At 64.6% G+C, this 55712-nt stretch carries 57 protein-coding genes and 1 pseudogene (2 of these 58 only partly in view); 22 read left to right on the top strand and 36 right to left on the bottom strand.

Features of this window, described 5'->3' with window-relative positions:
- The 15 genes from HWX31_RS02195 to HWX31_RS02265 form a co-directional block, all read right to left on the bottom strand.
- A protein-coding gene (locus HWX31_RS02195) for a family 2A encapsulin nanocompartment cargo protein cysteine desulfurase (protein ID WP_175933865.1) crosses the window boundary here: on the bottom strand, positions 1–373 show its 5' portion. 1640 nt of this gene lie to the left of the window's left edge; 373 of the gene's 2013 nt are visible here — the first part of the coding sequence; the start codon lies at positions 371–373; its stop codon lies off the left edge, out of view.
- Positions 348–1280: a family 2A encapsulin nanocompartment shell protein gene (locus HWX31_RS02200; protein ID WP_010097556.1), complete on the bottom strand. Its 933-nt coding sequence runs from the start codon at positions 1278–1280 to the stop codon at positions 348–350. The genes HWX31_RS02195 and HWX31_RS02200 overlap by 26 nt, the downstream gene beginning before the upstream one ends.
- 137 nt (positions 1281–1417) lie before the next feature.
- Positions 1418–1648 carry a helix-turn-helix domain-containing protein gene (locus HWX31_RS02205; protein WP_059616881.1) on the bottom strand — a complete coding sequence of 77 codons (231 nt, stop codon included), beginning with the start codon at positions 1646–1648 and terminating at the stop codon, positions 1418–1420.
- Positions 1645–2595 (bottom strand): serine O-acetyltransferase EpsC, encoded by a 951-nt coding sequence (epsC, locus tag HWX31_RS02210; protein ID WP_174962605.1) that lies wholly within the window; start codon positions 2593–2595, stop codon positions 1645–1647. The genes HWX31_RS02205 and epsC overlap by 4 nt, the downstream gene beginning before the upstream one ends.
- 34 nt (positions 2596–2629) lie before the next feature.
- Positions 2630–3100, bottom strand: coding sequence for a rhodanese-like domain-containing protein (locus HWX31_RS02215; RefSeq protein WP_059616878.1), 471 nt, complete (start codon positions 3098–3100; stop codon positions 2630–2632).
- Between the two features lie 327 nt (positions 3101–3427).
- Positions 3428–4219, bottom strand: coding sequence for an alpha/beta fold hydrolase (locus HWX31_RS02220; RefSeq protein WP_174962607.1), 792 nt, complete (start codon positions 4217–4219; stop codon positions 3428–3430).
- Between the two features lie 93 nt (positions 4220–4312).
- Positions 4313–4651: a DUF4148 domain-containing protein gene (locus HWX31_RS02225; RefSeq protein ID WP_174962609.1), complete on the bottom strand. Its 339-nt coding sequence runs from the start codon at positions 4649–4651 to the stop codon at positions 4313–4315.
- A gap of 321 nt (positions 4652–4972) precedes the next feature.
- Positions 4973–7963 (bottom strand): UvrD-helicase domain-containing protein, encoded by a 2991-nt coding sequence (locus tag HWX31_RS02230; RefSeq protein ID WP_174962611.1) that lies wholly within the window; start codon positions 7961–7963, stop codon positions 4973–4975.
- A 517-nt stretch (positions 7964–8480) separates the two neighbouring features.
- A complete protein-coding gene (locus HWX31_RS02235; RefSeq protein ID WP_174962613.1) occupies positions 8481–9146 on the bottom strand; it encodes a hypothetical protein in 666 nt (221 codons plus the stop codon).
- A complete protein-coding gene (locus tag HWX31_RS02240) occupies positions 9143–10444 on the bottom strand; it encodes an AAA family ATPase (protein ID WP_174962615.1) in 1302 nt (433 codons plus the stop codon). Before HWX31_RS02240 ends, HWX31_RS02235 begins: the two co-directional genes overlap by 4 nt.
- A complete protein-coding gene (locus HWX31_RS02245; RefSeq protein ID WP_174962617.1) occupies positions 10437–10595 on the bottom strand; it encodes a hypothetical protein in 159 nt (52 codons plus the stop codon). Before HWX31_RS02245 ends, HWX31_RS02240 begins: the two co-directional genes overlap by 8 nt.
- Before the next feature lie 132 nt (positions 10596–10727).
- The gene (locus HWX31_RS02250) at positions 10728–11264 is read right to left on the bottom strand and encodes a cytochrome P460 family protein (RefSeq protein ID WP_174962620.1); all 537 of its coding nucleotides are present in this window, start codon (positions 11262–11264) and stop codon (positions 10728–10730) included.
- Positions 11264–12304, bottom strand: coding sequence for an alpha/beta fold hydrolase (locus HWX31_RS02255; protein ID WP_174962622.1), 1041 nt, complete (start codon positions 12302–12304; stop codon positions 11264–11266). The genes HWX31_RS02250 and HWX31_RS02255 overlap by 1 nt, the downstream gene beginning before the upstream one ends.
- 226 nt (positions 12305–12530) lie before the next feature.
- Positions 12531–13808 carry an epoxide hydrolase family protein gene (locus tag HWX31_RS02260; protein WP_174962624.1) on the bottom strand — a complete coding sequence of 426 codons (1278 nt, stop codon included), beginning with the start codon at positions 13806–13808 and terminating at the stop codon, positions 12531–12533.
- A 181-nt stretch (positions 13809–13989) separates the two neighbouring features.
- Positions 13990–14694, bottom strand: coding sequence for an SDR family oxidoreductase (locus tag HWX31_RS02265; RefSeq protein ID WP_174962626.1), 705 nt, complete (start codon positions 14692–14694; stop codon positions 13990–13992).
- Positions 14695–14828: 134 nt separating this feature from the next.
- Between HWX31_RS02265 and gcvA the strand changes: the two genes are divergently transcribed.
- Positions 14829–15725, top strand: a complete 897-nt coding sequence (gene gcvA, locus HWX31_RS02270; RefSeq protein WP_174962628.1) for a transcriptional regulator GcvA — start codon at positions 14829–14831, stop codon at positions 15723–15725.
- A gap of 67 nt (positions 15726–15792) precedes the next feature.
- Here the strand turns inward: gcvA and HWX31_RS02275 are convergent, their stop codons facing one another.
- The 8 genes from HWX31_RS02275 to HWX31_RS02310 form a co-directional block, all read right to left on the bottom strand.
- Positions 15793–16392, bottom strand: a complete 600-nt coding sequence (locus tag HWX31_RS02275; protein WP_174962630.1) for a pyridoxamine 5'-phosphate oxidase family protein — start codon at positions 16390–16392, stop codon at positions 15793–15795.
- Positions 16393–16448: 56 nt separating this feature from the next.
- Entirely contained in the window at positions 16449–16637 is a 189-nt protein-coding gene (locus tag HWX31_RS02280) for a hypothetical protein (protein WP_174962632.1), read from the bottom strand.
- Between the two features lie 18 nt (positions 16638–16655).
- A complete protein-coding gene (locus tag HWX31_RS02285) occupies positions 16656–17855 on the bottom strand; it encodes an aminotransferase-like domain-containing protein (protein WP_174962634.1) in 1200 nt (399 codons plus the stop codon).
- A 386-nt stretch (positions 17856–18241) separates the two neighbouring features.
- Positions 18242–18538, bottom strand: coding sequence for a hypothetical protein (locus HWX31_RS02290; RefSeq protein WP_244143619.1), 297 nt, complete (start codon positions 18536–18538; stop codon positions 18242–18244).
- A gap of 458 nt (positions 18539–18996) precedes the next feature.
- Positions 18997–19224 (bottom strand): tautomerase family protein, encoded by a 228-nt coding sequence (locus HWX31_RS02295; RefSeq protein ID WP_174962636.1) that lies wholly within the window; start codon positions 19222–19224, stop codon positions 18997–18999.
- A 50-nt stretch (positions 19225–19274) separates the two neighbouring features.
- The gene (locus HWX31_RS02300) at positions 19275–20012 is read right to left on the bottom strand and encodes an SDR family oxidoreductase (protein WP_174962638.1); all 738 of its coding nucleotides are present in this window, start codon (positions 20010–20012) and stop codon (positions 19275–19277) included.
- Positions 20013–20041: 29 nt separating this feature from the next.
- Positions 20042–20743 (bottom strand): carboxymuconolactone decarboxylase family protein, encoded by a 702-nt coding sequence (locus HWX31_RS02305; RefSeq protein ID WP_244143620.1) that lies wholly within the window; start codon positions 20741–20743, stop codon positions 20042–20044.
- Positions 20744–20820: 77 nt separating this feature from the next.
- Positions 20821–21231, bottom strand: coding sequence for a (R)-mandelonitrile lyase (locus tag HWX31_RS02310; RefSeq protein WP_174962642.1), 411 nt, complete (start codon positions 21229–21231; stop codon positions 20821–20823).
- A 129-nt stretch (positions 21232–21360) separates the two neighbouring features.
- On the opposite strand from HWX31_RS02310, the gene HWX31_RS02315 reads away from it, so the two are divergent.
- Entirely contained in the window at positions 21361–22263 is a 903-nt protein-coding gene (locus HWX31_RS02315) for a LysR family transcriptional regulator (protein ID WP_174962644.1), read from the top strand.
- Between the two features lie 185 nt (positions 22264–22448).
- On the opposite strand, the gene HWX31_RS02320 is transcribed toward HWX31_RS02315, so the two are convergent.
- Positions 22449–22781 carry a cupin domain-containing protein gene (locus tag HWX31_RS02320; RefSeq protein ID WP_059614439.1) on the bottom strand — a complete coding sequence of 111 codons (333 nt, stop codon included), beginning with the start codon at positions 22779–22781 and terminating at the stop codon, positions 22449–22451.
- A gap of 138 nt (positions 22782–22919) precedes the next feature.
- On the opposite strand from HWX31_RS02320, the gene HWX31_RS02325 reads away from it, so the two are divergent.
- The 3 genes from HWX31_RS02325 to HWX31_RS02335 all read left to right on the top strand — a co-directional run bounded on the left by HWX31_RS02325 (position 22920) and on the right by HWX31_RS02335 (position 24715).
- Complete coding sequence (locus tag HWX31_RS02325) at positions 22920–23108, top strand: hypothetical protein (protein ID WP_059614458.1); 189 nt, start codon at positions 22920–22922, stop codon at positions 23106–23108.
- A 130-nt stretch (positions 23109–23238) separates the two neighbouring features.
- Complete coding sequence (locus HWX31_RS02330; RefSeq protein WP_174962646.1) at positions 23239–23667, top strand: VOC family protein; 429 nt, start codon at positions 23239–23241, stop codon at positions 23665–23667.
- A gap of 334 nt (positions 23668–24001) precedes the next feature.
- A complete protein-coding gene (locus tag HWX31_RS02335; protein WP_174962648.1) occupies positions 24002–24715 on the top strand; it encodes a hypothetical protein in 714 nt (237 codons plus the stop codon).
- Between the two features lie 110 nt (positions 24716–24825).
- On the opposite strand, the gene HWX31_RS02340 is transcribed toward HWX31_RS02335, so the two are convergent.
- Positions 24826–25998, bottom strand: a complete 1173-nt coding sequence (locus HWX31_RS02340) for an NAD(P)/FAD-dependent oxidoreductase (protein WP_174962650.1) — start codon at positions 25996–25998, stop codon at positions 24826–24828.
- A 118-nt stretch (positions 25999–26116) separates the two neighbouring features.
- Positions 26117–27268, bottom strand: coding sequence for a branched-chain amino acid ABC transporter substrate-binding protein (locus HWX31_RS02345; protein ID WP_174962652.1), 1152 nt, complete (start codon positions 27266–27268; stop codon positions 26117–26119).
- Positions 27269–27520: 252 nt separating this feature from the next.
- Here HWX31_RS02345 and HWX31_RS02350 point away from each other — a divergent pair, with 252 nt between their 5' ends.
- The 3 genes from HWX31_RS02350 (at position 27521) to HWX31_RS02360 (ending at position 31267) form a co-directional block, all read left to right on the top strand.
- Positions 27521–28648, top strand: coding sequence for a J domain-containing protein (locus HWX31_RS02350; protein WP_174962774.1), 1128 nt, complete (start codon positions 27521–27523; stop codon positions 28646–28648).
- Positions 28649–28705: 57 nt separating this feature from the next.
- Positions 28706–29698 (top strand): alpha/beta hydrolase, encoded by a 993-nt coding sequence (locus HWX31_RS02355; protein WP_174962654.1) that lies wholly within the window; start codon positions 28706–28708, stop codon positions 29696–29698.
- Positions 29699–29761: 63 nt separating this feature from the next.
- Positions 29762–31267, top strand: coding sequence for a DKNYY domain-containing protein (locus tag HWX31_RS02360; protein WP_174962656.1), 1506 nt, complete (start codon positions 29762–29764; stop codon positions 31265–31267).
- Between the two features lie 63 nt (positions 31268–31330).
- Here the strand turns inward: HWX31_RS02360 and HWX31_RS02365 are convergent, their stop codons facing one another.
- Positions 31331–34249 (bottom strand): FAD-binding and (Fe-S)-binding domain-containing protein, encoded by a 2919-nt coding sequence (locus tag HWX31_RS02365; protein WP_174962658.1) that lies wholly within the window; start codon positions 34247–34249, stop codon positions 31331–31333.
- Positions 34250–34251: 2 nt separating this feature from the next.
- Entirely contained in the window at positions 34252–35280 is a 1029-nt protein-coding gene (locus HWX31_RS02370) for a DUF1338 domain-containing protein (RefSeq protein ID WP_174962660.1), read from the bottom strand.
- 225 nt (positions 35281–35505) lie between these two features.
- Between HWX31_RS02370 and HWX31_RS02375 the strand changes: the two genes are divergently transcribed.
- The gene (locus HWX31_RS02375) at positions 35506–36459 is read left to right on the top strand and encodes a LysR family transcriptional regulator (RefSeq protein ID WP_174962662.1); all 954 of its coding nucleotides are present in this window, start codon (positions 35506–35508) and stop codon (positions 36457–36459) included.
- 91 nt (positions 36460–36550) lie between these two features.
- Here the strand turns inward: HWX31_RS02375 and HWX31_RS02380 are convergent, their stop codons facing one another.
- Positions 36551–36916 carry a hypothetical protein gene (locus tag HWX31_RS02380; protein WP_059614414.1) on the bottom strand — a complete coding sequence of 122 codons (366 nt, stop codon included), beginning with the start codon at positions 36914–36916 and terminating at the stop codon, positions 36551–36553.
- A 149-nt stretch (positions 36917–37065) separates the two neighbouring features.
- On the bottom strand, positions 37066–38313 hold the full coding sequence (locus HWX31_RS02385; RefSeq protein WP_244143621.1) for an ankyrin repeat domain-containing protein: 1248 nt from the start codon (positions 38311–38313) through the stop codon (positions 37066–37068).
- A 270-nt stretch (positions 38314–38583) separates the two neighbouring features.
- Between HWX31_RS02385 and HWX31_RS02390 the strand changes: the two genes are divergently transcribed.
- The 7 genes from HWX31_RS02390 to HWX31_RS02420 all read left to right on the top strand — a co-directional run bounded on the left by HWX31_RS02390 (position 38584) and on the right by HWX31_RS02420 (position 44934).
- A complete protein-coding gene (locus tag HWX31_RS02390; protein ID WP_244143622.1) occupies positions 38584–38766 on the top strand; it encodes a hypothetical protein in 183 nt (60 codons plus the stop codon).
- A 158-nt stretch (positions 38767–38924) separates the two neighbouring features.
- On the top strand, positions 38925–39728 hold the full coding sequence (locus HWX31_RS02395) for a Fic family protein (RefSeq protein WP_059726488.1): 804 nt from the start codon (positions 38925–38927) through the stop codon (positions 39726–39728).
- Between the two features lie 175 nt (positions 39729–39903).
- On the top strand, positions 39904–40218 hold the full coding sequence (locus HWX31_RS02400; protein ID WP_059726490.1) for a hypothetical protein: 315 nt from the start codon (positions 39904–39906) through the stop codon (positions 40216–40218).
- 162 nt (positions 40219–40380) lie between these two features.
- Complete coding sequence (locus HWX31_RS02405) at positions 40381–41634, top strand: hypothetical protein (RefSeq protein ID WP_174962666.1); 1254 nt, start codon at positions 40381–40383, stop codon at positions 41632–41634.
- 385 nt (positions 41635–42019) lie between these two features.
- A complete protein-coding gene (locus HWX31_RS02410) occupies positions 42020–42295 on the top strand; it encodes a hypothetical protein (RefSeq protein ID WP_157379358.1) in 276 nt (91 codons plus the stop codon).
- Between the two features lie 61 nt (positions 42296–42356).
- Positions 42357–43007 (top strand): GNAT family protein, encoded by a 651-nt coding sequence (locus HWX31_RS02415; protein ID WP_059726495.1) that lies wholly within the window; start codon positions 42357–42359, stop codon positions 43005–43007.
- Between the two features lie 298 nt (positions 43008–43305).
- Positions 43306–44934, top strand: a complete 1629-nt coding sequence (locus tag HWX31_RS02420) for an NADP-dependent glyceraldehyde-3-phosphate dehydrogenase (protein ID WP_174962668.1) — start codon at positions 43306–43308, stop codon at positions 44932–44934.
- A 202-nt stretch (positions 44935–45136) separates the two neighbouring features.
- Here the strand turns inward: HWX31_RS02420 and HWX31_RS35305 are convergent.
- Positions 45137–45223 (bottom strand): annotated as a pseudogene (locus HWX31_RS35305) (hypothetical protein); the annotation flags it as partial.
- 130 nt (positions 45224–45353) lie between these two features.
- The gene (locus HWX31_RS02430) at positions 45354–45722 is read right to left on the bottom strand and encodes a nuclear transport factor 2 family protein (protein ID WP_174962670.1); all 369 of its coding nucleotides are present in this window, start codon (positions 45720–45722) and stop codon (positions 45354–45356) included.
- A gap of 338 nt (positions 45723–46060) precedes the next feature.
- On the opposite strand from HWX31_RS02430, the gene cysS reads away from it, so the two are divergent.
- Entirely contained in the window at positions 46061–47464 is a 1404-nt protein-coding gene (gene cysS, locus HWX31_RS02435) for a cysteine--tRNA ligase (RefSeq protein ID WP_174962672.1), read from the top strand.
- A 55-nt stretch (positions 47465–47519) separates the two neighbouring features.
- Here the strand turns inward: cysS and HWX31_RS02440 are convergent, their stop codons facing one another.
- Complete coding sequence (locus tag HWX31_RS02440) at positions 47520–48254, bottom strand: SDR family oxidoreductase (protein WP_174962674.1); 735 nt, start codon at positions 48252–48254, stop codon at positions 47520–47522.
- A 103-nt stretch (positions 48255–48357) separates the two neighbouring features.
- Here HWX31_RS02440 and HWX31_RS02445 point away from each other — a divergent pair, with 103 nt between their 5' ends.
- On the top strand, positions 48358–49269 hold the full coding sequence (locus tag HWX31_RS02445) for a LysR family transcriptional regulator (protein ID WP_059614390.1): 912 nt from the start codon (positions 48358–48360) through the stop codon (positions 49267–49269).
- A gap of 127 nt (positions 49270–49396) precedes the next feature.
- Entirely contained in the window at positions 49397–50371 is a 975-nt protein-coding gene (locus tag HWX31_RS02450; protein WP_059771725.1) for a serine hydrolase domain-containing protein, read from the top strand.
- Between the two features lie 22 nt (positions 50372–50393).
- On the opposite strand, the gene HWX31_RS02455 is transcribed toward HWX31_RS02450, so the two are convergent.
- On the bottom strand, positions 50394–51227 hold the full coding sequence (locus HWX31_RS02455) for an NAD-dependent epimerase/dehydratase family protein (protein ID WP_059651753.1): 834 nt from the start codon (positions 51225–51227) through the stop codon (positions 50394–50396).
- A 182-nt stretch (positions 51228–51409) separates the two neighbouring features.
- Between HWX31_RS02455 and HWX31_RS02460 the strand changes: the two genes are divergently transcribed.
- Positions 51410–52402, top strand: a complete 993-nt coding sequence (locus HWX31_RS02460; RefSeq protein ID WP_244143624.1) for a LacI family DNA-binding transcriptional regulator — start codon at positions 51410–51412, stop codon at positions 52400–52402.
- Positions 52403–52442: 40 nt separating this feature from the next.
- On the opposite strand, the gene HWX31_RS02465 is transcribed toward HWX31_RS02460, so the two are convergent.
- Entirely contained in the window at positions 52443–53732 is a 1290-nt protein-coding gene (locus HWX31_RS02465) for an MFS transporter (protein WP_174962678.1), read from the bottom strand.
- A gap of 316 nt (positions 53733–54048) precedes the next feature.
- On the opposite strand from HWX31_RS02465, the gene HWX31_RS02470 reads away from it, so the two are divergent.
- Positions 54049–54576: a methylated-DNA--[protein]-cysteine S-methyltransferase gene (locus tag HWX31_RS02470; RefSeq protein ID WP_174962681.1), complete on the top strand. Its 528-nt coding sequence runs from the start codon at positions 54049–54051 to the stop codon at positions 54574–54576.
- Between the two features lie 40 nt (positions 54577–54616).
- Here the strand turns inward: HWX31_RS02470 and HWX31_RS02475 are convergent, their stop codons facing one another.
- Positions 54617–55444, bottom strand: a complete 828-nt coding sequence (locus HWX31_RS02475; RefSeq protein WP_174962683.1) for an AraC family transcriptional regulator — start codon at positions 55442–55444, stop codon at positions 54617–54619.
- Between the two features lie 78 nt (positions 55445–55522).
- On the opposite strand from HWX31_RS02475, the gene panB reads away from it, so the two are divergent.
- Positions 55523–55712, top strand: the start of a protein-coding gene (panB, locus tag HWX31_RS02480; protein WP_174962685.1) for a 3-methyl-2-oxobutanoate hydroxymethyltransferase. The gene runs 674 nt beyond the window's last position; only the first 190 of its 864 coding nucleotides appear in the window; its start codon is at positions 55523–55525; the stop codon falls past the right edge of the window.

Below are 55712 nucleotides of genomic sequence, written 5' to 3' on the forward strand. Positions count from 1 at the left end.
GGTTGCCGAGCGACAGCACGTGCGTCGGTGCGGACGGCGCGAGGTTCGCGCCCGCCACCTTGCCCTGCGGCAGCGCAAACCCCGGCACGCCGGTGCCCGTGCCGCCCGGCCCCGCGAGCGGCGAGCCGGCCGGCGCGGGATTGCTCACCGACGCGAGGATCGGCGCGGCCGCCGGCAGCGCCGACGGCACGCCGCCCACCGCGCCGCTGCCCGCCGACAGTTCGGGCGCGGCCGCCTGCCCCGGCGGCGTCGCGAAGAACTCGGACGCGAGCCGCGCGAGCGTCGCCGGATCGGGCAGGCCGGCCGGCAGCGGCGCATGCGGCAGGTCGCTGATCTGCAGTCCTGAATTAACGGTAGGTGTCGGGATAGTCATGGTACTTGCCGATTTCGACGTCTTCGAGGACAGCCAGCGCATCCGGCGAATGGACCGCGAGCGAGCAATACAGAGAGATCAGGTACGACGCGATCGCCTGGTTGTTGATCCCCATGAAGCGCACCGACAGGCCGGGCCCCTGCTCGCCCGCGACGCCCGGCTGGTAGAGGCCGACGACGCCCTGCCGCTTGTCGCCGACGCGCAGCAGCAGGATCTTGGTCTTGCCGTCCGCGACCGGCACCTTGTCCGACGGGATCAGCGGAATGCCGCGCCACGTGAGGAACTGCGAGCCGAACAGGCTGACCGTCGGCGGCGGCACGCCGCGCCGCGTGCATTCGCGGCCGAACGCGGCGATCGCGAGCGGATGCGTGAGGAAGAACGCCGGCTCCTTCCATACCTTGGTCAGCAGCTCGTCGAGATCGTCCGGCGTCGGCGCGCCCGTCAGCGGAAACACGCGCTGCTCGTCGGCGACGTTCGCGAGCAGGCCGTAGTCGGGGTTGTTGATCAGCTGGCTTTCCTGCAGCTCCTTGATCGTCTCGATCGTCAGGCGCAACTGTTCCTTGATCTGGTCGTGCGGGCTGCTGTAGAGATCGGAGATCCGCGTATGCACGTCGAGCACCGTGCTCACCGCATTCAGGAAATACTCGCGCGGCTCGTCCTCGTAAGGCACGAACGTGCGCGGCAGGATGCGCTCGTCCTCGAGCTGCGTGCACGCGGCGCGCACCGCCTCCGGGTTCTTCACCTGATTCAGGCGATAGATGCCGGCCTCGACCGGCACCCACTGCAGCAGGTGGGTCAGCCAGCGCGGCGTGATCGTGGACAGCTGGGGAACGGTTTTGGTGGCGTTCGCGAGTTGGCGGGCGGCGTGATCGCTCAGCGCAGCCGAGCCGCTTGCTACGGTCGACATGTGTGGCTCCGGATTCTAAAGATGAAAAACGGGATTGCTTATGACGCGGGGTGATTATCGGAAGCGCACGCATGCCGGCTCAACATGCTATAGCCGTCACGCGGCGCAATCGATGGGGGGAACGCGGCTTAGGTGGCTCAGGCGGCGAACGCGTCGGCCGCGCCGGACAGGAGCGTCGGGATCGACACGTCGAACGCCCGCGCGATCTTGTCGACGGTGACGAGCGACGCGATCGCCTCGCCGCGCTCGATCTCGCCGACATACGAGCGGTTCAGCCCCGCATGCTCGGCGAGCTGCTCCTGCGACCATGTGCGCGCCTCGCGCAGCTTGCGCACCGTGGCGCCGAAGTGCCGGATCAGGTCGCTCATGACGCTGCCCTTGCGAGCGGCACCGGCTCGGCAGGCGCGCGCGACGCGTGCGTCGCTTCGCTGCGCAGCACGGCCTGGGTGACGTTCGCGCCCGGCGGCACGTCCTGCGTGAGCCACACGTTGCCGCCGATCACCGCGCCGCGCCCGATCGTCACGCGGCCGAGAATCGTCGCGCCCGCGTAGATCACGACGTCGTCCTCGACGATCGGATGGCGTGCGAGCCCCTTCTCCAGATGGCCGGCGGCATCGCGCGGGAAGCGCTTCGCGCCGAGCGTGACGGCCTGGTACACGCGCACGCGCTCGCCGATGATCGCCGTCTCGCCGATCACGACGCCCGTGCCGTGGTCGATGAAGAAGCCGCCGCCGATGCGCGCGCCCGGATGGATGTCGATGCCGGTCTCCGCATGCGCCTGCTCGGCGATGATGCGCGCGAGCAGCGGCAGGCCGAGCCGGTACAGCTCGTGCGCGAGCCGGTGATGGATCATCGCGAGCACGCCCGGGTAGCACAGCAGCACCTCGTCGACGCTGCCGGCCGCCGGATCGCCGTGAAACGCCGCGAGCACGTCGCTGTCGAGCAGGCGGCGGATCTCCGGCAGCCGCGCGGCGAACGCCTGCACGGCTGCCGACGCCGGATCGTCGACCAGCGCATCCACGCTGCGCTGGCGCGCCGCGTAGCGCAGCTCCAGCTTCACCTGGGCGAGCAGCGCGTTCAGCGCCGCATCGAGCGCATGCGCCACGTAGAAGTTCTCGCTTTCCTGGCGCAGGTCGGGCGGGCCGAGCCGCATCGGGAACAGCACGCCTTTCAGCGCGCCGACGATCTGCGCAAGCGCCTCGCGCGCCGGCAGGTCGCGCCCGCCGGGCTCGAGCGAGCGCCGCTGCTTCTCGCGCCATGCGCGACGCACGTCCTGCAGCGATCGGACGATGTCATCGATATCGAATGCGGCCATTGTTGCTTCTCCCTGTTCCCCGTTTGGCCGTCATTCAGTCCTGCGCCCACGGCAGGCCGCGAAAGCGCCAACCGTTCTGGCCGCCGCGGCGCTGCTTCGCGTCCAGGTCGCCCTCGAATCCTTCGAGGACGTTGAACACCTGCGTGAAGCCCGCCTTCGCCGCGGCTTCCGCGGCCTGCGCCGAGCGGTTGCCGCTGCGGCACAGCAGCAGGACCGGCGCGTCCTTGCCGGACTTCGCTTCCAGCTCGCGCACGAAGCGCGGGTTGCGCGTCAGGCTCGTGCCGGTCGCCCACGGCACATGCAGCGAGTCCGGCACGTGGCCGACGAATTTGCGTTCCTCCGCGGTGCGCACGTCGACCAGCAACGCGTCGCCGGCCTTGAACAAGGCCCACGCGATTTCCGGGGCCACGCCGCCCGCGTAGGGCGTGCCGGCCGCTGCGGCCGCCGCGCGGGCGTCTTCGAGCGCCTGTTGCGCGGCGGTTCGTTCTTCCAATGCAATCGTCATGACGCTTCCTTGTCGATTCGTTCGATCCGATAAACCGGGAAAGGCGGCCGGTGCAGCTTGCCTGCTGTCTATAGCCGTCAGCGCCACTATGCGAGCGCGGCACGCGAAGCAGAACCAATAAAAAATCATTTCCAAATCAGCGCCGCGCGAAATGCAAACGCGAACGCCCGCTATCGGCGGGCGGCTGGATCGGGTTCGGCAAGGGGGAGCGATGGGTCACGCCGGCGCTGCAATGCCGGGGGGCGATGCGGGTTCAGAGGGGGGAACGTCGATACGCAACAATGTTGATGGGCCGCCGCGCCCTGTGCGCGGCGGCGCCGCGTTCGCTCAATGCGCGTCCTGCTTCACGCGCTCCGCGGCCGCGATGATCGCGTCGGCCACGGCCTTCGGCTGGCTGAGCATCGCGACATGGCTGCCGTTCACGCGCGTCACCGTCGCGCCGATGCGCTTCGCCATCGTTTCCTGCAGCTTCGGGTCGATCATCCGGTCCTGCGTCGCGACGACGTAGGACGACGGCTTCGCGTGCCACGCGGCCTGCGCGACCTTCTCCGCGATGCAGCCGCCGAACCACGGCCCCTGCGTCGCCGCGACGATGCGCTGCTGCACGGGCGGCAGATCGGGCGCGAAATCCTGCGCGATGGCCTTGTCCGACAGCCGTGCAAAGCCGGCCGCGTCCTTGCTCAGCTCGCCCGTCCACGACGGCGGCGGCAGCCCCTGCGTGACGTCGGCGATCGACTGGCCGCTGTCGGGCGCGAACGCCGCGACGTAGACGAGCGACTTCACCTTGTCGTCGTTGCCGGCTTCGCTGATCACGACGCCGGCCCACGAATGGCCGACCAGCACGACCGGCCCCTGCTGCTGGTCGATCACGCGCCTGGCCGCGGCCGCGTCGTCGGCGAGCGAGCTCAGCGGGTTCTGCACGGACACGACGTGCAGGCCGCGCGCCTCGAGCAGCGGAATCACCCGGTTCCAGCTCGAGCCGTCGGCGAACGCGCCGTGCACGAGGACGACGTTGGTGCCTTTCAAATCTTCCTTCGGCGCGGCATGCGCCGCCGCTGCGCCGAACAGTCCGCCGACCACCGCGGCGGAAATGAGAACCCGTTTCATCAAACGAACCATGGTCATGCTCCTTTCTGTCGTGTTGTTCACATGAAGTCCTGCGATTGCCGCCGCGCGGTCGAGATGCTTCGAAGGCGGCGGCACGGCGTCGGATCAGGAATGCGCGTAGAGGTCATCGGACGGAATTGCGTCGTGGGGCACGGCGCGCGCCTGCGTCATGTCGCGATCCCGGACCGGCGACGGCGTGTCGGCCACGGCTTCGCCGTCCGACTTCGACGGGCCGTTCTGGTCGGAACGCGCGACCTGCAGCGCAGCGGCGGCAATGTCGTCCGGATAGTGCGCATCGCTGCGGGCCGGGTTGTAGCCGGCCTGCTCCAGCCGAACCAGTTCGGCGCGCACGTCGGCGCGCGTGAGGCCGTGTCCGGCATCGGCGAAGGACAGCGCGGGAACGATGGCAAGTGCGGCAGCAGCGAGGATTCGGGCGGTTTTCATGAGCGTTCTCCTGAAGGGAAGTGGGCAGGTCGATCATTCGGCATCCGATGCAACGTCGCACGTCGAATGTTTTCTGCATGTCGACAGTAGAACCCGCCAACGTATCCGGCATGTTTCCGTAACCGCGCCCGAGTGCATGCCAGTTTTTCCAGGAGGGGGGTGGATACAGTGGGATACAAATTCGCATGGGACGCCGAAGTCGCCAAAAGCCTTCGTCGCGGATTACCAGGGGACGTGGCGGAGATCACGGGGAAGAAGTATTCCTCGTCGTGCCCCGCTCAATCCGGACGCTTGATGACGTTGATGATCTTGTTGACGCCGTCAACGAGGCTGGTATTGGCTAGCTGGAGGCAATCCTGGAAAGTCAATACTTTTCCCGGAAAAACCGCAGAACGGTGTACGCGAACAAACCACATCAGCCATTTTATGTTCGCGCAGCCGAAGCCACCCGGACTTACAGTGTGGGCACAGGTGCCGAACAACGCCAGCGAGTCGCTCAAAGCGGACGACGCCCGGCACGGGATACTGCTCGAGCTCGAGTACAAACATGCTCGGACGTGCGCCGATACACAGCAACGTCACCTCACGTTTGGCACGCGTCAGGCCGACGTAGAACAGGCGACGTTCCTCGTCATTCTGGTTTTTCAGCGGCGGTAGTACGAGTTCAAGCAGCGGGTCCTGTACTCGATCACGCGGATAGCCCCCCGATCCGGCGTCAAGCCCCGCAACGACCACGTAGTCGGCGCCCAGTCCCTTGGAACCGTGGAGTGAATGATGCACGAGGGTCAAGCCGCGCGGCGCAAATCGCTCTGCGAGATCATCGAAAATCGCTTGCGTCAAACCTTCCGGCAGATGTTTTTCCTGGCGGTTCCGTGTCAAGATAAACACTGTTGCAGCCTCTCCTGCCTTGCCACATAGCGTTTCCGCCTCAGCGATACGTTCCAGTTCTCGTTGCAACGCCTCCACACGTGCGGAGGCCGAATCCTCGTGTTCAACGACGCGCACTACCTCGTCGACAGTCGAGTTGCGAGCCTTGACCGGTTTGTCGATAAGCGTGCCGGATGTGCCTCGCATGACAAACCAGCGCGCGACGTCCGCAATGCCCTGGGCGCACCGAAACGTCGTTTTCAACATCGAAGGGGCTGTCCAGCGCGGCCGGATCGGCGACGCCACGCCCTCGTCCGCCGTCGCCGCCACGCCGGCATAGGTGCACCGGAAAATCTCGACGTCCGAACCTGCAAAGCGGTTAATCGACTGCCAATCGTCTCCGACACAGAACAACACTGAATTTTCGGTATCCTGATCGAGCAATTCTTGTACAAATCGAGCCCGCAGCCGCGAAATGTCTTGAAACTCGTCTACGAGAATCAGCTTGTACGAGGTCAAAGCTTCAGTGGCAGTCTGCAGAGTGGCGACCGCGCCGGCGATCATGCCGGCGTAGTCGAGCAAAGGCCGTCCGCCCATACGGGTCCTCTCGGCGTCCATTCGAGCATTCAGTGCGTCGAGCAATCGGCGCATCCAGCCCAGGAATGATGACGCACGAGCATGATTGATCGGGTCGAGCCGCATTGCTCGCCCCTCGAGATCCGCAAAATTCAGACCAGAATCCCGGAATTTCGACACAAATTCCGAGATCAGCGTCGTAATGGAATCCTCTTCCACCAACTCGCGCAAGGCGCGCTCGCGGCGCCCCTCGTCCACTCCGGAGATTTTGACGCCGCGTGCGGCCAAATCACGCTCGAGGCTTGCAAAAAGACTACCGTCGGTAAATTGAGCGCTGAACGTCTCGATGAAACGCGAAACAATGCCTGTACGCTCGTCGCGAAAATTGCGCTCAAAGACCTGTCGCTTGTGCCTGGCTCTCGCCTCATACGCGACGCCCAGGAACGCCGGGGCGCGCCCGTTGGCATCCAGACCAAAGTGCTCGTGATATATCCGTTTGACCGGATCGTCCGGATTGACGTACGTAAAATCCGGACGGTAGACGCGAACTTGTTCGCTATCCGATAACCCCAGATTAATTTTGTCCGTGATCCATCTCGGGGTTGCCCGCTCGTATTCAAAGTCCACGCCCCGCAAATACAACCAATTGAAGATGCGTGCCTCTTCGCTGGAGCGGACGTAGATGCCGGGTGCGAAAGTCGGCACCGTAGGATCGAAGGATTTGGCGTCGCGACGGGCGGTCCGCGCTATGCGCCTGCACATCGCCTCGTATCGGATTTCCCGCTCGGCGAGCGTGGCGACATCAAATGGCTCGACTTCAGGGACGGGAAAGCGATAGGCACCTGCCCAATTCAAGAATGCGTCGGCAAACGTTCTGTCAGCCCCGTCGTAGACCAATTCAAGCAATACCGACCGCAGCCACCGCTTTCCTGCCGGTTTCGTGAAATCGATTACACGCGGGCGCCCTCGCTCGCCGCGCTTGCGTTGCTGCCGTAGCCAAAGTTTCAATCCAAGCGAATGGAAGGTACGTGCCTCGACGCGAATCCGGCGACCAAGCTCGCGGCCGACATTCTCCTCGATTCGGTTGCGTAGCTCCCTGGCAGCCTCCTTGTTGTACGCAAGCACTAGAATCTCGTGGTCCGCAAACAAGCCTGCCTTGAGCGCATATCCCACTTTGCTGACCATGACCGAAGTCTTGCCCGAGCCGGCGGCCGCTACCGTGACGTTAGCATCGTCGAAGTGCAGCGAAGCCTCGATCTGCTCGCCAGTCAGCGAAGTGGATTCGACGCCCGCAAAATATGTAGCCTGTGCCTTTGCTTCACACTGAACGAATTGCACGTTGTGCCGCATGCGCACTGCGTGCGGGTCCGCGAAAAAAACCTCGACGGCTTTGAATCGGAGCGTCAATAACTCGTCGAGTGGCTTGGAAGCGCGCAGCGGATGAAGGCACCACGCTTCGAATCGATCACGAACGGCTTGCGAATTCAAATCAGCATGCCGGGCGACAAGTCGCTCGACCTGACTGTGCCGAACATAACGGGAAGCAATAAAAATTGCGTCGCGCTCCTGCTCGAACTTCGTCAACGGCGCCTCGATCCGTAAACGCACGTCGGCCATCGCTGCCTCGATCGACTCCGTAACGACCCGACGCAGTTCGAGTACAGCAGACCTCGATGCGACGTAGCGCCTTAAACCGACCTTACTGCCGAAGCGCTGTATCGTCAACTCCAGCGTGACAAGCCCCAACCAGCGCAGCCAGAAAGGGCCACCAACGACCTCGACAGCGCGTATCGCCAACGCCGGTAACCTGTCGGATGCGAACTGGTCGCCGCTAATGTAGTAAGGAGGACGGAGCTGCACGTCCAGCACTGCTGCGCGACGCGCACAAAGCATCGCGTGCCACCATCTCTCCTTGAAACGCCGAGAGCAAGTAAGATTATCTTGTTTCAAATTTGATTCCGGTTGCACAGTATCGCGCTGAAATCGGCGCCTCTCGACCGCACCCGAGTCCGGGCAGATGCAACTTTATCTCAATATTGAAACGAGACTACCATTCGACAAGCCGCATCGAATGGAAAAATTCCTGCGACCGACTCGAAGCATTATCACTACTTCAAGCTCTCCGCGTCCGGCAACGCGCCCCGATTCGAACGATTTAATTTATAAACGCATGTCGCACAATAGTTGTCATTGTTTTATCGCACGCCAAAATCCCGATCCAAAACGATTCACTGAAAATCCGGTCTCGCTTCCGAAAAAGCGCCGATGTTCAGCGGTACGGCTCATCAGGTGAAGGGCAAGATCATGAACGCCGTCAACGGGCGCTGAAAAAATTTCGCGACTATGTCGCCGATAGACCGGGCGACATAGTCGCGAAACTGGCGTACTACACATCTCCAGCTCGAAGCTGACCTTGCCGCCGAAGTTCAGAAGCAATAAAGGGCGCTCGATGCTCAAGGTAGGTGAGATCAATGCCGCCATTGGCAGGGCCGAGCTGGTAACGATAGAGGTACTCCTCTCGTTCCTTGCAGCAATCGCGAAGATTCAGGACTGGCAGCGTGGCGTCGATCTTCGACCACTGCGTACGCGGAGCACTTGCCCCTCGCTGCACGCGATAAGTAACCAGATTCAGTTCGAACCACCCCCGCCTCACGCGGAATGGGTCAACCAGCGTGAGCAAATCGTTCTTTTTGGCGTTCACAATCGCCGCACAGAGCCGGTAGTTCGACCACTCGTAAACCAGGTTCCAAGCAAAGGATTTTGGCAGAACGTGGTCAACCGTCGGACTTCCGGTTGCATGATGTATGTACATCGAGAGATATGCGCATCGGCGATCGTATACATCGAGCATGTCATCGAGCGCTCGCCTCCAGAACGGTGGGAACTTGTCGGAGGGTATCTTCGACTCACTATCCGCGATTTTTTTTCGACGCCGTCCAGAACGCTTGACGCGGGGGGGACGCCCCACGAGTTCATCAATAGCCGAAAGGCCAGCTTGGCGAACCTCTGCGTCAAAATCTGCCGGCTCTGCCGCGAGCGAAACTGGAATCAAGACTTTATCCTCGTGCGCTTGGATTTCACGCCAGAGGAGGCGCGTCCGCTACCCTGTTCGTGCAACTGACGTCTCCGGGTCATGAAGTAATCCCAGCGAACCCAAAACGGATCGATGTCAGGAATGCCAGCCCTGTGCAGCGCTTTATCGGCCGCTGCGATTTCGCCGTCTGCCGGATCTGATTGCTCCAAGAGCGCCAACGCAGCCGTGATCGCTCGCTCTCCCTCTAATGAGCGGGGTTCGCTTAACTCGAATGCTTCGCTCGTCAGCCAATTCCCTACCTCACCGTGCCGCACAAATGTGCGTTTCTGCAATTCAACACTTTTCGTACCAGCATTGAGATCGAGATCGAACCAAGCGTCCACATCTGCATCGAAAAAAGGTTCGGCAGACGCCAGGACGAGCGGTGAGTGAGTCACTGCAATGAGCTGGACTCTTGATTTATGCTGCCCTGTGAGGGCATCCATCACACGCAACAAAGCCGGAACGATGCGCCGCTGCCATTGCGGGTGAAGGTGTGCTTCGATTTCGTCGACCAGGAAGACAACTTCGCGAGCCGGGGGCTCTCCACGCACACGTGCTGCCTCGAGGTGCTCCTCCCAAGTCCAGATCAGGAGATAGGCGAGCGCAATGATTCGACGAATACCGGCCGATGCATGCACGACCGGCACATCGTCTCCATACGGCATTCTCAGCGTCGGATATCGCTTTGGATCGCTAACCGTCAGCTTGACGAGGTCACCAGCCTCAAGCTTCTCCTGCGCCGAAGGCGAGAGCGTCTCCAGAACATTCTTGAGCAGTTTGAAGGGGCGCCCCTTCTCCCTTTGCCAAGAACCCCAGTCTCGAATGAGACCTTCACAGTAATCGTTCCCTTCCCAGACCTCACTTGCGGAGAACAAGTAGGCATTCGGACGATCGGGTGAATCGTCTTTCCAGTAGTTCCGCGCGGGGTCCCAAACCGAGAATCCACCGTCAACTTGGGCATAGAGGATGAGTCCGGGAATAGCCGGCCTGCTGTTCTTGACAGACCAACGCTCCGCACCTACATCGAACTTGCTGGTATATGTATACGGCTCCGGCGTCTTCTCTGTGTATGCGAATGAGATGGAAGACTTTGTTCCTGGCTTCGGTATAGCCAACCCACGAGCCCAAGTGCGCGTCAACGCCCACCATGCGACATCGAGAAGGAAACTCTTGCCGAGCCCATTGTCGCCGGTAATCAGATTCAATCTCGGCGCAAGCTCCATGTTCATCACCGGCGCTGGGCCGACATTGTGTAGCCGGAGAGATTCAAGCATCAGCTTTTCCTTTCTTCATCCGCTTATCCCCAATAATGGTCACATGGGCATCGAGCAGGCTGTTGAGGGCTGAAGGTGTTTTCAAGATCGATAGTGCCTCACGCATTTCAAGTTGCCACCACTTCGGCTGCCGAGCATCCGTCGTATCCATACGTGGTCGCGAGCTTGGCAAGTATACGGTGAATGCGCCTACATTAAAACGTGCACCGCAGAGGACGGAGGTTACCATGGCGATCAACAGCGCCACATCGCAAGGCGTATCCGTAACACTGCAGTGTCAACATCACGGCGCGAGCCGTGTAAACACGTAATCGTGGTTCTTCACACGCGCCTGATGACACGCGAAGCAGGTCTGGTGCTGACCGATGTCCGCCGGCACGCCGTTGATGAAGCGCCCGAACCCCCAGCCGCCGGTCGCCGCGTAGCGGCGCGAGTCCTTCACCATCACCTGCACGGTCGTCGCCTGCCCCGGCACCGTCGCCGGCGGGAATTCGTCCGACTGCTTGCGTTTGTACGCCAGCTTGACGAGGATCGTGCCGTCCGGAAACGGCTGCGTCGCCTGCTCGAGCGCGCGGATCGCGACCGGGTTGCCGAGCACCACGCGCAATTCGTCGAGCGGCGCGGCTTCCTCGGCCGGCGCGACCAATTCCCATTTCCGGTAGCCGGGCGGAATCGTCACGCCGTAGATCGGCGACGCGGCCGGCTTCGTCGGCTCAGCGAACGCGGCCGGGCCATCCGCTCCCAGCGCGGCCAGCAGCAGCACGCCCGCAAAGCATGCACGAACCAGGCCGCGATGCATGACACCCGTTCCCGCCCGCATCACAGATGCTCCACTTGCAGGATCGCATCGGCGAACGCCTGCGGCGCCTCCTGCGGCAGGTTGTGGCCGATGCCGCCGCTGATCGTGCGATGCTGGTATTTGCCGGTGAACTTCTTCGCGTACGCGGCCGGTCCCGGATGCGGCGCGCCGTTCGCGTCGCCTTCCATCGTGATCGTCGGCACCGTGATCGCAGGCCCGGCTGCGAGACGCCGCTCGATGTCGTCGTATTGCGCGTCGCCCTTCGCGAGCCCGAGACGCCAGCGGTAGTTGTGGATCACGACGGCCACGTGATCGGGATTCCGGAACGACGCCGCCGAGCGCGCGTAGGTCGCGTCGTCGAACTGCCATTTCGGCGATGCGAGCTGCCAGATCAGCTTGTTGAACGCGTCGCGGTTCTGCGCGTAGCCAAGCGCGCCGCGCTCGGTCGAGAAATAGAACTGATACCACCACTGGAATTCGGCCTGCGGCGGCAGCGGCTTGCGGTTCGCCTCCTGGCTGCCGATCAGGTAGCCGCTCACCGACACCAGCGCCTTCACGCGCTGCGGCCACAGCGCCGCGATGATGTCGGCCGTGCGCGCGCCCCAGTCATAGCCGCCGAACACGGCCTGGTCGATCTTCAGCGCGTCCATCAGCGCGACGATGTCGACGGCCGTCACCGCCTGCTGGCCGTTGCGCGGCGTGTCGGCCGAGCGGAACGTCGTCGAGCCGTAGCCGCGCAGGTACGGGACGATCACGCGATAGCCGGCCGCCGCGAGCAGCGGCGCGACCTCGGCGTAGCTGTGGATGTCGTAGGGCCAGCCGTGCAGCAGGAACACGACGGGGCCGTGCTTCGGTCCCACGTCCGCATACCCGACGTCGAGCACGCCCGCGTCGATCTGGCGGATCGTGCCGAACGACGCGCCGCCGCCGGCCGCGCGCGGCTTCGGCGACGCATCGGGCGCCGATTGCGCGTGCGCGAGATTGCCGAGCCCCAGGTCGGCAAGGCTCGCGAGCGTCGTCCCCAGGATCAGGCGGCGGCGGGTGTTCACGGTTTCGGGCATGACTCGTTCTCCATGGTCGATAGCTGAGGAAAGGGCCCACGGCACTGGGCGGGCGCGCTGGAATCGCTTCACCGGATTTATATCCGAACCGCGCGGACGCTTTGTATCTCAACGTATCTGCGTTCGAATCCGACATACAGCGATTCAAAATCCTGCGAAAAACGGCACCTGCGGACGAACGCGAGCCGCGTTTTCCGCAGGCTCGCGTTCGTCCTTCAGGCCACGCCTACGCGCGGCGCAGCGGCCGGAACCCCGCACGCACTTCCTGCGCAAACAGCTCGGGCTCCTCCCATGCCGCGAAATGCCCGCCCTTGCCGACCTCATTGAAATAAATCAGGTTGTGATAGCAACGCTCGGCCCAGCTGCGCGGCGCCTGATAGATCTCGCCGGGGAACACGGTAATCGCCGCCGGCAGCGCGATATCCACCGCGTTGAAGTTGTTCGAGTGATCCTCCCAGTAGATCTGCGCCGCGGACGTCGCCGTATTGGTCAGCCAGTAGAGCGAGATGTCGTCGAGAATCTCGTCGCGCGGAATCGAGCGCTCGGGAATGCCGCCGCTGTACGTCCACTGCGAAATCTTGTCGTACATCCATGCGGCCTGCCCGGCGGGCGAATCGGCCAGCGCGTAGCCGACCGTCTGCGGGCGCGTCACCATCATTGCCGAATAGCCGCAGTTGTCGCGGTAGAACGTCGCGAGCTTCTCGTAGGCGGCTTTTTCCTTCGCCGACAGCCCGGCCGGCGCGGGCGCGTCGGTCGCGAGCAGCGTCGCGATGTCGGGCGGCACCGTAGCCGGCATGTTCACGTGAATCCCGGCCAGCCCCTTCACGCGCTGCATCGCCATCCGGTGCGAAATCACCGACCCGCAATCGCCGCCCTGCGACACGAAGCGCGTATAGCCGAGGCGCGCCATCAATTCGCCCCACGCGCGCGCGATGTGGTCCGAGCCCCAGCCCGTCTTCGTCGGCCGGCCCGAGAAGCCGAAGCCCGGCAGCGACGGCACGACGACGTGAAACGCATCGTCTGCGCTCGCGCCGTGCGCGGTCGGATCGGTCAGCGGGCCGATCGCCTTCAGCAGCTCGAAGATCGAGCCGGGCCAGCCGTGCGTCATGATCATCGGCATCGCGTTCTCGTGCCGCGACCGGACGTGGATGAAGTGAATGTCGAGGCCGTCGATTTCCGTGATGAACATCGGAAAGCCGTTCAGGCGCGCTTCGCCCTTGCGCCAGTCGTACTCGGTGCCCCAGTACCGGAGAAGCTGCTGCATGCGCGCGAGCCGCACGCCCTGCGATTCGTCGGCAACCGTCTCGCGGCCCGGCCAGCGCGTCGCGGCAATGCGGCGGCGCAGGTCGGCGAGCGCTTCGTCGGGAATGTGCGCCGTGAACGGGCGAATGCCGCCGCCGCCCGTCGCGGCGTGAAGTGCAGTGGGAAGCATCGCGGATACGCCCGCGGCCACGGAACTGGCCAGCAGGTGGCGGCGCATCGGCGAAAACGGTGTTGAAGACATGTTCTACATCCTCCTTTCCGAAATTGGACATGCCGCGCAATCGAAACGGCGGCGTAGGCAATTGGAAAGGTCTGATGTATCCCGAATTTGTCTGATTTGTACGGTTTTGTAGCAGCCGCAGGGGCGATGCCGAGCCGTGCAGCGGCGGGCGGCCCGGAACGGACGCGCCCGCCGCCGGCGCTCAGAGCGCCTTCACGATCGCGCCGTCGACGCGGATGTTCTGCCCGGTGATGTACCCCGCGCCGTCGGACAGCAGGAACGCGACCGTCTTCGCGATTTCCCCGGTCTTGCCGAAGCGGCCCGCGGGAATGCGCGCGACGATCTCCGGCGTTTCCGGCCAGCTGTCGATGAAACCCGGCAGCACCGCGTTCATCCGGATGTTCTCGGCCGCGTAGCGCTCCGCGTAGAGGCGCGTCCACGCGCTCAACGCCGCGCGCAGCGTCGACGACACCGGCATCGGCTGCTCGGGCGCATCCGCCGCGAAACTCGAGATGTTCACCACCGCGCCACCGCCCTGCGCCTGGAAGATCGGCGTCACGCGCCGCATCACGCGCACGACGTTCAGCAGGATCAGGTCCAGCCCCGCATGCCAGTTGTCGTCGGTGATCGACAGCAGGTCGCCCTTCGGCGGATGCCCGGTGTTGTTCACGACCGCGTCGATGCGGCCGTACCGCGCGATCGTCTCGCGCACGAGCCGCTCGATGTCGGCGTCCTCGGTCACCGAGCCCTGGATGCCGAAACCGCCCAGCTCCTCGCCCAGTGCGACCGCGCTGCCGGACGGCGACATCAGCGCGACGCGGTAGCCCGTCGCCGCCAGTTCACGCGCGATCGCCGCGCCCATGCCCTTGCCCGCCGCCGTGATCAATGCCACTTTTTCTACAGTCACGATGTGCCCCTCGATCGATTCAAGCCGCCGCGCAGCCGCCAGCCGGTGCGCCTTGGTGGTAATGTAGGCGCATCGACCGCCGCTGTCGAACCAGTATTTCTGCCTGTAGCCGATAGATTTTCTACAACCTGAAGATGCCGCCCCGCCGCCTGTCCCGCCTGCCGCCGCTGAATGCGCTGCGCGCGTTCGAAGTGTCCGCGCGCCACCTGAACTTCCGCGCCGCGGCGGACGAGATCGGCGTCACGCAGGGCGCGGTCGCGCAGCAGGTGCGGCATCTGGAGGACGTGCTCGGCCTGCGGCTGTTCGAGCGGCTGCCGCGCGGCCTCGCGCTGACGCACGACGGCGCCGCGTATTTCTCCGACGTGCAGCGCGCGCTGAACGCGATCGCCGACGCGACCGACAAGCTCGTCAAGCGCCGCGCGACGCTGACGATCAGCACGACGCCGTCGTTCGCGTCGAAGTGGCTGATCCCGCGGCTCGCCCGCTTCACCGACGCGCACCCGGACCTCGACGTGCGCGTGATCGCCGACGCGCAGCTCGCGACGTTCCGCCACGACGGCGTCGATCTCGCGATCCGCTATGGCAAGCCGCCGTTCGGCAAGAGCCTTGCCGCGCACGCGTTGTTTGCGCTCGACATCTACGCGGTGTGCAGCCCGTCGCTGCTGGCCGCGCCTGCGCCGCTGCGCGCGCTTGCGGGCCACGTGCTGCTGCACGACGGGCACGATCTGTGGCCGGAATTTCTCGCCGCGCTGCCGGAGCCCGTCGACGTCGATCCGCACAAGGGGCTGCGCTTCAACCAGACGTCGCTCGCGATCGACGCGGCGGTCGCCGGCCAGGGCATCGCGCTCGCGACCGATCCGCTCGTCGAGCGCGACATCGCCGCCGGCCGGCTGGTCAAGCCGTTCGAATTCGCGTTTCCGCTGTCGGTCGGGTTCTATCTCGTGTATCCGGGCGAGCGGCGTGACGACGACGATCTCGCGGTGATGCGCGACTGGCTGATCGCGCAGGCGGCGAAGGACGGGCGGCCTTGAGTCTTGAGTCTTGAGTCTTGAGCCGGGCTGGCGACGGCCGCAGTCGCAGCGCGCGTGCCCGCTTGCGTCAGGGCGCGACCCAGCGGCCGTCGTAGCCGCCCGCATGCAGGTCGAATATCGCGCGGCGATGCCCTTCTGAAAGCGCGAGATCGAGAAAATCGATACGCGTCGCCGTCACGTGGATCAGGCAGAAATTCGCGTAGCCGTCGTCTGCCGTCAGCGGGCCTGCGTCGGTTTGCGGGTGCGCATCGGCCGGCGTCGCGACCGGCGTACCGGGCGGCAGCGGCGCGCGATACAGCAGCAGCGTATGCGGACGGCTCGATTGCCAGACCGCGCGCCGCTCCGCTTCATCCGTGCAGATCGATGCGACGCCTTCCACGCGAATCTGCACGAGCGCGTCGAGATCGACGCCGACCAGTGCGATGCGCGGATCGCGACGCAGCTCCGCGACCTTCTCCGAGCGCGCATCGGTGTGGAACGACAGCACGTGGCCCGCGCGGCGCACCTGACGCAGCACGAGCGTGCGTACTTTCGGCGCGCCGTCGAGGCCGAGCGTCGCGGCCTGCAGCATCGTGAACGGCGAGCGCTTCGCGCCGACGCCCGACTCGAGGCAGGCCCAGAGGCGGTCGTAGGTGGATTGAATCGATTCGGTGACGGAGTCGGACATGGTCGGGGCGCGGTGTCGGTCGCGCAAGCTTAACCGTTCCGGCTGCGACCGGACGCTCAGTTGTAGCCGAGCACGACCGGCGCCATGTCGGACGCCTCCGCGTGATCTGCGCCGAATCGCCCGAGCACTTCGGCGACGTATTCGGGGCCGGCGCTGATCTGCGACGACAGGTGCGCGATCGGCCGGATGTCGGCCATGCCCGGTGCTTCATCCATCCATGCGGTTGCGTTGATGGTCGTGTTCATTGATAGGTCTCCTCATCCTCAAGCGGCCAGCGCCGCGCCATACGCGCGCGCGAGCCGCGCGACGCCTTCCCGGATCGCGTCGACGTCCGGCGCGGCGTACGACAGGCGCAGCGACGCGTCGTCGACGTTGTCCGCGAAGAACGCGTTGCCGGGCACGAAAACGATCTTGTTCGCGATCGCGTGCGGCAGCAGCTGCGCCGACGACACCGCGCCGATCCGCGCCCACACGAACATCCCGCCTTCCGGACGATGGAATTCGATCGCATCGCCGAGGCCGTCGCGCAGCGCGTCGCACATCGCCGCGCATTTGCGCTTGTACGCATCGGTGATGCGCGGCAGATGACGTTCGAGCGCGCCGTCGGCGAGATACTCGGCGGCGATCGCCTGCGTCCACGGCGCGCTGCACAGATCGACCGTCTGTTTCGCGATCACGCAGCGCCGCGCGATCTCGGCGGGCGCGATCGTCCAGCCGACCCGCAGGCCCGGCGCGACGATCTTCGACAGGCTCGCGAAATGCACGATCCAGTCGCGCGCGCCGTCCACTTCGCCGGCGAGCGCCAGCATCGACGGCAGCGCTTCGCCCGCGAAGCGCAGGTCGGCGTACGGGTCGTCCTCGACGATCAGGAAGCGGTGCCGCACCGCGAGGCGCAGCAGCTTCAGGCGGCGCTCGCGCGCGAGCGTCGCGCCGGTCGGGTTCGCGAAGGTCGGCACCGTGTACAGCAGCTTCGGCTGCGCGATCGTGCCCGCTGCCAGCAGCGTGTCGAGGCGGTCGACGTCGAGACCGTCGCCGTCGACCGGGATCGTGACGATGCGTGCCTGCTGCAGGCGCAGCGCCTGCAGCGTCGCCGGGTAGGCCGGCTGCTCGGTCAGCACGACGTCGCCCGGCGCGACCATCACGCGCAGCAGCAGGTCGAGGCCCTGCTGCGAGCCGGTCGTGACGACCAGTTCGGCGGGAGTGCACGCAACGCCACGGCGCGACATCAGCGCGATCAGCTCGTGCTTCAGCTCGGCGAGGCCGTCGGTCGGTCCGTATTGCAGGCAGCGGGTCGGCTGCGCGTAGGCGCGCGCGGCGGCTGTGTTCAGGCCGTCGACGTCGAACAGGTCGCTGGCCGGGTAGCCGCCCGCGAAGGAAATCATCCCGGGCTCGCCGAGATACTTGAACAGCTCGCGGATCGGCGAGCCGGCGGGGTGCTGGAACGGGGTGGTGAACGCGTACATGTCGTCGTGGGCTCGGGGCGGATGGCGGCCGGCGGTGCGCTTTTGACGCGCCGGCGGCGAATTCAAGCCACGATTGTCGGCAGCCGTTAAGGCTGCGGCAAACGATATCTATGCACTATGTCTTGCGGTTTGGTCATCAATTGGGGGCCGGCGGCGGGAGTCGTCGGGAAGCCCATGCACTGCCGTTGAGCGAATCCATTCGATAGTTTCGACATGCGCATTGCTGCTTAAAGGCCCTTGCGGCCATGACAGTTGTTAAAGGTGATGGTCGGCACGCCGCGCGGCATCCGAAGCAAAGGCTAGGGCGATAGCGCCCCGGCGGTCAGTCGCGTTCGTGCAAAATCGGCAATCCAGCAGCAAGGACCGCGCGAAGCGGTCCTTGTTGTTTATGCCGTTTCCGCTCGTTCGACATGCTGATGGTAGGGCTGCTCTCGCTGCGCAAGCTCGCTGTAGTCAGGCGTGATGTTGATTTGCCGAGTCTTGTGATTGATGTTGAGGAAGACCCGGTCACCCGGTTCGAATCCGAACAGCTTGAAGTGCGCATCGATGACGCTCATCCACGGCATGTACGGCCAGCCCCTCTTGGGCCGGTCAGGTGTGCTGCGGAGGATCATCGCAAGCACGGTGTTCGGCTTGCGCGGTTTACGCTTCTTAGGGCGTGACTTACTATTGGCTTCAGCCATGGTCAACTCCTGAGGTGAGTTGGTTGTGGTCAGCGGGTCGTATGGGTTGCCGCCCATACGGCCCGCGCTTCTTTGCTGCCGTGAATTCCCTTCTCTTCCCTTCGCTGCATCTTGTTGGGCAAGACGGTTTTTCCGACCATCGGCGCAAAGGGTTCTCAGTCCAACATCCGATGGTCGGGAAGCAAGGCTTCGAGACCAGTTTAGCTGCGCTGGCGTCTTGAAAATGGGTTGTTGATCAGGATTGGCCGAAGGGTATATGGACGGACATGATCTCCGCGAAGCGCGGCGAGACGTTTGAACTGCAGGACATCCCGCCCGAGGATTCGGCCACCTACGACATGCTGAGCGACGGCGACAGCATGAATCCGGCCAGCACATCGGTCATCACAGGCGCCAGCGTTGCGGCAACGGATCGCCCTGAAGCATCCGCCAAAGGTGAATACGCATGCGACTCGCCTTTACATTTTGTAGCCGGGTTTCTTGTAAAGCGTTCGAGAACGCGCCTCGATGTCCGGGCGATAGACTTCTTCCTTCCATCTGTCCGACGGGATTTCCTCAAATCCCACCGAGACGGATTCTTCACCGTAGCCGAGAATCTCCATCACGTCGCGCGTGATGGCCTCTGCCAGACGTCGCTTCTGCTCCTCGGTTTTCCCGGGCCACGCTTTGACGATGACATGGGGCATGACATCTTCCTCCAGAATTCGAAAGTGACAGGGCACGCACAAGGCCACGCTCAATAAGCCTGACTGGTGGGCCGGAACAATACTTCGTTGATGTCCACGTCATCAGGCTGACTCATCGCGTATTCCACCGCACGTGCGAACGCCGATGCGGGAATGGCCTGCTGATAAACCTGGCTCATGCCCTTGGCAACGTCCGGGTCGGTAATGGTCTGCGTCAACTCGGTCGCCACCGCGCCCGGCGAGATGATCGTCGTGCGGATGTTGTGCGGCTTGACCTCCTGCCGCAAGCCTTCGGAAATCACCTGCACCGCGTGCTTGGTCGCCGCATACACGGTGCCGCCCGGGCCGACCTTGTGCCCTGCCACGGACGACACGTTGATGATGTGTCCGCCTTTCTGCGCGATCATGTGCGGCAGCGCGGCGGCGATGCCGTACAGCACGCCCTTGATGTTGACGTCGATCATCCGGTCCCACTCGTCCACGTGCAGGCGCTCCAGCATCGAACTGGGCATCAGTCCCGCGTTGTTCAGCATGACGTCGATGCGGCCGTGCAGATCGACCGCGTGGTCGACCAGCCGCCGAACCGCGTCGCGCTGGGTAACGTCCGTTTCGAGAATGGCTTTCCGGTCGGCGCTGATTTCGTCGGCGAGCCGCTCCAGCCGGTCCACGCGGCGCGCGCCAAGCACCAGCTTCGCGCCAAGCTTCGCCAGATGCCGCGCGGTCTCTTCGCCGAGACCGCTGCTCGCGCCAGTAATGACGACGACCTTGCCTGCGATGTTGTCGGTCATGATGTCCCTCTCTTCAGGTTGTGCGCGCGTCACGCCGCGCGCCTGGAAAATACGTCCTTGAACACGGGCATCGCCGAGAACACGTTCGGCCATCCCGCGTAGAACGCCAGTTGCGTCAACGTTTCGGACGCTTCGTCCTTCGTGAGTCCGTTGTCCATCGCGCGATTCAGGTGATACGGGATCTGCGCGACCTGGCCGTTGGCGACGAGCGCACTCACCGTCACCAGGCTGCGGTCGCGCGGTGCAAGCCCGGGGCGAAGCCACACGTCGCGGAACAGCACGTCGGTCGTGTACTCGACCACGCCGGGCGCGACCGACTCGAAGTTGTCCGCGACCATCTGCGCGCGCTGGTTCTCGGCCGCTTCGTCCAGCGGCAGCGGCGTGACATCGGCAGGCGTGAGCTGATCGGGTCTGATTCCGCGCGCGTCGAATACGTGCATTGCGATGTCCGACGCGGCGGTTGCGTTGGCCCACCCCGAGTAGAACGCCAGATGCGCGATCATTTCCGAGATTTCTGCGGGCTTCACGCCGTTATCCAGCGCGAGCCGGAAATGAAACGGCATCTCGACGGTCTGGCCGCGGGCGATCAGCACCGAAAGCGTCACGATGCTGCGATCGCGCGGCGAGAGTTGCGGCCGTTTCCACAGGCCGCCGAACACGGTGCGAGCCGTGTATCGCTCAAAGGCCGGGGAAACCGCTTTCAGGTCGGCGACGGTCGGTGATTCCTGCATGGTGTCGGTCCTTTGCATGTTTGCGCACGCGGAGGCGAGGAGCGCCAGTCCCGCCGCTGCGCCTGCCGCGAGCGTCCTCATTGCGGTTCGCCGCTGCCGAGGTATTGCTCGTCCGTCACCTTCTCCAGCCAGTTGACGTTCTTGCCGTCGAGCGCTTCCTGAATGGCGATATGCGTCATGGCGGTGGTCGACGTCGCGCCGTGCCAGTGCTTGTGGCCGGGCGGACACCAGATCACGTCGCCCGCTCGGATCTCGACGCGTGGCTCGCCTTCGCATTGCGTCCAGCCGCAGCCTGCAGTAACGAGCAGCGTCTGGCCGAGCGGATGCGTGTGCCACGCGGAGCGTGCGCCCGGCTCGAACGTCACGCTGGCGCACGACACGCGCGCGGGCGGCGGCGGTGCATTCAGCGGGTCGATCCGTACCGTGCCCGTGAACCACTCATCGGGGCCTTTGATCGAGGGCTGCGAGCCCGCGCGCTTCAATTCCATGATGTTGTCCTCTCCAGAAAAGGTGCCGCATGCGTCGTTCCAGCGGCCAGTGATCCAACTCTAATGTGTCGCGATTCATGCGACTAGGTGGCAAAATCGGCATAGGCCTATGCTCTGGTGCATCAATCAATGGAAGACTTCAACGATCTGGTTGCGTTCATGACGGTCGCGCGCGAGCGCAATTTCACGCGGGCGGCCGCGCAGCTTGGCGTGTCTCAGTCGGCGTTGAGCCGTACCGTGCGCGCGCTCGAGGGACGGATGGGCATTCCGTTGCTGACGCGCACGACCCGCAGCGTGTCGCCGACCGAGGCCGGCGAGCGGTTGCTTACGTCGGTCGGCCCGCGCTTTCAGGAGATCGAGGCAGAGCTTGAATCGCTGCGTGCAATGACCGATCAGCCGGCCGGCAACGTCCGGATCACGACCACCGACTACGCTGCGAACACGTACGTCTGGCCGCGGGTGCAAGCCTTGCTCCGTCAATACCCGGCGCTCAAGATCGAACTGGTGAACGACTATGGGCTGACCGACCTCGTCGCCGATCGCTACGACATTGGCGTACGGCTCGGCGACCAGGTGGCCAAGGACATGATCGCGATGCGCATCGCCCCGGATATGACGATGGCGATCGTGGGTTCTCCAGACTATCTGTCGTCTCGACCCGTGACGAAAACGCCGCAAGACCTGACGCGGCACAATTGCATCAATCTTCGATTGCCGACGCGAAACGCGTTGCTGTCGTGGGAACTGAGCAAGGGGCGACGCGAGCTGCAAGTCCGCGTCGAAGGGCAGTTGACGTTCAACAACGTCTACCAGATGGTCGACGCCGCACTGGCCGGCTTCGGCCTCGCCTATGTACCGAAGGATCTGGTTGAGCCTCACGTCGAAGCCGGCCGGCTCGACTGGGTTCTGGAGGACTGGTTTCCGACCTTTGACGGACATCACGTCTATTACCCGAGCCGGCGCAAGTCGTCGCGGGCAGTAGAACTTGTCGTGGACGCGCTCCGGGCCGGGTATCAAGGCAACGCACGGTAGGCATGGGGCGCGCGCGCATCATCGAACGCTGGGCTCGACTTCGTCACGCGAGTCGGTCTCTCCGACATCGGACAGTGTTGTCATTTGTAGCCCCCGGGACACCAAGACCGACGAAACTGAGAATTATGTAGCCCGAGGGCTACCATAATTACCGGCGAACGCGAGGCAGACTGTCGGCGCCCGACTCACCGTTCGTGATAAATCGCAAGCCAGACAGTCTGCTCTTCCGCATGCGTCCACGCGACGCGATGCCGGCAATGCGGCTCGATCAGCACATAGTCGCCGGGACGCATCTCGTGCAGCGTCGCATCCTCTTCGAACTCGAGCACGGCCGCGCCCGACAGCAGCGCAACCCATTCGGCGCGCGAATCGTCATACCAGAATCCCTCGGGACTCGCGTGTCCCATCGACACGATCCGCTCCACGTTCAGGCGTTGCCCCGTGACGAGCACATCGATCCGCTCATCGCCGCCGCCCTTCCCTTCGGGGCTGAACAGGTTACCGGTTTGAAGTTGCATTGCTTGACCTCATGTCAGCCTTCGTGGGAAAGCGGTTGGCTCAAAGGTGCAGAAACAATGTCCACTATAGTCCTCGAACCGCCCACCCCCTTCCCGCCTGCTAGACTGGAAATTCCCCTGCAACCCTTGGAGGGAGACATGACGACCATCTATGTCGTGAAAACCGGTGAGCACTTCCTCTGCTGTGCCGAAGACGGAGATATCGGCATAGCACCGGCGATTGAAGACGCCATGTCCTTTCTCTCGTATGAGGAAGCGAAAAAAGCGGCGAACCAGCACGCCGACACCGGATACGAAATCGTGGCGATCAACCTCGTCGCGCGCTGACGCGGAATCCGTTGCCGGGCGCTCGGCGAGGGAAGACACTGGCCGTTCAGCTGGCGCCATGCGATAGGGTGCTCCGGTTGGCTGCGTCCAAAATCTCGTGGCGCCGCTTGTTCGCGGCAACGGAGAAGCCATGGAAACGATCCCCAAAACCACGGCCTTGTTCATCGCAGGCTTCGGCCCGATCGTGATCGACGCCCAGGCCAGCCGCGAGCTCTACAGTCGGGCCTTCGGCATCCCCTTCAAGGAAGAGAAAGGCGGCTACCTCCATACGGAAAGTCTGAAAGGCGCGAACACGTTCGCCTTGTGGCCGCTCTCTCAGGCCGCTCAGTCGTGCTTCGGCGCGGATTCGTGGCCTCGTGACGTACCCATCCCCCAAGCCTGGATCGAGTTTGATGTCGAGAACGTCGAAGCGGCGACGGCGGAACTTGAATCACGCGGGTATCGGATGCTGGTCAGGAACCGCATTGAGCCGTGGGGCCAGACCGTCAGTCGGTTCATCGGGCCGGAAGGATTGCTGGTAGGCATCACGATTACGCCATCGATGCGGGAAGAGAACTGACGGCGACAACGGACCGGCCGGCGGCACCCCCGTAAATCCGCGAAGATGGTATGAACGCGCCTCGTCCCACGCCATCGGGCAGGTCGTCCGGATCCTTGTCCCGGCTCGGCGACGTTCCGCAAATATAGGCCCTGCCCTCTGGCCGGCAAGCGAGTAGGTTGCCTTGCGCATCTTCCACGAACGCCCCGGAACTGAATGGCTCAAGGTCGAGAAACCCGCGCCCTAAACCCGAACCGTTTGCTGCCGTTAATGAACATTACAAAATACATTCATTGCAGCGGCGGGGCCGGCTTCGCGTTGTCCGTCCGGTGCCGCCGCCAAAAACGAGGGTTCCATGACGATCAAGGCCACCGACTATTCCAGCAGCACCTACGCCTACCCCGTTCCCGAGCGCGAGAGTTCCAGAAAAGCAGACGACTCGACGAGCCCGGAGTCTTCCCTTCGTGACTTGCTCAAGCGGAACGAGCAGGTTCGCGTGGCCTTGAGCGACCTTGGACGGTCATCGGCGCAAAGCGCGAAAGAGTATGCGCGCAGGCGCCTGGAAGAGATTGAGGACATGCTGCGAAAGCTGGCAATGCTCGGGCTGTCGCCCAAGCAGCTCGCGGCGATGTTAAAAGAAGTGAAGGGCCTCGTTGAGCAATATCAGGCTGCAGGAAAAACGCTGGGTGCCGACGTGTCCGTTGATTCGCCGACCTCGTCGGGAGCCGCAGGAAACGCGAACAACATGGCGGCGGCGGTTGACGGCGCGTCAGAGGCCGCCGCAAGCGTCAATGCCGCGTCGCTGGATGCTTCGACGGCGGTGACGGAAGCCACGACCGGGAATCCGACGACCGCTGGTGACGCCATCTCGCCATCAGGCGCGCTTTCGCAAGCGGGCGCGGGCGGCCAGGCCAGCCCCGCGAGCGCTTATCGCGCGATGGCCGATAACCTTTCCCGCACCAACGATGCCACTACCGCCGACGTCAATTTCATGGCGCACGCAAAAAGCCTGCTGGAGCGGCTCAAATCCATGCTGAAGCATGCGAATGAGCAAGGCCACTCGCGCTGATCCGGGAAGAATCTGAAAAAAGGCCCGACAACGTCGGGCCAATCGGTGACACAAGGAGAGATCCGTCCACCACACTGGACGGCCACGCCGCTCGCACTACCGCACTTGCACTACACGACGTTCTTTTCGACGATCGGCCGGTTCTCGAGCACCCGTTCCCAGCCGAGCGGCGACAGGTCGAGCGTCGCATAGCGTCCGCCGAGGATCAGCTCGCTGACGCCGCGCCCCGTCGCGGGCCCTTGCTGCAACCCGTGCCCGCTATACCCATTCGCGAACACGCAGTTATCGAGATCCGGGTGATAGCCGATGATCGCGTTGTGATCGAACACGTTGTACTCGTAATAGCCGGACCAGCAGTGCTCGACGCGCAGCGCCTCGAATTCCGGCACGCGATGCGCGAGCGTCGGCCAGATCACTTCGTCGAACAGGTCGTGATCGACTTCGTCGAGCGGCAGGTCGTCCGGGTCCTTGTCCGGGCTCGGCGACGTGCCGCAGATATAGGTCTTGCCCTCCGGCCGGAAATACACGCCGGTCGGATCGATCAGCAGCGGGCACGCCGCCAGCTTCGCCGGCGACGACACGTTGAAGATGCTGCGCCGCCGCGCGTAGACCGGAATGTCGATGCCCATCATCGCGGACAGCGGGCGCGACCACGCGCCGGCCGCGTTGACCAGCGTGTCGCACGCATGGCGCTCGCCGTCGCGCGTGACGACGTGCGTGACCTTGCGGCCGTCGCGCACGACGCCCGTCACGTCCGCCGGCACATAGCGCGCGCCGAGCGCCTGCGCCTTCTTGCGCAGCGCCTGCACGAGCCCGTAGCCGTCGAACCAGCCTTCGCCGCTGACGCCATACGCGCCCGACGCGAGATCGTCGACGTTCAGCCACGGAAACGTCGCCTTCAGCGCGTCGCGATCCATCAGGCGGATGTCCGCGCCGAGACGCGTCTGCAGCGCGTGGTTCTCGCGCAGCGTCGCGTCGCCGGCCGGCGTCGCGAGAAACAGGTAGCCGCCCTCGTGCAGATCGATCGACGGCCGGTGGCCGTCGACTTCGAGCCGCTCGCCGAGGGTGCGCAGGAATTCGATGCCGTACAGCGACATCTCGATCGACAGCGGCGTCGAGAACTGCTGGCGGATCGACGCGGCCGACAGCGCCGACGACGATTTCGCATAGGTCGGATCGCGCTCGATCACGGTCACGGCTACCGTCGGATCGGATGCGCGCAGGAAGTAGGCGATCGAGCTGCCGATGACGCCGCCGCCGACGATTACGACTTTAGAACTCACGACTGACTCCAGATTGCGGATGATTGGCGCGGCGCGCCGTGCGCGCCGGACTGCTTGCGGTATTTCAGCATGGACGGAACCGGCGGGAAAGCGTCGCGCGCGCCGCCGGCCCGTCCGCTCAATTCGCCGACTTCGTCGTCACCGGCTGCCACGCGGCGTTCTTCACTTCATACAGCGTCGAGCTCGGGTTCTTCAGGTCGCCGGTGTCCGTGAACGCGATCGTGCCGGTGATGCCGTCGTAGCTGGTGCGCTTCAGCGCGCCGTTGAAATCCGCGGGCTTCGTCGAATTCGCCTTCTCCATCGCCTTGATCGCGATCCACGTCGCGTCATACGCGAACGGCGCATACGCGAGCATGTCGACGCCGTACTTCTGCCGGAATTTCGTCTCGAAGGTCTTGCCTTTCTCGAGGCGCGACAGCGGCTGGCCGTACTCCCACACCGATGCGCCTTCCGCCGCGCCGCCGGCGAGCCGGATGAAGTTCGCGTTCATCACGCCGCCGCCGGCGAGGAACTGCGCCTTGATGCCGAGCTGGCGCATCCGCTTGACGAGCATCGCCGCCTGCGCGTCGAGGCCGCCGAAGAACACGAGATCGGCGTTGACGCTCTTGATCTTCGTGAGCTGCGCGCTGAAGTCGACGGCCTTGTCGTTGGTGAACTCGCGCGTGACGATCGTGCCGCCGCTCGCCTTCACCGCCTTCTCGAACTCGTCGGCTTCGCCCTGGCCGAACGCGGTGCGGTCGTCGATGATCGCGATGCGCTTCGCCTTCGTGACGCTCGCCGCATACGCGCCCGCGTTGCCGGCGTTCTGCGTGTCGGTCGCGATCACGCGATACACGGTGCCGAGGCCCGCGCGCGTGATCTCCGGATTGGTCGCGGACGGCGTGATCATCGGAATGCCCGCCTTCGCGTAGATCTTCGACGCGGGCAGCGTCGTGCCCGAATTGAAGTGGCCGATCACGACCGCGACCTGCGCATCGGTCAGCTGCTGCGCGGCCTGCACGCCGGCGCGCGGATCGCTCTGGTCGTCCTGCGACGCGACGACGAACTTCACCGGCTTGCCGCCGATCGTCGGGCGCGCCGCGTTCGCCTCGTCGACCGCCATGCGCACGCCGTTCTCGATGTCCTTGCCGTACGCGGCGCCGCCGCCCGTCAGCGGACCGGCGACGCCGACCTTGACGACCGTCTCCTGCGCAAGGGCCGCGCCGGCCGGGAGCACGAGTGTCGCCACGGCCAGCGCCGCGCCGGAAAGAGAGCGAATTCGGAATTTCATCGGGGCATTCCTTCGGTCTGGGGGGGAGCGGATGCGCAGCGCGGCTCCGTCTCCGGGAGCCTTTCACCGCGAAAGAGGTGAGCCGATTGTGGGTAGCCAATACCCGCGCAGCAAACGAAATATCGGAACTACGTTGTGCGCAATAGTCATCAAGTCGCGGCAACGCGCGATCCGGCAGGCGGCAAGCGTCAGCCGTTCAGGCGCTAGAATGGCCCTTTGTTTCATGCACCGCAGCCACCAAGAGGAACCGCCATGCCCCGCACAAACAGCCGGTCCGTCAGCATCGCGCCGGACTCCGGCAAGACCGTCCTGTCCAAGGGGCAGAAGGCATTCAACGCACTGATCAAGCAAATCGAGAAGCGCCGCAAGCGCCTGTCGGCATGGGAGCACGTCATTCCCGCGTTCCAGAAGCGATATGTCGACGAGCTGTTGCCGCTCGAACGCGCGTGGACGGATCTGCGCACCACGATGGCTTTCCGGCTCGACGAGGCAAGCGCCCGGAAAGGCTTGACCAAGGCCGAGCAACGCACGATCTCGACGCTGATCGCCAACATCGCCGGCGACCTGCTCGACGCAAACGCCGACGCGCAGTTGAAGGCCATCTACAACCGGCATGGCGGAACCGACTACGACGCCGAAGTCGCCGCCGAATTCGCGACGATGAAGGCCGAGCTGGAGGCGATGCTCGGCGTCGAGCTCGACGACGACCTCGACATGAGCGCGCATGACGAAGTCCTGCAACACGTCCGGGCGAAGCTGGAACAACAGCGGGCTCGGGATGAGGCCAACAGGCGGGCGCGGGAAGCGCGGCGGGCCGAACGGCAAAAATCGGCGAAGCAGCTTGCCAAGGAGTCGCAGCAACAAGCTGAACAGGTCGAGCTGAGCCAGTCGATCCGTGACGTCTATCGCAAGCTCGCCAGCGCGCTGCATCCCGATCGGGAGCCCGATCCGCTGGAACGCGAGCGCAAGACTGCGCTGATGCAGCGCGTGAACCAGGCTTACGACAAGCACGATCTGCTGAAACTGCTGGAACTGCAGCTCGAACTCGAGCACATCGACCAGCACGCGATCAACCAGATCAGCGAAGATCGCCTGAAGCACTACAACAAGATACTCAAGGAGCAAGTCGCCGAACTCGACCAGGAAATCCGGCACGTGGAATCCCACCTCAGGCTCACCTACGGACTTTCTCCGTACGTCGAAGTCTCTCCCGACACGGTGTTGGTCAATCTCGCGCGTGAAATCGTCGGGCGCGAGCAGGACATTCGCAGTCTGAAGGAAGAGATGCCGCTGTTCGACGACGTCGGGAGCCTGAAACGCTGGCTGAAGGAGCTGAAACGTCAGCAGTCGGCCTTCGCTGCCGACGCGTTTCCGTATTGACGCGTGGACGTCGACGCCCGGCCCGGCGTCGACGCCCTCCATCGATTTTCCGCCGCCATGTTTTCCGACAGTTACGAGACGCAAACCTGCTGGTTGCGCTACCAGCCGCATTTCCCGCTGCACGCGCGGATCGATGCAGCCACGGCGCCACGCGAGGCCTGGCACGAATGGCGCGGCGCGGCCATCCATGTCGATCGCTTCGACGCGCCCGACGCCGCGCTCACGGTGATGCTCGTGCACGGCGCCGGCGGCTACGGCCGATTGTTCGCGCCGCTCGGCCGGCTGCTGCATCGCGCCGGCCACAACGTGATCGCGCCGGACCTGCCGGGTTACGGCCTCACCCGCTCGCCCCACACGCTTGTCCGATATCCGGTCTGGGTCGACTTGATCTGCGATCTCGCCCGCGCCGAACACGCACGCACCGGGCGGCGCGTCGCATTCTTCGGCGGCAGCCTTGGCGGCTACCTTGCGTATCTGTGCGCCGCGCGGCTCGGCCCCGATATCGCAGCGGGCGTCATCGCGACCACCTTGGCCGACCCGCGCACACCGCTCGTGCGACGCCAGTTCGCCCGCAACAGGCTGGTACGGCATGGCATGATGCCGCTGCTGCCGCTTGCCGCGCGGCTGGCGGGCGGTCTACGGTTGCCGGTCAAATGGTTTACGCGGATGGGCGCAATGGCGAACGACGACGCGCTGAACCGGATCGTTGCCGCCGATCCATGCGGCGGCAACGTTCGCGTGCCCATCGCGTTCATGGCGTCGATCTTTGCGGTGCGGCCGGACATCGAACCCGAGCAGTTCGACGTGTGCCCGGTGTCGCTCGTGCACCCGGCTGCCGACCGCTGGACGCCGATCGAGTCGAGTCTGCCGTTCTTCACGCGGCTGCGAGCGCCGAAGCAGCTCGTGATGCTCGACGGCTGCGGGCATTTCCCGGTCGAGATGCCGGGCATCGGTCAGCTGGAAGCGGCAGCGCTCGCGTTTCTCGACGAAATCGCGAAGTCCCGCCCCGCGATTCGACGACGCAAATCGGAATCATGTCGTGAGCAATAGCCATCACGTTGCCAACCTTCCAGGCATACTACGGCCTCCTCCGTTCCTCGAGCGAACCGCACGATGTCGAGCCAGCCGCCGCAAGAGACCAACCATCCCGACTACGCGATCGACGGCGACACCGTAATCCGCCGCTCGCACGGTCAGCCGCTGTGGACCAGGGACGGCAAGCCGCTGCCGATCGAACGGCCGCATGCGTTCCGCTGCATCGCGGGCCGCTGGTTCACGGACGGCGTCCACGTGATCGTGCAGGGGCAGCTCGGCCGCGCGATTGTCCGCGAGTATTACTACCGGATCGAGGACGCCGATCTCGACACGTTCGAGGTGCTGAACCAGCGCTATGCGCGCGACGCGCGCCAGGCGTACTACATCACCGGCAAGACCATTCGCACGCGCAGCCCGCATGCGTTCCGGCCGCTCGTCTACGAAACCTGGAACAGGCCCGGAACGGGCGGCGTGGCATTCGAGATGCGCGAGCACGAATACGTCGCGGTCGACGACGAATCCATCTACGTCACCGGCCGGCGCGTTGCCGGATCGCATGGTCCGAGCGCGGTGGGCTTCCCGGGCAACTACTTCGCCGATGCGAATCGCGTCTATTACTACGGCCGCCCGAAGGACATCGATCGCGCGAGCTTCGTGTGCGGCCCCGACGAAGCGGGCTTGATGCGCGTCACCGATCGTCTCGGCCCGATCGACAACGGTGAGCGCCAGACGGTGCAGGACGCGCGGCTCGTCGACGACTGGCGCGGGTTCTTCACGGCACGCCCCGAGCTGCAGGATTACTGGTGGCATCGGCAGCGGCAGCCGTCGCAGGAAACGACGGTCCGGTTCCACGATGCCCGGCTGACCGGATTCGATCCCGCGACCTTCGCCGCGCGCGAAACCCTGTTCGATTTCGGGCTCAGTGAATGGCTATGCGGCGACGCGCACGGCATCCACTGGATGACTCGCTACGGCGCCGACTCCGCGATCGAGCTGACCCGGTTCTCGGACCAGCCGATCGACGCGCTGCGCGTGCTCGGCAAGTACTACTTCACGGACGGCGCCGCCGTCTTCTACGCGTTCACGCCATCGCAGCCGCAGCCGTTGCGCGGCGCCGACCCGGCCGCGTTCCGCGTGCTGTCGGGCGGCTGGGCCCGCGACGCGACGCGCGCCTTTCACCTCGGCGTCGTCAAGAAAGGCATCGATCCCGATCGGTTGCACATCGAAGGCAGCTACGCGTGGGACGGCGAGCATCTGTTCTGCGACGGCAAGCCGCTGAACGTCGACGTGCCGCACACCGCGCTGCAGGTGCTTCACCCGCAATTCCTGCGCGCCGGCGACAAGCTGTTCTTCGGCCGCCGGCCGATGTCGGCGAAGCGCGTGCATGTGCCGACGCTCGAATTTCTCGACGACGATTTCGCGCGCGACCGCAACCATGCGTATATCGTCGGGTACGTGAGCCTCGTCGAGATCGACGGCGCCGATCCGGCGTCCTTCCGCGTCACCGCACCCGGCGAGGCGCAGGACGCGACGCGCCGCTACGATGCGAAGACGCTGCGCGACGCGACCGCGCCGCGCGATTGACACGCATCGCGACGAACCGGCGCGCGGGCCGCGCGGCGTCTTCGCGCCGCCCGCCGCCTGCGGTCACACCCCGAGCGCCCGTTTCGCGAGCTGCGCGATATGCAGCGGCGTGCGGCCCGCGCCTTGCTCGATCTGCTCGCGGCAGCTGAAGCCGTTGGTGACGACGATCGCATCCGCGCTCGCCTGCCGCACGAGCGGCAGCAGCTTGCCTTCGCCGATCTTCATCGACAGGTCGTAATGGTCCTCGTTGAAGCCGAACGACCCCGACATCCCGCAGCAACCCGCGTCGAGCAGTTTCCAGCGCACGCCGAGCTTGTCGAGCAGCGCGGTTTCGCCCTGCATCCCGAACAGCGATTTCTGATGGCAGTGCCCGTGGACGATCACGTCCGCATCGAGCCGGGGCCACGCGAATTCCGCCTGCGCGACGAAATCGGAGAACAGGAACGTCTGCGCGGCGAGGCGCTTCGCGAGCGGTTCGTCGGGAAGCTGCTTCAGCAGTTCGTCCTTGAACACCGACAGGCAGCCGGGCTCGAGCCCGACGACCGGCACGCCCGCGCCGATCTCGCCGGCGAGCTCGTCGACCGCCGTGCGCAGCAGCGCGCGCGCCTCGTCGAGCAGGCCGTAGTCGTACAGCGGCCGGCCGCAGCACAGGCGCTTTTTCGGCAACGTCACGTCGTAGCCGAGCGCGGTCAGCACGTCGACCGCAGCCGCCGCGATGTCGGGCGAGAAATGCTCGTTGAACGTATCAACCCACAGAATCACCTTGTTGCGGGCCGGCGCCGCGCCCGTGCGCTGCCCGATCCCGCGCCGCTTCGCGATCGCCCGGAACGGACGCGGCGCGAACGCCGGCAGCGCCCGCTGCGGCGCGATGCCCGCGAGCCACTTGCCGATACGCGCCAAGGGCGGGGTCGAGGTCATAAAATTCGTAAGCCGAGGAAAACGGCTCGCCAGCGGCGCCCATTGTCCGATCCTCCCCATGAACATCGCCTGCCGCGGCCGACGATGCGTTTCGTAGTAGTGCGACATGAATTCCGCCTTGTACGACGCCATGTCGGTATGCGTCGGACAATCGGACTTGCAGCCTTTGCACCCGAGGCACGCATCGAGCGCTTCCTTGACCTCGGCGCTGTTCCAGCCGTCCTTGATCACGTCGCCCTGCAGCATCTCCCAGAACAGGTGCGCGCGGCCGCGCGTCGAGAACTTCTCCTCGCGCGTCGCGCGATAGCTCGGGCACATCGTGCCGCCGTCGAGCGAGCGGCACTTGCCCATGCCGATGCAGCGCTCGATCGCGCGCTGCATCCCGTCGCCCTCGGGGCTCGTGAAGGTCAGCTTCGTCTGCAGCGTCACCGGCTTGTACGCGGGGCCGAGCCGCAGGTTCTCGTCGGCGCGGTACGCATTGATCACCTTGCCGGGGTTCAGCCGGTTCGCCGGGTCCCAGATCGCCTTGAACTCGGCCATCGCCTGCATCAGCTCCGGGCCGTACATGATCGGCAGGAACTCGGCCTTCGCCTGGCCATCGCCGTGCTCGCCGGACAGCGAGCCGCCGAAGTCGACCACGAGCTGCGCCGCCTCGCGCAGGAAGCCGCGCCACACCTGCACGCCTTCCGCGCTGCGCAGGTCGAACGTGATCCGCGCATGCACGCAGCCGTCGCCGAAGTGGCCGTACAGGCAGGTTTCGTAGCCGTAGCGGTCGACGAGCGCCTGGAACGCGCGCAGGTAATCGCCGAGCCGCAGCGGATCGACGGCCGCGTCCTCCCAGCCGGCGACCGGGTCGGGTTTCGACGGATCGACCGACAGCGCGACGGCCGACGCGCCCGTTTCGCGGATCGACCAGATCTTCTGCTGCTTCGCCTTCTCCGTGACGACGAAGCCGCTCACGTCCGGCCCCGCGCCGCCGCCGTTGAAATACGCGTCGGCTTCACGCGCCTGCGCGAGCGCCGCATCGACGGTATCCGCGCCGAACTCCAGCACGACCCACGCGTCGCCCGGCGGCAGCAGCGCGATTTCGTCGGCCTTCAGCCCGCGCGCCTGCAGCCCGCGGATGATCGCGCGGTCGAGCCCTTCGATCGCGATCGGCGCGAAGCGGTTGTAATGCGGCACCGCGTCCGCCGCGGTGAAGATGTCGGTGAAGCCGAGCACGAGCAGCACGCGGCACGACGGGCTGTGCACGAGCCGCACCTTGGCCTGCAACGTGATCGCGCACGTTCCTTCGGTGCCGACCAGCGCGCGCGCGACGTTGAAGCCGTTCTCCGGCAGGAGCTGGTCGAGGTTGAAGCCGGACACGCGCCGCTTGATCTGCGGAAACTCGTTGCGGATGCGGTCCGCGTAGCGGTCGCGCAGGTCGCGCAAGCGGCGGTAGATCTCGCCGCGCCGGCCGCCTTCCGCGACGATCGCGTCGAGCTCGTGCTCGGGCGTCGGGCCGACCCAGAAGCGCGCGCCGTCATAAGTGAGGATCTCGAGCGCCTCGACGTTCTCGACCGTCTTGCCGGCCATCACCGAATGCGCGCCGCACGAGTTGTTCGCGATCATCCCGCCGAGCGTGCAGCGGCTATGGGTCGCCGGGTCCGGCGCGAACGTCAGGCCGTGCGCCTCGGCCGCGTCGCGCAGCGTGTCGCACACGACGCCCGGCTCGACGATCGCCGTCTGCGCGTCCGGATCGACCGACACGACGCGGTTGAAGTACTTGCTCGCGTCGGCGATTACCGCGACGTTCACGCCCTGCCCGTTCTGCGACGTGCCGCCGCCGCGCGTCAGGAACGGCACGTCGAAGCGCCGGCACACACCGAGCGCCGCGGCGAGATCGTCCGCGTCGGCCGGCACGACGACGCCGAGCGGCACCTGCCGGTAGTTCGACGCGTCGGACGCATAGAGCGCCTTCGTGCCGGCATCGAAACGCACCTCGCCGCGCATCGCGGTGCGCAGGTCGGCCGCGAGCGTATCGAGCAGTTCCTGCCCGACTTCGATCGGAGTCGCGCGCTTCACGATTATTTCGCGGCGTTCGCGGTCATCTTGAAGATGCCCTGCGCGTTGCCGGCATCGAAGCGCAGGTCGGTCACCCAGCGGCGCTGCGCCTGGTCGAACGTGCGCTTGCGCGTGATGAATTCGTAGAACGAGCCGGGCACGCTGCGCTTGACCAGCGCGCCGTCGCGCGTCCTGAACTCGCGCTCGACGACGTCCGCGCGATACGCGGTCTGGAACACGCGGCCCGAGCGCGAACGCTCGACTTCCGGCTTCATCGGCCGGCCCTTCGCCTTCTCGTCGTCGGACAGCCGGAACACGTCGGCGACACGGTCGGTCGCATGGTTGAATGCGTTGCCTTCGGTCGCGATCCACGCCATTTCCGCCGATTCGAGCAGCAGCGTGTCGTAGTCGAGATCGCGCGGCACGTCATGCTGGCGCGCGAACGCGCCGACGATCTCCGGCAGCAGCGCGTGCGCGGCGTCGAGCGACAGCCAGCCTTCGCGCTCGATCTCCCACAGCAGCGCGACGGCGGCCGGGCTCAGCGGATCGCGCGACGAGCTCACGACGTTCGTCACCGCCTGCTGGAATTCCTTCGAGAAGCGCTCCGGATGCAGCTCGCTGACGAAGAACTGCGCGATCTCGTCGGGCGCATCCTCGTGCGCGTACGCGCGGCCCGTCATGCCGAGCTTGTCGAGCGGATAGCGGCCGTTCAGGCGGAAGCCGAGCGGACGCAGGATGCGCGTGAACGCGGCCTCGCCCGGCGGCAGCGCGCCGGTGTGCGGCCAGCGCACCGTGCGCAGCGCGCCGTGATCGAAATACACCGCGCCACCGTTGCCGATCGCGTCGGCCGTGTATGCGCGGCCGTTCGGCGAGCGTTCGAGCAGCCCCTCGAACAGCGCCATGTTCATCGCCTGCGCGATTTCCGCGCGCGTCACGACGCCGTCTTCCCATTCCTCGAGGATGGCCGGCATGTTCAGGGTCGCGAACAGGGCGTCGGTTTTCGCCTGTCCCAGCAGCTTCGTCAGCAAGCTCTCGATATTCGGATTGCGCATCTTGTTTCTCTTCGGGGGGACCGGCCGGCAACGGTGCCGGCGACTCGTCGGCCAGCCGCCCGATGGACGCCCGACCTTGCGTGGGATGCATTATTCAAATGGTTGCAGGCGGGCGTAAAGCGAGATTAAATTGACACGTAATGAGTTTTTGGAACAATCGGCGACATTTCCCCCGGCGTCCCGCCCGGTGCGATGCCGGCCCGTTCGTCAGACGAAACGACCCTCATGCGCAAATTCAAGATTCCGAACATGGGCGCGCTGGTGGCCTTCGAGGCCGCCGCGCGCCACGAGAGCTTCACGCACGCGGCGAAGGAGCTGTTCCTGACCGAAAGCGCGGTGTCGCGGCAGATCGCGACGCTCGAAGCGAGCCTCGGCGTGCGGCTGTTCGCGCGCGTGAAGCAGCGCGTGGTGCTGACCCGCGCGGGCAAGCTGTACGGCACCCAGGTGCGCCGCGCGCTCGAGACGCTCGACCGCGACACGCTGTCGATCATCGCGCACGGCAGCGGCGGCGGCTATCTGGAGCTTGCGGTGCTGCCGACGTTCGCGTCGCACTGGCTGATCCCGCGCATCAAGAACTTCTACGACCGCACGCCCGACGTGCGCGTGAACATGGGCAGCCGCACCGACCTGTTCTCGTTCGAGGACACCCACTTCGAGGCGGCGATCCATTACGGCAAGCCGACCTGGCCCGGCACGTCGGCCGATTACCTGTTCGGCGAGGAAGTCGTGCCGATCTGCTCGCCGGCGCTGCTCGACGGGCCGGTGACGCATGCGCAGGACCTGCTCGCGTATCCGCTGCTGCACTCGACGACGCGCCCCGGCGCGTGGGCGCAATGGTTCGAGACGCTCGGCGTCGAGGACACCCGCACGATGCACGGCGTGCGCTACGAGCTGCATACGATGCTGATCAGCGCCGCGCAGGCCGGGCTCGGCATCGCGCTCGTGCCGAAGTTCTTCGTCGAGGGGCAGTTGCAGCAGCTCGGCCTGGTCATGCCGATCGACGCGGCGACGGCCGAGGATTCCGCGTACTACCTCGTCTACCCGACGGAGTTCAGCCACAGCAAGCCGCTGGAGCTGTTCAGGGCGTGGCTGCTGGAGCAGGCGAGCGCGTATGCGGCACCGGGGCGCAATGGGGACGATGAGGGGAACGAATACGTGGACGACGAAGACGTCGAGTGAAGCATGGGGAAGGAGGGAGGCGCGGCCGGCCTGTCGCGGCCGCGTCAGCCGCGCGCGCGGAACGACGGGCCGAAACCCGCCGCTCCGTGTGTTATTTCAGCCGGCAGTTGCTCGCCGTCGCGATGCCCGACGCGACGTCCGCGCGGCAGTGCAGCGTGACCTGTTTGCCGACCAGGCGTTGCGCCTTCTGCTCGTTCGCCGTGTCGGCGAAGGTCGCGCGCACGGCCTGCTCGGCGTCCTCGCCCTCTCCGATCTCGGCAAACGTCGCGCCCGTGAAGCCCTGCTGGAAGCCGAGCAACGTGCCGGTCAGCGCAATCGGCTTGTCGAAGTACTTGTCGCCGCCCGCACCCGTGTAGGCCGCAATCATCTGCTCGGCCGACACCTTGATTTCGCCTTTGGCGGCGAATGCGCCCGATGCGATCGTCAGGGCAAGCGCGGCAAGTGCCATTCGTTTCATGGTCTGGTTTCTCCGTAGTTGAACACCACTGCAAAAAATCGGCGCGACAGCGCCGACGAAGGACGGCGGCCTTGCGCGCGCAGGCGGCATCGGTCCGCGACGCCGCAACCGGGCAACCCGTCGACAGCGCATCGCGCAAGGCCGCGCGATTACTGGCGCGGCGCCCGCTCGATCAGCGCAGCGGCCACCGCGTCGAACAGATCCGGCGCGGACTTCGCCTTGCGCGCGACAACCTCGCGCACGCTGCCTGCATAGTCGCTGCCGTCGACGTCGCCGCTCATTGCCGGCGCGTCGGGATTCGCGCCCGCTTCGAGCAGCGCCTTGACGCAATCGGGGTTGTGCGCCATTGCCGCGTAGAGCAACGGCGTCGGGACGCTCTTGACCGGGCCCGTGGGCCTCGGGGGTTCGACCGGCGTGCCGGGCTTGTGCAGGATCGCGATACGCTCGGCCGCCGTCGGGTCGGGCTGGCCAATGAGTTCATAGCCCCGCTCGCAGACGAAGGTCAGCGGCGACGCCCCGGAATTTGAATGCGCATAGGGGTCCGCGCCGCCGTCGACCAGCGTCTTCAGCATCGTGAGATCCGAAGCGACTCGACCGAACAGGATCGTGCGGCCGCTCCGGTCGGCGGCGCGCGGGTTGGCGCCGGCCTTCAGCAGCATCCGGACCAGCTCGAGCGAAGGCGTGTGGGCGCTCGCAGCCGTCTCGAGCGGCGTTTCGCCGTTCGGCGCGATCACGTTGACGTTCGCGCCGGCGTTGATCAGCAGCCGCACCGTTTCGATCTGCTCCGGCTTGGCCTCGCCAAGCGACAAATTGCTGATCGTGTACGTCAGCAGCGTCGGGCCGTCCGGCGACATCGGCATGTTGATCGCGACCCCAGACGCGAGGAACAACCCCACCACGTCAGGCACCCTGCTGACGACGGCGAGGCCCATCGGCGTCAGTTCCTCATCCGGCATCGCGTACGGCTGCGTGGCCGTCTTGTTGTACGGGCGGGCACCCCGCTTCAGCAGCGCCTTGACGCGCGCCATGTTCTGCGGCGTCTTCTTCACCGCGTAATCGCCCATCGCGGCCATCAGGTCCCATTCCTTGCCTTCCAGCGCGTGACTCGCGCCGGAAAACGCCAATCCGGCGCACAGACACGCCAGCCCCCGTGCCAGCACAGTGGCAACTCTTTTATTTCTTTCGATCATCCAGGTTCTCAGGTTCTTTTTTGTTCGCAGCGCACGCGCTGGGCCGCCATTATCAGTGCAATTCGGGAAGCGGGAAGCGTTTTGTTCGGGACGCGTTGCATCGAATGCCCGGCGCACCAGGGCGAAAACGATGCAGGCATTGAATGACACAGGCGAGAAGGCGCGTGTCCGGCGCGCGCCGGACCGGGCAACCCCGATCCGGCGCACCGGCCAGCCGACCTCGTATCGGCATCGCGGCAGATCCGGTTTTTTTCACGACGCGTGTGCTCTCAGGTTCGCTGTATTTGTTCGACGTTGCCGCGCGTGGCCATTATCCGCCTGATCCGGCGAAAGTGAAACGTTTGCGCGATCACTGAACCGGTTCGAGCCGGCCATTCGGTAACATGCTTTCTTTTTCATTACAACGCCGGTAGGCGTCGCTTTAAATCTTGTGTACTGCGTGTCACCGACGAGACGAGCCGATATCCTGAGCGCGGCGTGCTCGTGCTGCTGCTCGGATTTACATGCGGCATGCGCGTGTCGGAGATCGCCCAGATCGAGGAAGATCTCGCAGCACTCCCCCAGCAGGAACTGTTGCGCGTGGCGATGAATCGGCCGGGAATGACGCGGGCGGAGTTCGCAGCGCGGCTGAGTATCGCCGTTCGCGCGCTGGACAAATGACTTCTGCCGGATGACTTTCCATGACGCACGCACAATGCCCGATATGGGCCGATCGTATGTGCTTGATATCCTGCAATGACAGCAAAAGCGAAAGCCCTCTTGACCATCCCCATTAGGGATATATCCTGTTCCTCAATTGAGCTCTCTCTGAGACGCAAATGCCGAATCAAACCGCCGCGCTGCTGAACACGATCGACGCCGACAAGGCGACGCTCGACGCTGCGCGCCCGCTGCCGCAGCACACGGTTGCCTCGCTGCGCGAAAAGCTGCTGCTGGAATGGACGTATCACTCGAACGCGATCGACGGCAACACGCTGACGCTGCGCGAGACGAAGGTGGTGCTGGAAGGCATCACGGTCGGCGGAAAGTCCCTCCGTGAACACTTCGAGGCGACGAACCATCGCGACGCGATTGTCTATGTCGAGGACATCGTGTCGAAGGCGGAAGCACTGTCGGAATGGCAGATCCGCAACATCCACAGTCTCGTGCTGAAAGGCATCGACGTTGAAGAGGCAGGCCGGTATCGCCGTGAGAACGTCGTGATCGCGGGCGCGAGCACGACGCCGCCTGACTTCATGCATCTGCCCGTCGATATGGCCGTGCTGATCGACTGGTACGAGAAGGCCGGAGCCATGCATCCGGTCCAGCGTGCGGCGGAACTGCACACGCGATTCGTGAAGATCCACCCGTTCGTCGATGGCAAGGGGCAGACCGGACGGCTACTGCTCAACTTCGTGTTGATGAAGGCGGGCTATCCGCCCGCGATCATCCGCAAAGAGGAGCGGCTTGCCTACTACGACTCGCTCGACAAAGCCTGCGTCAGCGGTAACTACGGCGACATCACGCGCCTGGTCGCCGAATCGGTGCAGCGTTCGCTCGACACGTATCTCGACGTGCTCGGGCTGCGGCATGGACCCGCACCGGATACGGCTCCGCCGTCGTCGGGTTTTCGGAGTGACTGAGGAAAGCAAGAGGAACCGCGGAACCATCACGATTCGCTACCCGCATTGCGGCCGCCCGGCGCTGTCTAGCGCAAGCAAGGGGATGTGGTACGGTCATTGCGAGAACGGAACGGTAGGATAGGAAAAATCGTGGCAACACTGCGTGAATGCCTTCGCGAGCTACCTACGGACCGCGATGACGCACGAGGACGACGAAAACGGGGCAATTTCCCTTATGTACAAGAGACGCTTAGTTCAATGGTTCGTGGCCTGGACGGATAGCTGGAACCGCGAGATTCATGAGGCCATCGAAGCCAAGGTACACGCCGAATTTCGCGCGCAATTTCCGAAGGGGCTGCGGAGCGAGGAAGACACCGAACCCATGATCGAGAGAATGCGGAGCTTCTACTATGCTCGCATGACGAACACGGCAACGTTGTTGGTCGCCGTGTCGTCCGTGCTTGTCTCGTTCTGCGCGCTCGCTGTATCGATCGTAGCTCTGAAGCACTAGTGAGTCGGAAAACTTGCAGCGTGCCGGGACCGTGTTGAACGAGTGCAGGCGCGCCGCTAGTGAACCTAACGGCGACTTCGACGCAAACGAGATCGGCTGGAAAGCAGTGGCCTGACTAAATTCCCCGCTACAGCGGGCCAAAGAAAAGAAGAGGAAATCAAAATGTCATTCGGCTTGGTGCGTGGAAGTACAGATTTGCTTTTCTGCACGAGCAATTGGTTCAGCGTCGAGCAACATCAGGGAATTGCCATTGATCAAGAGATTGACGCTTACCACCCGGACAAGCTTCTCAACACGTCGGACGACGCACTTATCGACTACTTTCAAAAAAAATACGGCATGGACGTACCGAAAATAGATCGGGACGCGATATCCGTTGACCAGCGCGAAACCCGAATTGACGTGAGTCACGATCCCTTCCGCTACATTTCTGACCGGAGCCGGCCTTTCCATGTGTCGGGCACTCTCATTGAGGTCGAGATCCCGTTCTCAGGAGACGAGCAGTTCTTTTACGTTCAGCCCACGACGTTTTCTCTGAACCCACCGCGCGGGACGATTAGGGGAAGCAGCCTGTTCATTCAGATCCAGGGAACGAGCTTGGAGCCTGGGCACGTGAAGCAACAAATCGAGAGCACTCTTGCCGATATCGAGACGAACCTAAATAATCTTCGTTCCACTGCCGAACAATTTAACCGCAAGATATGTTCCCAAGCGCAAGGCAAGATTACCGTCAGAAAGCAGAAGCTCTTGAAAGACCGAAACCTAGTGGCCGATCTAGGGTTCCCAATGAAGCAACGAGAAGGTGCAGCGGGCACCTATGCCAGCCCCGCGGTGCGCAAAAAAATCACGCCGGCCCAGCCGCCCGCGAGTATGGCTGGCTTTACCCCAGAGCCGGCGCTGCCCGACGATCATTACAACAACATCCTCGATATCATGACGAACATGGTTCGCGTGATGGAATGCAGTCCGGCCGCCTTTGCGCATAGCGATGAAGAGGCCATCAGAACTCATTTTCTCGTGCAACTGAACGGCCATTACCAGGGTCAGGCGAGTGGCGAAACTTTCAATTACGAGGGAAAAACGGACATCCTAATCAAAGATCGCGGTCGCAGTTTATTCATCGCAGAGTGTAAATTCTGGCGGGGCGAGAAAGCCTATCTTGAGACAATTGACCAGCTCTTAGGATATTTGACGTGGCGTGACACTAAATCTGCAATCGTTATCTTCAACCGCAACAAAAATTTTACCGATGTACTGGCAAAGGTTAGTGAGAGCACGGAGAGCCATCCCAAGTTCCGAAGATTTGTGCAACGGCGTTCGGAGACGAGTTGGACATTTCGTTTCGATCATCGCGACGATCCAAGTCGGGAGATGACAGTAACCGTGATGGTGTTCGATGTGCCTCACGCCGCATAACGGCTCGGAAAACGCTCGATGGCAAGCTACGTCATCTACGTCCTTCGCCCGAAAGGAGACAATTATTATGTTGGCCTCACATTGGGATTGCCTGCGAATCGGATCGACCAGCGCGGAGGTAAGCATGGGGCCGCATAGACGAGAATGCATCCTCCGGTTGCTCTTGTCGAAACAATCGATTGCCGGACCACCAACGAAGAGCGGGCGATCGGGAAGGAAAACGTCGTGACTTTGCAGTACTTACAATGTTATGGCTGGCAGCGCCTTCGCAGTGGCTTTTTCACAAAGTGTGACGAAGAAGAAACACGAAAGAACCTGCGAGCGCATGGTTTCTTTGAGGCGACGGGTCGTCGTGAATAGGAAAACTCTCGGAGGGCAAATCCACGTGGCAATCGACAAGTTGAACGACTATCAAATGGTAAATACGGCCGCTGCGGCAATGGCACCCTACCGCTGCGTCGCGGAGTTTGGCGACTATCGCGCCAGATTCGGATTCGCCGTGTATTACGGCGAGGGCGAGGACGAACGGCAAGTGTTTGAATACCGTCGCAGGGAAGTCGATCGTGCGGCAGCGCTCATCGCCGCGTTGAACGATGCCCGCAATCGCATGTCCGCCATCGGCATTGACTTCCCGCATTGGGACAATACGATCAGGGACTAACATCGGGAAACCCTTGGCACCGGAAACACTGCGCCGGAGAACCTTGGAAAGATAGATAAAAATGACCACCTTGGCAGATATCGTTCCGCTGCTTCAGTTGCGCGAGCGCTTTGGGGACAGCGTGACCGTCAAGACGTTCGACAAGACTGAGCTTTCGAAGATTCTCAAGGACAAGCCTCTCGGCATGCATGCGCTGAGTGGCAACATCTGGAATCGCATCGTCACCAGACATTGGAAGAACGTGGATCCCATGCAGTTGCGCGGTCACTTTCAGCGCCACGACCCGAAGCTGCATGTCGCCATAAGCAGGGTTATCGGTGAGGACGCTATCCGAGACATCCTGATGGTGAAGGCATGGAGAGAGATTCCACGCAAGGCGAACCTCCTCATGGAACTACTGATAGCCGACGTCTATCGCGACGAGCTGCACCTCGGAGATGTGACGTTTTGTGACCCTGATAGACCAATCGCGCCTGCGGACCGTGCTTACGGGCACCAATCGCACAGGGGATTGGGCCTATTTGGCGTGTTGGTGAGCAACATGGAGACTTACGCTCGTGAACGTGGGTACAAGCATCTAACATTGACTGCTGCACACGCAGACCTGGTTCCTCTTTTTCAAAAGCACGGCTTCGAAGTCGAAGACAACCACGTCGCGCGCAGTGGTCTTGAAGCGGGAATTTCGATCCCGATGGAGAGTGCAGTCACCTGAGTGGAACAAGGACAGGAGCACGAGACGGGCGCCGGTCACGAAGGGACCAACAATCGATCGGAAATCGGCTAAGTTCCGGCGGCGCAGCATCTATCAACCGCAAAATACGGATACCCAAAATCTTGCATTTTCCCCGGCGTTCCCGTTAAATGGAACTGGTTCCAATCCACGTTTCGGCCATGCCGCGACGTGACGCCTCGTCGTCCGCACGTCATCATGGCGATTCAGGATCGAGGAGCACCATCAGGATTCCGCATCGCCCGTCCATCACGGGCCCCCTCAGTCAAGCGAGACCGTCATGCCCGATTCCGCCGCCCTGCAGCAGTTGTTCCCCGCTTACGAAGACATCCCCGCCGAATTCCGGCTGAAATCGCCGATCCACCAGCACGTATCGCTCGTCGACGGCGAGCTGAAACCGTGGGACGGCGCGACCAAGACCGTGCTGTCGCCCGTATGCGTTCGGCAGCCGGACGGCAGCGTCGAGCAGCTCGAGATCGGCAGCTACCCGGTGATGGGCGAGCCGGAAAGCGACGCGGCGCTCGACGCCGCGGTGCGCGCGTACGACGCCGGCCGCGGCGAATGGCCGACGATGAAGGTCGAGCAGCGCATCGCGTGCATGCAGGACTTCATCAAGCGGATGGTCGCGCAGCGCGAGCTGGTCGTGAACCTGATCATGTGGGAAATCGGCAAGAGCCTCGCCGATTCGCAGAAGGAGTTCGACCGCACCGTCACCTACATGCTGCAGACGATCGACGCGCTGAAGGAGCTCGACAACGCGAACTCGCGCTTCGTGATCGCCGAAGGCACGATCGGCCAGATCCGCCGCACGCCGCTCGGCGTCGTGCTGTGCATGGGGCCGTACAACTATCCGCTGAACGAAACGTTCGCGACGCTGATCCCCGCGCTGCTGATGGGCAACACCGTCGTGTTCAAGCCGCCCCAGTACGGCACGCTGCTGTTCGAACCGCTGCTCGAAGCGTTCCGCGACGCGTTCCCGAAGGGCGTGATCAACACGATCTATGCGCCGGGCGCGGTGGTCGTGCCGCACATGCTCGCGTCGGGCAAGATCAACGTGCTCGCGCTGATCGGGTCGAGCAAGGTCGCCGATCACCTGAAGAAGCAGCACCCGAAGTCGCACCGGCTGCGCGCGATTCTCGGGCTCGACGCGAAGAACGCGGCGATCGTGCTGCCCGATGCGGACCTCGACCTGACTGTCAAGGAATGCCTGCTCGGCGCGCTGTCGTTCAACGGGCAGCGTTGCACCGCGCTGAAGATGCTGCTCGTGCATCGCTCGATCGTCGACGAATTCCTGAAGCGCTTCAGCGCGGCGCTCGAGCAGATGAAAATCGGCATGCCGTGGGAGAAAGGCGTCGGCATCACGCCGCTGCCGGGCATGCACCGCACCGCGTACATGACCGACGCGATCGACGACGCGAAGGCGAAAGGCGCACAGGTCGTCAACGAATCAGGCGGCGTGTTCAGCAAGACGCTGTTCTATCCGGCCGTCGTATATCCGGTGTCGGAAGGGATGAAGCTGTATCGCGAGGAACAGTTCGGGCCGATCATCCCGGTCGCGCCGTTCGACGACGTCGAGACCGCGCTCGACTACGTGACGACGTCGGACCACGGGCAGCAGGTCAGCATCTTCGGCACGGACCCGGCGCAGATCGGCGCGCTCGTCGATCCGCTCGTGAACCAGGTGTGCCGCGTGAACATCAACTGCCAGTGCCAGCGCGGCCCGGACGTGTTCCCGTTCGCCGGGCGCAAGGATTCGGCGGAAGGCACGCTGTCGGTGACCGATGCGCTGCGCGCGTTCTCGATCCGCTCGATGGTCGCCGCGAAGCAGACCGACAGCAGCAAGCAACTGCTCGATGCGATCGTGTCGGATCACCATTCGAAGTTCGTGAACACCGGGTTCATTTTCTGAAGCGCGGGCGGGCGGCGTGGCACGTTGCGCGCCGCCCGGTTTCGATCGGCTTTCGCATCGAACGCGATGACGCAATCGCCGATCCGGCCGTTTGCGCTCACGCGTGTTCCGCGACGACCTCGTTCAGCCACGGCCGCAACCCGCCGAGCGTAAATCCGCCGTCGACCAGGATGCTCTGCCCCGTCACGAACCGCGCATCGTCGGAGAGCAGCCACGCGACGGCGTCGGCGACGTCCTCGGGCCGGCTGATTCCGTTGTTCGGCGAGTACGAGATGCCAAGCCGCCCGATGCACGTCGTCTATCTGCCGGACAATCGATCGCCGAAGCTGCGCAGTTTCGTCGAGTTCGCATTGCAGCGGTTTGGTGGATAGACAGCGCGATCGTCGAACGGACCTCGATCCGGCCGGAAGCCGCTTGCGTTACACGATCCTGGCGGCGTGCCCGGCCACGACACGCCAGACGGCGCCGGACTGCCGCCATAGCCGGGTATAGGCGAACTCACCGTCGAACGGGGTCGCGTCGAAGCGGCCCGCCAGCGTGGCCTTCGTGGTGACCAGGATCATTTCTCCAATACGGTGAACGACGGTCCCGTGCAAATCCAGCCGCTCCAGACGCAGCAGCCTGTCGCGGTGAACGGACAGATCGTCGCGTTTCGAAAGCACCTGCCCGTCCGGGCCGATGAAAACGAGGTCGTCATCCAGCAGATTCGCGAGCGCTTCTACGTCGTTGGCGAGCATCGCCGTCCGGAGCGCCGCTTCATATTTCTCGATGATCGTCGTGTCGTCCATATCGAAGCCTCGCATCGCCATACACGTCGTTGATCCTGCCGGCAGTCATCGCATCGCGCGTTTTTTACCGCAGACTCGAACCGCAAGTCAATCGAACGGCCTGATCCACGACAACGTACCGCTATTGACCAGCCCATCCGCGAAACGCTACGATGCCCGTCATGCCCAGTCACGCTCACCCCCTCCTTTCTCCGGTGCGCGCATGTTGTCGAAACATGCCGGGGGGAACCTGCGTCTAGCGTATCGCTATACGTCACTGCATCACATCCTTCTGGCCGCCCGTTGCAAAACCGGCGGCCTTTTCGTTTTCGCGCGCTGCCTTCGAGCCGGAGCACACGATGCCACTTGCGTTGTACGACACCTGGTCACGCACCCTGCGTCCGTTCACTGCGATACGCGACGATCATGTCGGCCTGTATTGCTGCGGCCCCACCGTCTATGACCACGCGCATATCGGCAACCTGCGAACCTACGTGTTCGAGGACATCCTGCGTCGCGCGCTGACCCGCACCGGATATGAAGTTCGGCATGTCGTGAACATCACCGACGTAGGCCACCTGACGTCGGATGCCGATGAAGGCGAAGACAAGATGGAAAAGGGCAGCCGGCGAACCGGCCAATCCGCGTGGGAGATCGCCGCGCACTACACCGACGCCTTCAAGGCGGACTGGCGCGCGCTCAACCTGCTGGAGCCGTCGATCTGGTGCCGCGCGACGGATCACATCGCGGAGCAGATCGCCTTTATTGAGGAAATCGAACGAGCCGGCTACGTGTATCGCACCGACGACGGCCTCTATTTCGACACCAGCAAGCAGGATAACTACGGCTTTCTCGCGCGGCTCGATCGCGCCGGCCTGCAGGCCGGCAAGCGGGTTGCAGTCGGCGCGAAGCGGAACGCGACGGACTTTGCGTTGTGGAAATTCAGTCCGGCCGAGGTCAGGCGCCAGATGGAATGGGACAGCCCGTGGGGACGGGGATTTCCGGGCTGGCATATCGAGTGCTCGGCGATGTCGGCGAAGTATCTGGGCGTCTGGTTCGATATCCACTGCGGCGGCGAAGACCATGTCGCCGTGCATCACAGCAACGAGATTGCGCAAACCGAAGCGGCCCACGGCACGCGACTCGCGAACTTCTGGATGCACGGGCACTTCCTGACGCTGGACGCGACGAAGATGTCGAAGTCGAGCGGCGATTTCGTTCGCCTGCAAACCTTGCGCGACCGGAACGTCGATCCGCTCGCGTACCGCTACCTGTGCCTGACCGCCCATTACCGGAGCAAGCTGAATTTCAACTGGGCGTCGCTTGATGCTTCGCAGACGGCGTTGAATCGCCTCAGGCAACTCTATTCCGGCTGGCCCGACGGCGGCAGCGCCGATGCGGCGTTCGTCGCGCGATTCGATGCCGAGGTCGATCAGGATCTGAACATGCCGCGCGCGCTGGCGGTCCTGTGGGAGCTCGTCAAAAGCAACCTGCCGCCCGCCACCTTGAAGGCGACCGTGGACAACTTCGACGCCGTGCTGGGGCTCAAGCTGCGCGATTGGCGGCCATCGGCATCCGACGTTCCGGAAGCGGTTCGCGCGTTGCTTGGCGAACGCGAGCGGGCCCGGGCAGAAAAGAACTGGGCAAGCGCCGACGAAATCCGCGAGATGCTGAAGGCGCGAGGCTGGCAGGTCGAAGACGGAAAGGATGGACAACGCGTGACCGGACTCGCCGCGAACGTCACGCATACCGGGCCGGAATGAGCCGGCCCGGGCGTCGAGTCAACGACGGTCGACGACGGCCGGCCGCCTCGCGGCGTCACGCAAAGCGCCCGCCGCCGTCGACATGCAGGATTTCGGCGTTCACGTAACCATTGCCCAACAGGAACGCAATCGCTTCGCCGACTTCGTCCGGACGTCCGACGCGGCCAACCGGCAGCGTGGCCGCCGCCTGGGCAAGGATCGCGTCGCGGCTCTCCGGGCCGAACGCATCGAACAGCGGCGTATCCACGAACCCCGGCGAGACGACGTTGACCCGGATCGGCTTGAGTTCGAGCGCGAGCGAGCGCGCGAGCGCCTCGACGCCGCTCACCGCGGCGGCGATGACCGCCGTGCCGTCCCCCGACGGACGATCGGAAAGCTGCCCGCTCGTCAGGACGATCGACGCCGTCGGCGGCATCAGCGGCAATGCGGCCCGGATCGCATGCACCGGCCCCGCGATGCGCTCGTGAACCGCAGCCAGCAGCCGCTCCGGATCGGAGTCGGCCAGCTTGCCGACGATGAAGCTGCCCGCGGTAATCACCAGATGGTCGACGCGGGTCATCTCGGCGAACACCGCGGCGACCGCCCGCTTGTCGGCGATGTCGGCCAACGCCGTGCGCGCGCCGCCGATCGTTCGCGCGGCGGCTTCGAGTTTCGCGGGAGTCCGGCCGACGAGCGTGAGGTCGGCGCCGCGCGCCTTGGCCGCCGCCGCTGCCGCAAGGCCGATTCCCGAGCTTCCGCCGAACGCGACGACGTGCGCGCCGCCGAGCGACGATTGCGTGGCTGATTGCATGGTGTTCCCGTCGAAAGAAGTGAAGGTGAGGCAACGTTACGTCATGCCAATCCTGGATGGAATGCGCGAAAATCGCATACGGCCTATTCCACAGGGGAATGACTTGGATTCGCTTCAATCGATGTGGCTGTACACGCGCGCCGTCGAGCTGGGCAGCTTCTCGGCGGTTGCCCGCGAAGAAAAAATCGGTCAGCCGACGATGAGCAAGGTCGTCTCCGCGATGGAGAAGCAGCTCGGCGTCCGGCTGCTGCAACGGACCACCACGAGCCTGACGCCGACCGACGAAGGCCGGCGCTTTTACGAGCGCTGCAAGCAGATGCTCGAAACCTATGCCGACGCCGTCGCCGACGTGCGCGGCCAGGCGCAGCGGCCGGTCGGCAAGCTGACGGTCAGCGCGCCGATGGGGCTCGGCGAATTGCGGCTCAACGCGCTCGTGCTCGAATTCCTCGCGCAATATCCGGAGATCGAGGTCGAGCTGAACCTGACCGACCGCATCATCGATCTCGTCGAGGAAAGCATCGACGTCGCGATCCGCATCGGCAACGCCCTTCCCCCGGATGCCGTCGCCCGCAATGTCGCGTGGTCGCCGCGCGTGCTGGTCGCGACGCCCGACTACCTGCAGCGCGCACCGCGAATCCGCCGGCCGGAAGACTTGCTCAGGCATCCGTTCGTCGGCTATGCGCGCGCCGCCGTCGGCGCACGGCTCGAACTCAGCAAGGGCGCCGAGACCATCGTCGTCCCGACCAACGGGCGCTACCGCGTCAACAACTCGGTCGCGCTGCGCGAATGCTATCTCGCCGGCATCGGCCTGGGCAGTGCGCCCGCATGGGTCGTGCAGGACCTGATCGATGCGGGGCAGTTGGTCAGGGTGCTTCCCAAGTGGGCAATCCCGCCGCATTCGGTGCACCTGATCACGCCGTCGCGCCGCTACCCGCCGCTGAGGGCGCGCGTGTTCCTGCAGTTCATGGCCGAGCGCATTCCGACGCTGCCGGGTTTTCATGCGTCGGGGGTTTGAAGCAAGCGGCCGCCCCGTCGACCGCCCGCGGCTGTGAGACGATACGGCCTCTCGAACGTCATCCTTGCGGAGAATCTGCTTGAAACAAGAAAAAGTGATTGCAGCGTTAGGTCGGGCCAGCGCGCCCATGGCGATTTTCGTGACCGGCGACGGAACCCCGGTGCCGTGGGGAACGGCACACGGCATGGCCGATGCATCCGCCAACCGGCCGTTGGGCATCGACACGCCGCTGCGGGTCGCGAGCAATACGAAGATGTTCACGGCAGCCGCCGTGCTGAGACTTTGGGAGCAAGGCAGGATCGACCTCGATGCGTCGATCGCGTCCGTCGCGACGCCGAGCCTCGTTGCCGTACTGCAGGCAGGCGGCTATCGCACCGAATCGATGACCGTACGCCAGTTGATGAATCACAGTGCGGGACTGTACGACCACGGCGACGCCCCGAGCTTCATGCAGACGGTGCTCACCGATCCGTCGCACCACTGGACCCGCGACGAACAGGTCCGCCTGTCGGCCCGGTATGCCGGCCCGCAAAGCGAACCCGGCGCACGGTTCCAGTACTCCGATACCGGATACGTGTTGCTGGGCGACATCGTCGAGCGCGCGACCGGCGAAACGCTTGCCGCGGTGGTGCGCAACGCATTGCGCTTCGACGCGCGGGGCTTGCGTTCGACATGGTGGGAGCTGATCGAGCAACCGCCGTCGCATGTCGAGCCACGGGCGCGCCAGTTCTACGGCGATATCGAAATGACGGACGTCAACGCGACGATGGACCTCTACGGCGGCGGCGGGCTGGTGATGTCGGCGCGCGACCTCGCGTCGCTGGCAGCCGATCTGTTCGAAGGCAGGGTGTACGACAACCCGCAGACGCTGGCCGAAATGCTCGAGGCGGATGCACACGAGGGCGCCGACGCATACCGGCTCGGGGTGTTCGTCAGCGAGATCGGCGGCACCGTGTGCTACTCGCATGCGGGCTTCTGGGGCACCGTCGTCTACTACGTGCCTCGGCACCGCATCGCCGTATCGGGTGTCACCACGGCGCGTGGCGCGCGGCCCGAACTCGAGTCGATCATCGAAACCGCGATCGGCGAGTTGGGCCGCTAAGCCGTTCCGTTCTCCGAAGCATCTATTCGCGCCGCGCCATCGGCTCCCCGACGACGAATCCGCCGCCCTGGAAACGCTGCGCCGGATCGTCGAAATCGGTGCTCGGCGCGGTGAGCGCGAAGCGCCCGGCGAACTGCTCGGAGCTGTCGCGCGGACGGAAGCCGAGGAAGCCCGCCTTGGTGTTGTCCCACCACTTGACCGGATTGTCCGACACGCCGTACACGACCACGTGCCCGACGCGATTCGTCAGCAGCGAACAGCGCACGAGCTCGATGAAGTCGCGATAGCTGAGATAGGTGACGAGCATGCGCGGATTCTTCGGCGCTTCGAACGACGAGCCGATCCGCAGGCACACCGTCTCGATGCCGAAGCGGTCGAAGTAGTAGCGCGACAGCGCCTCGCCGAAGCACTTCGTCACGCCGTACAGGCTGTCCGGACGCTGCGGCGCATCGGCGTCGAGCACTTCCGTCACCGGATGAAACCCGATCGCATGATTCGAGCTCGCGAACACGATCCGCTTCACCCCGTGCTTGCGCGCCGCTTCGTACAGGTTGTACGTGCCGCGGATGTTCGCTTCGAGCAGGTCGTCGAACGGCGCGTCGACAGAAATGCCGCCGAGATGCACGATCGCGTCGACGCCGTCGACGAGCGCCGTGACCGCCTGCCGGTCCGCGAGGTCCGCGACCCGGACTTCCTCGTGCGCGGCCGCGTCGCCCAGCGGCGCGACGTCGCTCACGCGCACGACGTCGGCCCAGCCGGCGAGCGCACCGCGCAACTGGCAACCGAGATTGCCCGCTGCGCCCGTCAGCAGCAGGCGCCGGAACGGCTTGCCCGCTTCGGTGGTTGAGGCGTTCATCGAATCTCCTTGGAACTGACTTGACTGGAAAACGTTTTCCAACTATAGGTTTGATGCGGGCACGGCGTCAATGACCATAGCCGTTGCCCTGCTTGCGCTTTGCGCGGACAACTCGCACCAGGCCGCGCGCCGGCTTTTTCTGCCACAATCCGGTGCCCAGCGAAGAAAACGTTACCCTCCGCATGAAAAAAGTTTCCCCGACGATTCGCGACGTCGCCGCCGAAGCGGGCGTATCGGTCGCGACGGTGTCGAAGTACGTGAACGGCGCGCAGCGGTTCTCGCCCGCGGTCGAGGCGCGGCTCAAGGCCGCGATCGACAAGCTCGGCTATCGCTCGAACCCGCTCGCCCGCTCGATGATCACGGGGCGCACGCGCACCATCGGCCTCGTCATCCTCGACATCAGCAATCCGCACTTCACGAACGTCGTGAAAGGCGCGAACCGGGTCGCGCTCCAGCACGACTACACGCTGCTGCTCGTCGATACCGACGAGAACCAGGCCCGCGAGCGCGCGCTGATCGAGGCGCTCGCGCCGCGCGTCGACGGGCTGATCGTCAGTTCGCGCCTGCCCGACGAGGGCCTGCGCTGGATGCTCGACCTCCACAAGCCCCTCGTGCTGCTGCGGCGCAGCCCGGACCTGTCGATTCCCGGCGTCGGCATCGACAGCCGGCTGTCGACCTACATGCTCGCGCGCCATCTGCTGAATCTCGGCCACCGGCACATCGCGTACCTCGGCTTCGGGCAGGCGCGCATCAACGACGAGCGCATCCAGGGCGCGCGCGACTGCCTCGCGGAAGCCGGGCTCACGCTCGACGTGCACGACGCGCACGCGCCGACCGCCGAGGCCGGCGAGCGCGCGTGCTCGCGCGTGATGCTCGGGCCGCAGCGCCCGCAGGCCGTGATCTGCTACAACGACCTGATCGCGCTCGGCTTCATGAAGGAAGCTGCGTCGCTCGGCTTCAGGCTGCCGCAGGACGTGTCGGTCACAGGCATCGACAACGTGCCTTACGGCGAATACGCATCGCCCGCGCTGACCACCGTCGACATCCAGAGCGAGAAGATGGGCGAGCTCGCGATGCAGAAGCTGATCGACGCGCTCGCGGGCCACGCGGACGCCGGCTACTCGACGTTCGAGCCGCGGCTGATCGTCAGGGGCTCGACGGCCGCGTGCCGCTGAACGCGGCTGCGCGCGGCCGCAAGCCGCCCGAGTCGCGGAGTTACGCATCGAGCTTCGCGGGCGCCATGCGCGGCGTGAGCGCATGCATGACCGAGAGCGCCAGCAGATACGCGAGCGCGCCGATCGCGAACAGCACCCAGTAGTGGCCCGTGCGCTGCAGCACCTGGCCGATCACCTCGGAGAACAGCACGCCGCCGATCGAGCCGGCCATCCCGCCGATGCCGACCACCGACGCCACCGCGCGGCGCGGAAACATATCCGACGCGGTCGTGAACAGGTTCGCCGACCAGCCCTGGTGCGCGGCGGCGGCAAGGCCGACGATCAGCACCGCGGCCCACAGATTCTGGACCTGCGAGACGAACGCGATCGGCAGTACGCAGCACGCGCAGATCAGCATCGCGGTCTTGCGCGCGGCGTTCACGCTCCAGCCGGAACGCAGCATCGTCGACGAGATCCAGCCGCCGCCGATGCTGCCGACGGTCGTGAGCGCATAGATGCAGACGAGCGGCAGGCCGATGTGCTGCATGTCCATTCCGCGCGACTCGTTGAGCCACTTCGGCAGCCAGAACAGGTAGAACCACCAGACGGGATCGGTCAGGAACTTGCCGATCAGGAACGCCCACGTTTCGCGCTTGCGCAGCAGCATGCCCCAGCCGGGCGCGCCGGCGTTCACGTTGGCGGCGTCGAGCGCTTCGGCTTCGTCGCGCGGCTCGTCGAACGCCTGGCTGAGCGCCTGCGGGTCGGCGGGCCGGTAGAACGCGAGCCATACGACCAGCCACAGCAGGCCGACCGCGCCGATGATCACGAACGCCGCGCGCCAGCCGTAGGCGAGCGCGATCGCCGGGATGATCGCCGGCGCGAACACCGCGCCGATGTTCGCCCCCGAGTTGAAGATGCCGGTCGCGAGCGCGCGCTCGCGGCGCGGAAACCATTCGGCCGTGGTCTTGATGGCCGCCGGGAAATTGCCGCCCTCGCCGATGCCGAGCAACGCGCGCACGAACGCAAAGCCCGTCACCGAGCCGACGGCCGCATGCAGCATCGCGGCGATGCTCCAGAACAGCATCGCCAGCGCATACGACACGCGCGTGCCGAGCCAGTCCACCACGCGGCCGAAGCCCAGCAGGCCGATCGCATAGAACGCGGAAAACGCCATCACGATGCGGCCGTACTGGACCTGGGTCCAGCCGATGTCGTGCTGGAGCATCGGCGCGAGCAGGCCGAGGATCTGGCGGTCCATGTAGTTGATGACGGTGGCCAGGAACAGCAGCCCGCACACGGCCCAGCGGTAGCGGCTCGCGACGCGCGCGACGCCGACGACGGCAGATTGCATGAATGTCTCCGTTGCGCGGCGCCGCTCGTCGTGCCGCACGCTTGATCGTTGCCGGCGACGAGCACCGGGGCAGGCGCACCGCGGGTCTCGCGCGCGGCGCCACGTTTCGCCATCGCTTTGGAAAACGTTTTTCAAAGAATAGGGAGTTTTCGGACGTCTGACCAGTGCGGGATTTCTATGAGTCATCTCTAAACACGCGGCGCGAAGATACGACTCAGGTACTCGTCCGAGTTAATCGTTTTTCACCGGTGCTGCGGGCCGTCCGCGATCGCGATGGTTTACAGTCGTCGCCTGAACTTCGATCCGGACACCCGCCATGACACCCGGCAACCTGATATCGAGCCCGCTGGGCGACATCGTCGTGCGCGTGGAAGACGACTGCCTGACCGGCCTCTTCTTCGTCGGGCAAAAGTATTTCCCGTCGATCGCGATCGCGACCCACGAACAGCCCCTGTCGCCCGTGGCGCGGCAGGCTCAGGAAGAAATCGCCGAGTACTTCGCCGGCGTGCGCACGACGTTCTCGGTGCCGCTGCATCTGCGCGGCACCGGATTCCAGCGGCGCGTGTGGAAGGCATTGCTGGCGATCCCGTTCGGCGCGCTGGCCTCCTACGGCGAGCTGACGCAGCGCATCGGCCTGCCTGTTAGCGCCGCGCGCGCGGTCGGCGGCGCGGTCGGGCGCAATCCGGTGTCGATCATCGTGCCGTGCCATCGCATCATCGGCGCGACGGGCAGCCTCACCGGCTATGCGGGCGGCATCGACAGGAAGCGCGCGCTGCTGTCGCTCGAAAGCGCCGGACGCCGGTCCGGCAGCGACCATCCTGCGCAATACACGCTGGCGTTTTGATCGGAGGGAATGCGACGGCGCGGCGCGCCGTGCGCGGCCGTCAATCCGGCTTGACGATGCGCCGCGCCGCCTGTTTCGCGAACGCGCCGGGCGTGACGTGGAATTTCTGCTGGAACAGCCCGATGAACGACGACGTCGAGTCGTAGCCCAATCGCGCCGCCACCGCGCCGACCGCCTCGCCGCCCTCGAGCAGCGGCAATGCCGCCAGCAGGCGCACGGCCTGCCGCCATTCGGTGAACGACAACCCGGTGTCGTGACGGAACAGGCGCGACAGCGTGCGGCGCGTCGCGCCGACCTGCTGCCCCCACTCGTCGAGGCTGCGCGCGTCGCCGGGATCGGCGTGCAGCGCGCGGGCGATCTTCAGCAGGCGTGCGTCGCGCGGCAGCGGCACGGTCAGCGGCGCCGGCCGCAGGCGCTGGATGCGATCCGCGATCAGGCAGACGAGCGCGCCGTCCGGCCCCGCTTCGTCGTAGTTCTCCGGCAGTTCCGCGGTCGCGACGACCAGCTCCCGCAGCAGCGGCGTCATGCACAGAATCCGGCACGTGTCGTCGAAGCCGTCGCCGACGATCGCCTCGTCCAGATACAGGCTGTGGAATGCGACGCAGTCGCGCGTCGCGACCGCGTGCGGCACGTGCGGCGGAATCCACATCGCATAGTGCGGCGGCAGCAGATGACGCCCGTGCGGCGTGTCGACCTCGATCACGCCCGCCGTCACATACATCAGCTGCGCCCACGGATGGCTGTGCGCGTCGACGCTGACGTGCCCCGGAATCTCGAATGCGCGGACATACAGCGGCCTCGGCAGCCGCGTCATCGCCGGCACCGCCGGGACGGCATAGGGTTGGGCCGATTGTCCTGCCAGCAGCATAAGACGTCCTCCGAATGCCATTCCGTGCGCGGGCGCGGTGATACCTTGACGCACCTTCACCCGACACGGCATGTGTTCATGAGCGCGCACACTACCACCAATCGCAAAACCGTCACCTCGATCCGCGCGACCAAAGGCGCCGGCAGCCTCGTCTCGCTGACCGCCTATTCGACGCCGATGGCCAGGCTCGTCGACGCAGTCGCGGACGTCATCATCGTCGGCGATTCCGTCGGCATGGTGCTGTACGGCATGCCGAGCACGCTCGGCG

This window comes from Burkholderia ubonensis, from assembly GCF_902833085.1.
GTDB classification, from domain to species: Bacteria; Pseudomonadota; Gammaproteobacteria; order Burkholderiales; family Burkholderiaceae; genus Burkholderia; species Burkholderia ubonensis.

Bases quoted from the DNA above. Each gene is read 5' to 3' on its own strand.
- HWX31_RS02200 (WP_010097556.1), bottom strand. From the start codon at position 1,280: ATGTCGACCGTAGCAAGCGGCTCGGCTGCGCTGAGCGATCACGCCGCC.
- HWX31_RS02205 (WP_059616881.1), bottom strand. From the start codon at position 1,648: ATGAGCGACCTGATCCGGCACTTCGGCGCCACGGTGCGCAAGCTGCGC.
- epsC (WP_174962605.1), bottom strand. From the start codon at position 2,595: ATGGCCGCATTCGATATCGATGACATCGTCCGATCGCTGCAGGACGTG.
- HWX31_RS02215 (WP_059616878.1), bottom strand. From the start codon at position 3,100: ATGACGATTGCATTGGAAGAACGAACCGCCGCGCAACAGGCGCTCGAA.
- HWX31_RS02220 (WP_174962607.1), bottom strand. From the start codon at position 4,219: ATGGTTCGTTTGATGAAACGGGTTCTCATTTCCGCCGCGGTGGTCGGC.
- HWX31_RS02225 (WP_174962609.1), bottom strand. From the start codon at position 4,651: ATGAAAACCGCCCGAATCCTCGCTGCTGCCGCACTTGCCATCGTTCCC.
- HWX31_RS02240 (WP_174962615.1), bottom strand. From the start codon at position 10,444: ATGCTTGAATCTCTCCGGCTACACAATGTCGGCCCAGCGCCGGTGATG.
- HWX31_RS02245 (WP_174962617.1), bottom strand. From the start codon at position 10,595: ATGGATACGACGGATGCTCGGCAGCCGAAGTGGTGGCAACTTGAAATG.
- HWX31_RS02250 (WP_174962620.1), bottom strand. From the start codon at position 11,264: ATGCGGGCGGGAACGGGTGTCATGCATCGCGGCCTGGTTCGTGCATGC.
- HWX31_RS02255 (WP_174962622.1), bottom strand. From the start codon at position 12,304: ATGCCCGAAACCGTGAACACCCGCCGCCGCCTGATCCTGGGGACGACG.
- HWX31_RS02260 (WP_174962624.1), bottom strand. From the start codon at position 13,808: ATGTCTTCAACACCGTTTTCGCCGATGCGCCGCCACCTGCTGGCCAGT.
- gcvA (WP_174962628.1), top strand. From the start codon at position 14,829: ATGCCGCCCCGCCGCCTGTCCCGCCTGCCGCCGCTGAATGCGCTGCGC.
- HWX31_RS02275 (WP_174962630.1), bottom strand. From the start codon at position 16,392: ATGTCCGACTCCGTCACCGAATCGATTCAATCCACCTACGACCGCCTC.
- HWX31_RS02280 (WP_174962632.1), bottom strand. From the start codon at position 16,637: ATGAACACGACCATCAACGCAACCGCATGGATGGATGAAGCACCGGGC.
- HWX31_RS02285 (WP_174962634.1), bottom strand. From the start codon at position 17,855: ATGTACGCGTTCACCACCCCGTTCCAGCACCCCGCCGGCTCGCCGATC.
- HWX31_RS02290 (WP_244143619.1), bottom strand. From the start codon at position 18,538: ATGGCTGAAGCCAATAGTAAGTCACGCCCTAAGAAGCGTAAACCGCGC.
- HWX31_RS02295 (WP_174962636.1), bottom strand. From the start codon at position 19,224: ATGCCCCATGTCATCGTCAAAGCGTGGCCCGGGAAAACCGAGGAGCAG.
- HWX31_RS02300 (WP_174962638.1), bottom strand. From the start codon at position 20,012: ATGACCGACAACATCGCAGGCAAGGTCGTCGTCATTACTGGCGCGAGC.
- HWX31_RS02305 (WP_244143620.1), bottom strand. From the start codon at position 20,743: ATGCAGGAATCACCGACCGTCGCCGACCTGAAAGCGGTTTCCCCGGCC.
- HWX31_RS02310 (WP_174962642.1), bottom strand. From the start codon at position 21,231: ATGGAATTGAAGCGCGCGGGCTCGCAGCCCTCGATCAAAGGCCCCGAT.
- HWX31_RS02315 (WP_174962644.1), top strand. From the start codon at position 21,361: ATGGAAGACTTCAACGATCTGGTTGCGTTCATGACGGTCGCGCGCGAG.
- HWX31_RS02320 (WP_059614439.1), bottom strand. From the start codon at position 22,781: ATGCAACTTCAAACCGGTAACCTGTTCAGCCCCGAAGGGAAGGGCGGC.
- HWX31_RS02325 (WP_059614458.1), top strand. From the start codon at position 22,920: ATGACGACCATCTATGTCGTGAAAACCGGTGAGCACTTCCTCTGCTGT.
- HWX31_RS02330 (WP_174962646.1), top strand. From the start codon at position 23,239: ATGGAAACGATCCCCAAAACCACGGCCTTGTTCATCGCAGGCTTCGGC.
- HWX31_RS02335 (WP_174962648.1), top strand. From the start codon at position 24,002: ATGACGATCAAGGCCACCGACTATTCCAGCAGCACCTACGCCTACCCC.
- HWX31_RS02345 (WP_174962652.1), bottom strand. From the start codon at position 27,268: ATGAAATTCCGAATTCGCTCTCTTTCCGGCGCGGCGCTGGCCGTGGCG.
- HWX31_RS02350 (WP_174962774.1), top strand. From the start codon at position 27,521: ATGCCCCGCACAAACAGCCGGTCCGTCAGCATCGCGCCGGACTCCGGC.
- HWX31_RS02355 (WP_174962654.1), top strand. From the start codon at position 28,706: ATGTTTTCCGACAGTTACGAGACGCAAACCTGCTGGTTGCGCTACCAG.
- HWX31_RS02360 (WP_174962656.1), top strand. From the start codon at position 29,762: ATGTCGAGCCAGCCGCCGCAAGAGACCAACCATCCCGACTACGCGATC.
- HWX31_RS02370 (WP_174962660.1), bottom strand. From the start codon at position 35,280: ATGCGCAATCCGAATATCGAGAGCTTGCTGACGAAGCTGCTGGGACAG.
- HWX31_RS02375 (WP_174962662.1), top strand. From the start codon at position 35,506: ATGCGCAAATTCAAGATTCCGAACATGGGCGCGCTGGTGGCCTTCGAG.
- HWX31_RS02380 (WP_059614414.1), bottom strand. From the start codon at position 36,916: ATGAAACGAATGGCACTTGCCGCGCTTGCCCTGACGATCGCATCGGGC.
- HWX31_RS02395 (WP_059726488.1), top strand. From the start codon at position 38,925: ATGCCGAATCAAACCGCCGCGCTGCTGAACACGATCGACGCCGACAAG.
- HWX31_RS02400 (WP_059726490.1), top strand. From the start codon at position 39,904: ATGACGCACGAGGACGACGAAAACGGGGCAATTTCCCTTATGTACAAG.
- HWX31_RS02405 (WP_174962666.1), top strand. From the start codon at position 40,381: ATGTCATTCGGCTTGGTGCGTGGAAGTACAGATTTGCTTTTCTGCACG.
- HWX31_RS02415 (WP_059726495.1), top strand. From the start codon at position 42,357: ATGACCACCTTGGCAGATATCGTTCCGCTGCTTCAGTTGCGCGAGCGC.
- HWX31_RS02420 (WP_174962668.1), top strand. From the start codon at position 43,306: ATGCCCGATTCCGCCGCCCTGCAGCAGTTGTTCCCCGCTTACGAAGAC.
- HWX31_RS02430 (WP_174962670.1), bottom strand. From the start codon at position 45,722: ATGGACGACACGACGATCATCGAGAAATATGAAGCGGCGCTCCGGACG.
- cysS (WP_174962672.1), top strand. From the start codon at position 46,061: ATGCCACTTGCGTTGTACGACACCTGGTCACGCACCCTGCGTCCGTTC.
- HWX31_RS02440 (WP_174962674.1), bottom strand. From the start codon at position 48,254: ATGCAATCAGCCACGCAATCGTCGCTCGGCGGCGCGCACGTCGTCGCG.
- HWX31_RS02450 (WP_059771725.1), top strand. From the start codon at position 49,397: ATGGCGATTTTCGTGACCGGCGACGGAACCCCGGTGCCGTGGGGAACG.
- HWX31_RS02455 (WP_059651753.1), bottom strand. From the start codon at position 51,227: ATGAACGCCTCAACCACCGAAGCGGGCAAGCCGTTCCGGCGCCTGCTG.
- HWX31_RS02460 (WP_244143624.1), top strand. From the start codon at position 51,410: ATGAAAAAAGTTTCCCCGACGATTCGCGACGTCGCCGCCGAAGCGGGC.
- HWX31_RS02465 (WP_174962678.1), bottom strand. From the start codon at position 53,732: ATGCAATCTGCCGTCGTCGGCGTCGCGCGCGTCGCGAGCCGCTACCGC.
- HWX31_RS02470 (WP_174962681.1), top strand. From the start codon at position 54,049: ATGACACCCGGCAACCTGATATCGAGCCCGCTGGGCGACATCGTCGTG.
- HWX31_RS02475 (WP_174962683.1), bottom strand. From the start codon at position 55,444: ATGCTGCTGGCAGGACAATCGGCCCAACCCTATGCCGTCCCGGCGGTG.